This window comes from Sphingomonas sp. GM_Shp_2, from assembly GCF_026540875.1.
Taxonomy (GTDB): Bacteria; Pseudomonadota; Alphaproteobacteria; order Sphingomonadales; family Sphingomonadaceae; genus Sphingomonas; species Sphingomonas carotinifaciens.
The window spans coordinates 1-42,034 of the sequence record NZ_JALNUQ010000036.1; the positions used below are offsets into that span (position 1 = coordinate 1).

Genomic DNA, 42,034 nt, shown 5'->3' on the forward strand with positions numbered 1-42,034 from the left:
ATCGATCCGGCGGGGCGGGTGGTGGACCGGCAGACGCCGGACGCGCGTGGCGAGGCGGTGCTGTCGGGTACGGCGCGGACGGCCGGGGCGGTGCTGTTCACCGTCAAACTGGGCACCATCGACACGGTGACGGTGCCGCTGTGGACGCGTGCGCCGGCCGTGGTGCGGCTGTTGATCCTGAGCGGCGCACCGGGGCCTGAAATCAAGGCGTTGCGGCGCTGGGCGACGGATGCCGGGCTGGCGGTGGAGGTGCGGGCGGCGCTTGGCGGCGACGCTACGCTCGGCGGTGCGGTGCGGGTCGAGCCGGGCGCGTTGGCCCGGACCGATATCCTCGTGCTGGACGACCGCGCCTGGACCATGCTGGGCAGCGATGGACGCAGCGTGGTGCGCGCGGCGCTGCGTGGCGGCATGGGACTGGTGCTGCGCGCAACCGGGCCGTTGCCGCCGGCAGTGCGCCAGGATTGGCGGACGTTCGGGTTCGGATTCCAAGGCGACGGCGCGGACCATGTGGTTTCCCTGCCACCCGCCGCGCCCGACGATGCCGCGCTGGCGGCGCGGCGGGGGCCGGGAAGCGCCGACGTGCCGCTGGCCTTTGCCGGTGATCGCGCTGCAGTGCCCGAACTGACGCGCACGGGATACGGCGTGACGGGCGCGACGATCATGCGCGACAAGGGGGGCGCGATGCTGTCCGCATGGCGGCCGGCCGGACAGGGACGGGTCGCGCTGACCCTGGTGCAGGACAGTTTCGCGCTGACGACCAGCGGGCATGGCGATCGTTATGCCGAGTGGTGGAGTGCGCTGCTGTCGGCGGTGGCACGGCCGGGCGACGGGGCTCCGCCGAGCATATCGGACCGGCCACGCGCGGGGGTGCGGGCCGTGGCATGCGGGGTGAAGGCGGGCGACCGTTTAATTACGCCAAGGGCACGGGCCGTGGAATTGCAACCGGAACGGGGCTGTGCCGCCTTCTGGCCGCGGGTGGCGGGCTGGTACCGGCTGGGTGAACGGCCGGTGCATGTCGGTGCCGCCGATGCCGATCCGGCGATGCAGGCGCGCGAACGGCGGGACGCGACACTGCGGCTCGTTCGCGGCGAATCCGCACTTTTGCAAGCAACGCCGTCGCATATCTGGCAAAGTCGATGGTTCTGGCTGGCGGCGTGGATGATCGCAGCGGCCAGCACATGGTGGTTCGAACGCCGCCGCAAGCAACACTGAGCAGCGTCCAAATAACCACCACAACGTGTTGTTTCAAAACGGTTTTGATAGTCGAAATTCGTCCTCTTTTAACGCAGCGTTAACTATTGAGGCGGCGTTCTGGGTGCCTGACGCGGGTGAAAGTGCCCGCGTTTCGAAGGGGATGAGGATGACGCGATCCGCGACATGTCCGGCGTTTTCGCATCGGCGCCACCGCGCCGTGTGACCATGCCGGGCGCGTATCGCCCACCACCTTTCGGGGGGAGCCGAAGAGGAGGATTTCCATGAGCATCCAGGCCAAGATCACGCCCGCCAACACGCCCGTTTCCACCGGGGCGGAGCAGACCGTCACCGGATCCGTCACCGTTCAGCCGGGCGACAATGTCGCGCTGGCGGTGAATGCGCAGGATGTCGCCAGCCTGACGCGCGATGGCGCCGACCTGGTGCTGACGCTGAAGGACGGGCAGACGGTACGCGTCGTCAACTTCTACGCCGCAGCGGACAAGCCGAGCCACCTGTATCTGCTGGACGGAGAGCAGGAGCTGGTGCTGGCCGAACTGTCCCCCGCGGCGGCGGACGGCACGGTGGCGGCGGCCTATGTCCCGCAGGGCGTGGCGGCGGATTTTGCCAGCCTGGGTGCGGCGGGCGCAGCGGCGGCCGGTGGCGGCGGTGGCCTGGGGATCGCGGGCATATTGGGTGGATTGGCGCTGGCCGGCGGCGGCATCGCCGCGCTGAGCAGCGGCGGGGATGATGACGATCGTGGCGGCAGCACGCCGCCCCCGCCGGTCGCCGACACGACGCCGCCGACCGCCGCGACGGGGTTGAGCTTCAACGCGGCCGGTACGCAGTTGACCGGGCAGGCCGAGGCGGGCGCGACGGTGCTGATCGACGTCAATGCCGATGGCACGGCGGATTTCACCGTGACGGCAGGCGCCGATGGCCGCTTTACCGCGACCCTGTCGCCGGCGGTGGCCGACGGGCGGACGGTCAGCGTGACGGTGCGCGACACGGCGGGCAATGTCGGTCCGGCGGCAACGGTCGCCTCGCCCGATACGACGCCGCCTGCCTCTGCCCAGGGGGTGACGCTGTCGCCGGACGGCACGACGGTGACCGGGACCACGGAGCCGGGCGCGACGGTGCAGATCGACATCGATGGCGACGGCATTCCGGACATCACCGGCGTGGCGGGCACCGATGGCCGCTTCATCATCGACCTGCCGACGCCGCTGACCGATGGCGAGATGGTGATGGTCACGGTGCAGGATCCGGCCGGCAATGTCGCGCCACCGGTGATGGTCGCCGCACCCGACGTGACCGCGCCCGAGCCGGCGACCGGGCTGGTGATCGCGGACGGCGGAACGAGCGTGTCGGGCCAGGCGGAGCCGGATGCCATCGTGTCGGTCGACACCAATGGTGACGGCGTTGCGGACGCGACCGGCACGGCCGGGCCGGACGGCACGTTCGTGATCCCGCTGGTGCCGGCGCTGACCAATGGCGAGACGGTGACGGTGACGGTGACCGATGCGGCGGGCAATGTCGGCGCGCCGGCCACGGTGGTCGCGGCCGACACGACCGCGCCGGCGGCGGCGACCGGGCTGGTGATCGCCGAGGGTGGCACCAGCATCTCCGGCTCTGCCGAGGCGGGCGCCGCGGTGTCGGTCGACACCAATGGCGACGGGGCTGCGGATGCGACGGGCACGGTGGGTGCGGACGGGACGTTCGTGATCGCACTGGTGCCGGCGTTGACCAATGGTGAGACGGTGACCGTGACGGTGACCGATGCCGCGGGCAATCTCGGCGCGCCGGCCACGGTGGTCGCGGCCGATACGACCGCACCGGCGGCGGCGACCGGGCTGGTGATCGCCGAGGGTGGTGCCAGCATCTCCGGCTCTGCCGAGGCGGGCGCCGCGGTGTCGGTCGACACCAATGGCGACGGGGTTGCGGATGCGACGGGCACGGTCGGTGCGGACGGGACGTTCGTGATCGCACTGGTGCCGGCGCTGACCAATGGCGAGACGGTGACGGTGACGGTGACCGATACCGCGGGCAATCTCGGCGCGCCGGCCACGGTGGTCGCGGCCGACACGACTGCCCCGGCGGCAGCGACCGGACTGGTGATCGCGGCGGACGGGGCGAGCCTTTCGGGCGTGGCCGAGGCGGGTGCGACCGTCGGGATCGACATCGATGGCGACGGCGTGGCCGATCGTACCGCTGTTGCGGCGAATGACGGCAGCTTTACCGTGCCGCTGTCGCCGGCGCTGCTCGATGCGCAGGTGGTGAGCGTGGTGGTGACCGACGCGGCGGGCAACAGCAGCGTGCCGGCAACCGTCACCGCGCCCGATACCATCGCGATCCCGCCGGCACCGACGATCGACCCGACCAACGGCACGGTGGTGACGGGCACGTCGCAGCCGGGCTATGCGATCCTGATCCTGGTGGACGAGACGGGCGCGACGATCGGCACCGCGCCGGTGCGGGCTGATGGCACGTGGAGCCTGACGCCGGCGACACCGCTGGCGGATGGCACGGTGGTGCGCGCCTATGCCACCAACGGGCAGGGCGAGCGCGGGCCGGCGGCGGCGGTGGTCGTCGACGCGGTGGCGCCCGATGTGCCGACGGTGGCGGTGAGCGACGGCACGGCCTTTGCGGGCACGGCCGAGGCGGGGGCGACGATCACGCTGAGCGATGCCGCCGGTACGGTGATCGGCACGACGACGGCCGGCGCGGATGGCGCCTGGGCGCTGACCCCGGCGGCGCCGGTCGGCAACGGCGTGGCGGTCAGCGTGGTGGCGCGCGATGCCTCTGGCAATGTCAGCGCGCCGGCCGGCGTGACGGTGGATGCGGCGGCGCCGGCAGCGCCGGTGGTCGCGCCGAGCAACGGCACGGTGCTGACCGGCACGGCCGAGATCGGCAGCACGGTGGTGGCAACCGGGCCGGACGGCACGGTGATCGGCAGCGACGTGGTCGGGGCGGACGGGCAATGGTCGGTGGTGCCGGCGGCACCGCTGGCCGATGGGACGACGGTGCGGGTCGAGGCCCGCGACGCGGCGGGCAATGTCAGCGACGCCGGCACGGGGACGGTGGATGCGGTCGCGCCGGGTGCACCGGTGACGGTGCCGAGCAACGGCACCGTCGTGTCCGGTACCGCCGAGCCGGGAGCCACGGTGACGCTGACCACGCGTGACGGGGCGGTGATCGGAACGGGAACGGCGGGTGCGGATGGCGGCTTTGCCGTCACGCCGACCGTGCCGCTGGCCGATGGGACGATCGTGCTGGTCGCGGCCAGCGATGCGGCCGGCAATGCCGGGCCGGCAAGCGCGGTGCGCGTCGATGCGGCGGCCCCGGTCGCACCGGTGCTCGACCCGACGAATGGCACGGCGATCACCGGCACCGCGGAGGCGGGTGCCACGGTCAGCGTGACCGATGGCACGGGCGCTTCGCTGGGCCAGGTGGTGGCGGGCGCCGATGGCAGCTTCGCGATCACGCCGGCCGCGCCGATCGGCGACGGCGCGGTGCTGACGGTCGTGGCGACCGATGCGGCGGGCAATGCCGGGCCGGCCGCGGTGGTGACGGTGGATGCGGTGCCGCCGGCGGTGCCGGTGCTGGAGCCGAGCAATGGCGCCGTGCTGAGCGGCACCGCCGAGCCGGGCAGCAGCGTGACGCTGAGCGCCGGCGGTGTGGCGTTGGGCCAGGTCACGGCCGATGACGATGGCAATTTCCAGCTGGTGGTGACGCCCCCGGTCGCGGACGACGCGGTGGTGAGCGTGGTCGCCACCGATGCGGCGGGCAATGCCAGCGCGCCGGCCACGCTGGTGATCGACGCCAGCCTGCCCTCCACCCCGGTGATCGCGCCGACGAACGGCACGGTGGTCACCGGTACGGCGGATGCGGGCACCACGGTGACGGTGACCGATGCGGCGGGTGCGACGATCGGCAGCACGGTGGTGGATGCGAGCGGCACGTGGAGCGTGACGCCGGCGGCACCGCTGGGCGACGGCACGGGCCTCAGCGCGGTGGCGACGAACGGCGTGGGCAGCGTCAGCGGCATCGGCCGGGCGACGGTGGACGCGGTGGCGCCGGATGCGCCGGTGCTGGCGCCGAGCGACGGCACGGTGGTGGCCGGGCTGGCCGAGGCGGGTGCGGCGATCAGCGTGCGTGACGCGGCGGGTGTCGAGATCGGCACCGGCGTGGCGGATGGCACGGGAGCCTTCAGCGTGACGCTGGCGGCGCCGCTGGCGGATGGCGCGGCTGTGGTCGTGGTGGCGACGGATGCCGCGGGCAATGCCAGTGCGCCAGGCGGCGTGACGGTGGATGCCGTGGCGCCGGGCGTGCCGGTGATCGATGCCGGCAACGGTGTGGTCGTGACCGGCAGTGCCGAGGCGGGTGCGCTGGTGACGCTGACCGATGCGGCCGGCACGGTGCTGGGCAGCGCGGTGGTGCAGGCCGATGGCCGGTGGCAGATCGCGCCGGGGGTGCCGCTGGGTGACGGCGCGGTGGTGAATGCGGTGGCGACCGATGCGGCCGGCAATGCGAGCGCGCCGGCGACGGCGGTGATCGATGCGGTGGCACCGGGCGCGCCGGTGATCGCCCAGAGCAACGCGGCGGTGGTCGCGGGTACGGCCGAGGCGGGCGCCACGGTGGTGGTGAGCGCGGGTGGCGCGGTGATCGGGCAGACGGTGGCGGCGGCCGATGGGTCGTGGTCGGTGGCAGCGACGCTGGGCGATGGCACGGTGGTGCGCGCGGTGGCGATCGATGCGGCGGGCAACCGCAGCACGCCGGCGGCCGCGACGGTCGACGCGGTCGCGCCGGGCGTGACGATCGCGCCGAGTGCGGGCGTGACCTTTGCCGGGGTGACCGAGGCGGGGGCCAGCGTGACGGTGACCGCGGCAGGCGGCGCGGTGCTGGGCACGGTGGCCGCCGGGGCGGATGGTCGGTGGGTGTTGAGCGCGGGCGCGGCGGTGGCGGACGGTACGGCGGTGAGCGCGGTGGCGACCGATGCGGCGGGCAATGCGAGCGCACCGGCGTCGACGGTGGTGGACGCGGTGGCGCCGGGGGCACCGGTGATCGCGCCGAGCACGGGTGCGGTGCTGACCGGTACCGCCGAGGCGGGATCGCTGGTCACGGTGCTGGGTGCGGCGGGTGCGACGATCGGCACGGTGCAGGCCGGCGCCGATGGCCGCTGGCGGATCGTGCCGGGTACGCCGGTGGCGGACGGCACGGTGCTGAGTGCGACCGCAACCGATGCCGCGGGCAATGTCAGCGCGGCCGGGCAGGGCATCGTCGATGCGACCGTGCCGGTCACGCCGGTGATCGACCCGAGCGCGGGTGCGATCGTGACCGGCACCGCGGAGGCGGGCACCACGCTGGTGCTGACCGACGGCGCCACCGGTGCGGTGATCGGCAGCGTCGTGGTGGGCGCCGATGGCCGGTGGAGCATCACGCCGGGCACGACGCTGGCCAACGGTACGCCGCTGGCGGCGGTATCGACGGATGCTGCGGGCAATCCCAGCGTGGCGGGCGTGAACATCGTCGACTCGGTCGCGCCCGATGCGCCGGTGGTCGCGCCCAGCAACGGCAGCGTGCTGGCTGGCACGGCCGAGGCGGGTGCGACGATCACGATCAGCGACGTGAACGGCGTCATCGCGACCACGGTCACCGATGCGGGCGGCGCCTGGGCGGTGACGCCGGGGGTGGTCCCGGGCGACGGCACCGCGCTGTCGATCACGGCGCGCGACGCGGCGGGCAATGTCAGCACACCGACCACCATCGTGATCGACGCGGTTGCGCCGGCCGCGCCGGTGATCGATCCCTCCAACGGACAGACGATCGCCGGCAGCGCCGAGATCGGCGCGACCGTCGCGGTGACCGATGCCGCGGGTAATCCGATCGGCAGCGCGGTGGTGGGCGCCGATGGGCGCTGGGTGGTGACGCCGGGCGCGCCGCTGGCCGATGGCACGGGCATCGTGGCGACCGTCAGCGACGCGGCGGGCAACACCAGCGGCCCGGCAGGCGTGACGGTGGATGCCATCGCCCCTGCGGTGCCGGCGGTGAACCCGAGCAACGGCGCGATCCTGACGGGCACCGCCGAGCCGCTGTCGAGCGTCGTCCTGACCGATGGCGCGGGCGGCGCGATCGGTACCGCGACCGTCGATGCCGACGGCAACTGGCAGTTCGGCCCGATCCCGGCGCTGGCGGACGGCACCCAGGTGCGCGCGGTCGCGGTCGACGCGGCCGGCAATAGCAGCGGGGCGGCGACGGTGACGGTCGACGCGGTCGCACCGAACGTGCCCACGGTGGTGGCGGGCAACGGCACGCTGCTGACCGGTACGGGCGAACTGGGTGCGACGATCACGCTGAGCGAGCAGGGCGGGGCCCCGATCGGCACCACGGTCGTAGGGACGGACGGAAGCTGGTCGTTCCGGCCCACCACGCCGCTGGTCGATGGCACGGTGGTCAATGCCGTCGCCAGCGATGCGGCGGGCAATGCCAGCGGGCCGGCGAGTTCGGTGGTGGATGCGGTGGCGCCGCCGCTACCCGATATCGATCCGAGCCGCGGCGTGGCGATCACCGGCACGGCAGAGGCCGGCGCGACGGTGGAATTGCGCGACGCGAACGGTGCGCTGATCGACCGGGTGACGGTGGACGGCAACGGCAACTGGACGTCGACGCCGGCAACGCCGCTGCCCGACGGGCAGGTGGTGCGCGCGGTGGCGATCGATGCCGCGGGCAACATCAGCGACGTCGCCAGCGTGACGATCGACGCCGTGGCGCCGCCGGCACCGGTGATCGACCCGACGCGCGGCACGATCGTGACGGGACGTGGCGAGCCGGGTACGGTGGTCACCGTCGTGGACGGCGGCGGTACGCCGGTCGGCACCGCGACCGTGCAGGCGGACGGATCATGGGCCCTGGCGCCGGCCGCGACACTGGCCAATGGCACGACGCTGAGCGCGACGGCGCGGGATATCGCGGGCAATGTCAGTGATGCCGGCCTGGGCGTGGTCGATCAGATCGCACCCGACGCGCCGATCATTGCAGCGACCAACGGCGTCAGCGTGACCGGAACGGCAGAGGTGGGCGCGCTGGTGTCGCTGACCGATGCGCAAGGACAGCCGATCGGCACGCCGGTAACGGCGGACATCAATGGCCGCTGGACGGTGACGCCAGCCCAGCCGCTGGCCGATGGCACGGTGGTGGTGGCCCGTGCGACCGATGCGGCGGGCAATGTCAGCGGGCCGGCGGGCGTGCTGGTCGATGCCCTGCCGCCAGCGACGCCGACCATCGATCCGAGCAATGCGACCACCATCCGTGGCAGCGGCGAGATCGGATCGATCGTGACCGTCACCGCCGGTGGCGTGCCGGTCGGTACGGCGACGGTGGGCGCGGATGGCCGCTGGACGCTGACCGCGACCACGTCGCTGGCCGACCTGACCACGATCGAGGCAAGCGCGCGTGACGCGGTCGGCAATGTCAGCGGTATCGCGACCGGCGTGATCGACGCCGCCGCGCCGTCAGCGCCGAGCGTCAATCCGAGCAACGGCACCGTGGTGTCCGGCATCGCGGAAGCGGGGGCCACCGTCACCATCACGCTGGGCGGTGTGCCGGTGGCAACGGCGGTCGCCGATGCCAATGGCGCCTACAGCGCGCGGCCGACGACGCCGATCGGCAACGGCCTGGCGGTCGCGGTGACCGCGACCGATGCGGCGGGCAATGTCAGCGGCCCCGGCAGCGTGACGATCGACGCATCGTTGCCGGCGACACCGACGATCGCGCCGACCAATGGCGTGACCATCACCGGCACCGCCGATGTCGGCACACTGGTGACGGTAAGTGCGAACGGGACCGTGCTGGGCACGGTGCAGACCGATGCTACGGGCGCGTGGACGCTGTCCACCGGCGCGCCCCTGCCCGATGGCACTTCGCTCAGCGCGGTGGCGACCAATGCGGCCAACACGCCGAGCGGTACGGGCCTGGGCATCGTCGATGCACTGGCGCCGGCCGTGCCGGACATCGCCCCGAGCAATGGCACCGTCCTGTCCGGCACGACCGAGGCGGGGGCGCTGGTGACGCTGACCGTGGGCGGGGTGCCGCTGGGCACGACGACCGCCGGAGCCGATGGTCGCTGGCAGTTCACGCCGGGTACGGCGCCGGCGAACGGTGCGGTGGTGTCCGTCACCGCGACCGATGCGGCGGGCAATACCGGCGCGGCGGCGAGCGTGACGATCGATGCCCTGCCGCCCGGCGTGCCGACGATCCGGCCGAGCAACGGCACGGCCCTGATCGGGACCGCCGAGGCGGGATCGACGGTGACGTTGACGGCGGGCGGTGCGCCCCTTGCCACCGTCGTGGCCGACAGCGCCGGCAACTGGCGGTTCGTACCGGGCACCGCACTGGCCAATGGCGTCGCGGTCACCGCGCAGGCGCAGGATGCGGCGGGCAATATCGGCCCGGTCGCCACCGCGCTGGTCGACAGCGTGGCGCCGGCAGTCCCGACCGGTCTGGCGATTTCGGCGGGCGGTACCGTGCTGAGCGGCCTCGCCGAGCCGGGTGCGCAAGTGCAGGTGACCGTGCGCGGATCGACCACGCCGATCATCGCGCCAGTGGCGGCAGACGGCACGTTCAGCGTGACGCTGCCGGTGCCGCTGGTCGACGGGCAGTTGGTGAGCGTGGTGGCGATCGATGCCGCACAGAATGTCGGCAACCCGGCGACCGTCATCGCGCCCGATCTGGGCGTGCCGGTGGTGAGCGTGATCGAGGCGGCCGACGGCTTCGTCAACAATGTCGAAGCGCGCAGCGGCGGCGGCATCCAGGTGGCGGTGGGGCTGACCCCCGGCGCGACCGCGGGTGACACGGTGCTGGTCACCCTGACCTCGCAGAACGGCTATGTCGTGCAGACGACCGCGACGCTGACCGCCGCGGACGTGGCGGCGCGATCGGTGGGCGTGACGGTGCCGGTGATCGGCAACGCAGCGGACGGCCCGGCGCAGGTGACCGCGCAGATCGACGGCGGGCTGGTGTCGCCACCGGCGACGTTCGTGATCGACACGATCGCGCCGCAGACGCCGGTGCTGTCGCTGGTCGGCAACCTGCTGAGCGTATCGGGCGAGCCCAATTCGATCGTGACCGTCGACGTGTCCGCGCTGGGCACGACGGCGACCGCGACGGTGCAGCTCGACAATCGCGGCCTGGGGTCGCTGGACCTGATCGGCGGCCTGAACGTCGGCCTGTCGCTGGCGGACCTGCTGGACGCGTCGGTGAGTGCACGTGCCACCGACCGGGCGGGCAATGTCAGCAACATTGCCGCACTGGGGCTGGAAGACGCGCTGACCGGCGATCTGCTGACGGTCGGTGGCATCCGGCTGAACACGTCGCTGATCCCGCTGTCCATCGGCCTGGTCGCGCAGACCGAGCCGGGGACGACCGTCCGGCTGGAGGTGGTCACGCCGGCGGCGACGGTGCGGCTGGCGCCGCCGGTCGATGCGAACGGCAATTTCGGGTTGAACCTGCTCGACCTGAACCTGCTGGGGCAATTGGGGCTGAGCGTCTTCGGACTGCTGAACCTGGGTGCCGGCCTGTCGGTCAACATCATCGCCACCGATCAGTTCGGCAACGACAGTGCGCGCTACGGCGTGTCGCTGCTCGGCAACGGATCGCTGCTCAGCCTGGGTGAGATCTCGGTGAACGGGACGGACGGGTCCGACGTGCTGACCGGCGTGACGGGCACCAGCGAGGTCTTCTACGGCGGTGCCGGGGCGGACCTGATCCTGGGCGTGAACACCGGCGATACGGTGTTCGCCGGGGCCGGTGACGATTCGATCCAGCTCACCGCCACCAACTTCCGCTCGGTGGATGGCGGGGCCGGGTTCGACACGCTGTTGCTGAGCAATGGCATCGACCTGGACTATGGGCCCGGGACATCGGGCACGATCGCCAATATCGAGCGGATCGACCTGGGGCATGGCGACGGATCCAGCGTGCTGACGCTGACCGCGGCCGAGGTGAACGCGGTGACCAGCACCGGCAACACCCTGCAGATCACCGGCGATGCCGAGGATCGGCTGGTGATGCGCGGGGCGACGGATACGGGCACCGACGTGACGATCCAGGGGACGGTGTACGACGTCTACAGCTTCAACGGCACGACACTGCATGTCGAACAGAACACCGTCACCGTCGTTGTGTAAGCGCCGTGGATGGGCAGCCGCCATGCTGCCCATCCTGTTGTCGCCGCTCTGGATCATGCCCGCCGACGCCCGCACGCTGGCGGAGGCGGTGCGCATGGGACTGGCGATCAGCCCGGAGGTCAAGGCTGCGCGGGCCAGCGAGGCGGCGGCCGAAACCGATGTGCGGATCGCCAAAAGCGGCTATCTGCCCTCGGTATCGGTATCCGGCGGGCCGCAATCGTTCGACCTGGACGGGCTGGGCTATGAAGTGACGGCCGCGCAGGCGCTGCACGACTGGGGCCGGGTGCGCAGCAGCGTCGATCGGGCCAAGGCGCAGCAGGGCCGGCTGGGCGAGCAGGCGCTGGTGCGGCGCGACGAGATCGCGCTGGATATCGCCGAAGCCTATTGCGACATCCTGGTCACCGAGCGGCAGGTCGCCAATGTCGAGGCGTTCATCGCGGCCCTGAGCGGCATCGAGGCGATGACGGCGGCGCGGTTCGAGGGGCATTTCGCCGACCGGTCCGAGCCGGAACGAGTGCGGCTGGAACTGGCACGGGCGCGCGAGCAGCTGGCGATCGAGCAGGGAACGCTGGTCGATGCGCGCAACCGGTATCGCCTGCTGGTGGGCGAGGAGGCGGCCGATCTGGCCGAGCCGCGGCCGATGGCGTTTACCGAGCATATCGCGGCCAAGGACCTGGGCGAGCTGATCGCGGATTCGCCGCTTTATCGCAGCGCAGTGGCGGATACGCGTACCGCGGAGGCGGACCTGCGCGGGGCAAAGGCGCAGTTGCTGCCGCAGATCAACGCCGAGGCGACGACGCTGCGCCGGCCGATTGGCGGCATCGCGCGGTCCGACACGATCGTCGGCATCCGTTTCCGCATGTCGACGATGCAGGGCTTTTCCGCCTTCCTGCGGCCGCAAGGCGAGGCGCAGCGGGTGCAGGCGGCGATCCTGAACCAGGGGGCGGTGGACCGTCAGCAGCGTCGCGAGGTGCGCACCCTGATCGACAATGCCGCGATGATGGCGGCGCGCGAACAGGCGTTGCAGACGCAGGTCGGAACGGCGGACGCGGTGGGTCAGACCTATCTCGACCAGTTCACCGTCGGGCGCCGCGACCTGATCGACATCCTCAACACGCGGCGCGAGCAGTTCGAGGCGCAGCGGCAATTGACCAACATCCATATCGACCGGCTGCGCGTGCAGTTTCGCGCCGCGGCCCGGCTGGGCCTGATCGGGCCGTTGATCGAAGGGGGGCTATCCTGATGGCGACCGCACTTTCGCTGGTGCCGGACGTGCCGCCGGCGCCGCCGGCCGATCCGCTGCGCGAGGGGCTGGTGCTGCTGGCGCAATTGCTGGGCCGGCCGACGAGCGTGGCGGAGTTGGGCGACGGCCTGCCGCTGAAGGACGGGCGGTTGCCGATCGCGATGGCGCCGCGTGCGCTGCGCCGGGTCGATGTCGCGGGCAGGGTGGCGGACTTCCGGCTGGCCGATCTGGATGCGATGCTGCTGCCCGCGCTCCTGGTGCTGACGGGCGGCGAGACGGTGGTGGCGACCGGGCTCGGCGACGGCACGATCGACCTGGTGTCGCCCGCCACCGGCGGCGGCGCGCAGACGCTGGCGATCGCCGAGGTGCAGGCGCGGTATTCGGGCACCGCCGTGTTCGCCAAGCCGCGGTACCGGCCGGACGGCCGCGCGCTGCGGCATCACGTGGCCGCCGGGGAACACTGGTTCTTCGGGACGCTGAAACGGCTGCGGCGCGATTATGCCGAGGTGGCACTGGCGGCGATGACCGCGAACCTGCTGGCGATCGGGTCGGCGCTGTTCGCGATGCAGGTCTATGACCGGGTGGTGCCCAATGCGGCGTTCGATACGCTGTGGATTTTGGCGAGCGGCGTCGGCCTTGCGATTGTGCTGGAAAGCCTGCTCCGGGTGATGCGCGCGCACCTGCTCGACACGATGGGCAAGCGGCTGGACCTGAAGCTGTCGTCGCAGCTTTTCGCGCGGGTGCTGGACACGCGGCTGGCCGCCAAGCCGCCGTCGCTGGGGGCGTTCAGCACGCAGATCCGCGAGTTCGAGAGCGTGCGCGAGTTCTTCACCTCGACCAGTGCGGCGATCATCAGCGACCTGCCGTTCGTGCTGATCTTCCTGGGGCTGATTGCGCTGATTGGCGGGCCGATCGTGTGGGTGCCGGTGGCGGCGGTGGTGTTGATCCTGTTGCCGGGGCTGGCGACGCAGAAGCGGCTGGGGGACCTGTCGCGGCGGAACTTGCGGGAAGGGGCGGTCAAGAACGCCATCCTGCTGGAATCGATCGAGCATCTGGAGACGGTGAAGGCGGGGCGCGGCGAGGGGCGGGCGCTCCATCAGTGGGAAACGCTGACCGCGGAGCTGGCGGGGAGTTCGGCGCGGACGAGCCTGTTGGCGACCGGACTGGCCTATAGCGCATCGATGGTGCAGCAGCTCGGCTATGTCGGGGTGGTGGTGTTCGGGGTATACCGGATCAGTACCGGCGAGATGTCGATGGGCGCGCTGGTCGCCTGTTCGATCCTGGCGTCGCGCGGCATCGCGCCGATGTCGCAAGCCGCCGGCATGCTGGGACGGTGGCAGCATATCCGAGTGGCGATGGAGGGGCTGGACCAGTTGATGGCGGCCCCCGCCGAACGCCCCGCGGCCAAGGTCTTCGTCGCGCACGAGCGTACCGAAGGCGCGTACCGGCTGGAGGAGGTGCGCCTGCAGCATGGCGACGGGCCGCTGGTGGTCGATGTCGCCGCGCTGAGCATCGGGGCGGGCGAGCGCGTCGCGCTGCTGGGTGGCAACGGCGCGGGCAAGTCATCGCTGCTGCGGCTGTTGTCGGGGTTCGGCGATGCCAGCGGCGGCCGCATCCTGCTGGACGAGGTGGCGATCGGCGCGATCGATCCGGGCGACCGGCGGCGGGCGATCGGATATCTGCCACAGGACGTGGCACTGCTGCACGGAACGCTTCGCGACAACCTCAACCTTGGTGGGTTGGCGGTGAGCGATGCGGAGATGTTCGAGGCGCTGGACGCGGTAGGGCTGGGGCCGTTCGTGCGTGCGCACCCGCGCGGACTGGACATGGCGATCCAGAGCAGCGCGAGCTTTTCTGGGGGGCAGCGGCAGGCGGTGGGGCTGGCGCGGGTGCTGTTGCAGGATCCACGGGTGGTGCTGCTCGACGAGCCGACCGCGTTCTTCGACCAGGCGAATGAAATGCAGATAATTCAGTATCTTCAGCATTGGCTGGGCAACCGGACACTGGTGGTCACGACGCACAAGCGCAGCGTGCTGGATCTGGTGGCCCGCGCCGTGGTGCTGCGCCAGGGCAAGGTGGTGATGGACGGTCCGGTGGCCGGGCTGGTGTCGAAGGAGGGGACGGTTCGTGCTTAGCCTGACGCCCGCCGAGCGGATGCGGCGCGAACTGGCCGACCCGCTGTTGACCGATGTGCACCCGCGGTCGCGCATGATGCTGTGGACGGTGATCGCCTGCGTGGCGATCTTCGTCGGCTGGGCGACCTGGGCGCAGCTCGACGTGGTGACGCGCGGCGACGGGCGCGTGGTGCCCTATAGCCGCATCCAGAAGATCCAGAGCCTCGAGGGCGGCATCCTGGGCGAATTGCTGGTCAAGGAGGGCGACCTGGTCCGCGCCGGCCAGCCGCTCGTCCGGCTGGACCCGACACGGTTCGAAACATCGTTCGCCGAGTCCTCGAACCAGGCGGCGGGTTTGCGTGCATCGATCGCGCGGCTGGAGGCGGAGGTGCTGGGGCGCGGCACGGTGGCGTTTCCGACTGGAATCGAACCATCCATACAGCGGTCCGAGATGGCGCTGTTCCAGTCGCGGCGCGAGAAGCTGCGCGAAAGCGTCGCCTCGATCGGCAAGCAGATCGGCATTGCGCAGAACCAGTTGGCGCTGATCCGGCCGCTCGTCGCCAGGCAGGTGGTGAGCGAGATGGAGGCGCTGAAGCTGGGGCAGGAGATTGCGACGCTCAACGGTAAGCTGATCGAGGTGAAAAGCAGCTATGCGCAGGAAGCCTACACCGAATTGTCGCAAAGAAAGGCCGAACTGAGCCCGCTGGAGCCGATCGTGGCGCAGCGGCAGGACCAGTTGCGCCGGACGCAGATCCTGTCGCCGGTGACGGGCCGGGTGAACAAGATCCTGATCACCACGCGCGGCGGCGTGATCCAGCCGGCCGAGCCGATCATGGAGGTGGTGCCGATCGAGGATCGGTTGCTGGTGGAGGCCAAGGTGAAGCCGCGCGACGTGGCGTTCCTGGTGCCGGGCATGTCGGCCAAGGTGAAGCTGACCGCATATGACTATACCATCTACGGCGATCTGGCCGGCAGGGTGGAACAGATCAGCGCCGATACGATCGAGGAAGACACGCCGCACGGCAAGGAGCCCTATTACAAGGTGCTGATCCGCACCGACGGCAGTCAGTTGCGGCGGGGCAGCGAGGTGTTGCCGATCATTCCGGGCATGGTGGCGGAGGTGGATATCCTGAGCGGCAAGCGCAGCGTGCTGAACTACCTGCTGCGCCCCTTGTTGAAGGCGCGGCTGGTGTAGCTATGCTGGGGGTATGACCCAACGCCCCCTCGTGCTGCTGCTCGCCGATCCGGAGTCCACCGTGGGCCGGATGGTATCCAACCGTTTCGACGTGGTGCGGGAGCCCCAAGCCGAGGTGCGGGCGGTGGTGGGGACGGGCATGAGCCGCATCCCCGCTGCGTTGATCGAGGCCCTGCCGAAGCTTGGGCTGATCGCGATCAACGGCGTGGGCTATGACGGGGTCGATCTGGCCGCGGTGCGGACGCGCGGCGTGGCGGTGACGACGACGCCCGATGTGCTGACCGACGATGTCGCGGATCAGGCGATCGCGCTGATGCTGGCGGCGCAGCGACGGATCGCCGCCAACGACCGGGCGGTGCGGGAGGGGCGGTGGTCGGTGCCGCTGGCCCGGCGGGCAAGCGGGCGAACCGTGGGCATCTTCGGGCTGGGGCGGATCGGACGGGCCATTGCGGCGCGGGCGGCGCCATTTGCCGGCGAGGTGATCTATGCCAGCCGGCGGGTGCATGACGATGTGCCGTGGCGGCATGTGGTGGATATCGCGGCGCTGGCGACGGCGAGCGACGTGCTGATCCTGGCGGCGGCGGCGACAGGCGAGACCGAACGGGTGGTGGATGCCGGGGTGCTGCGTGCGCTGGGCAGTGACGGCGTGCTGGTGAATGTCGCGCGCGGGTCGCTGGTGGATGAGGCGGCGCTGGTCGATGCGCTGCGTGACGGCACGATTGCGGGGGCGGGGCTGGACGTGTTCGCCGACGAACCACATGTGCCCGAGGCATTGCTCGGGATGGATCAGGTGGTGTTGGCACCGCATCAGGCAAGCGCGACGGTGGAAACGCGGGCCGCGATGGCGGGGCTGGTGGTGGATAATCTGGAGGCGTTCTTTGCGGGGCGGCCGCTGGTGACGCCGTTGGGGTGAGTTCCGCTCAAATCACCCTCACCCTTCCCACCCGGCTGCGCCGGGCGGGCCCCTTCCCTCTCCCGGCGGGAGAGGGAGGGAGCGGTAGAGCCGCGGAAGAGTGAGGGCGACTATTTCCTACTCCTCGAATGCCTCCACCGTGACCCGGCGGCCGCGCAGGAAGGCGTCGGCGACGTGGCGCAAGGGGGCGACATCGACGTCGGAGGTGCCGGCCTGCACGATTTCCGCAAAGCGGGCGTAGAGGCCGGGATATTCGCCGTGCAGCCCTTCGTGACTCATCGGCGTGCTGCCGTCCGGGAAGGTGAGTTCGGCCCCGCCCTTGGCGAGACGCAGCGTGCCCTGGTCCGTTTCGACCACGATGTCCCAGCTTTGCGGGCCTTCCTGCCGCCAGTCCAGGTCCATGGCGACGGGGGCGCCGGCGGTATCGCGGAAGTCGACGCGCGCGGCGATAGGGGCGTCGCGGTTGGCGGGGAAATCCAGCACCGCCCGTTCGATCAGGAAGGGGCGGGGCAGGATATGCGTCGCGATCGACAGCGCGTTGATGCCGGGATCGAAGACGCCGAAGCCGCCGGCCTCCCAGATCCATGCCTGGCCCGGATGCCAGACGCGAACATCCTCGCGCCAGGTGATCGTCACGCGGCCGATGGTCCGCGCCGCCAGCCAGTCGCGGGCCGGCGCGACGCCGGGGGCGTAGCGGGAATGCCAGCTTGCGAACAGGCTGATGCCCGCGGCGTCCGCCGCATCGGCAAGCGCCGCGACCTCGGCAAGGGTGGCGCCGGGGGGCTTTTCGAGGAAGACGTGCCAGCCGTTCGCGATGGCCTCGGCGGCGGCGGGGTAGCGGACCTGGGGCGGGGTGCACAGCGCGACCGCGTCCACGTCGATCCCGCTGGCGGCGAGCGCGGCGAGATCGAGGACGCTGGGCAGGTCGTCCACCGTTTCGCCGCTGCGGCTGACGCAGGCGACCAGGGTGATGTCGGGGTTGGCGGCGATCGCGGGGACGTGCTGGTCGCGCGCGATCTTGCCGATGCCGACAAGCGCCAGACGGATGGGCGCGGTCACAGCACGGCCTTCACGGCGGTGACGAAGCGTTGCGCGTCGGCCGCGATCTCGGCGGCAGGCTTGCCCACGCGGTAGAGGTTGGAGCCGAGACCGAAGCCGTTGGCGCCGGCCGCGACCCACTGCGCCATGGTATCGGGCGTGATGCCGCCGACTGCCAGGACCGGCAGGTCACGCGGCAGCACGGCACGCTGCGCCTTCAGCATGGCAGGCGTCGTGCCGTCGGCGGGGAACAGCTTCAGGCCATGTGCGCCCGCAGCGACCGCGGCAAAGCCCTCGCTGGGGGTGAAATAGCCGGGAAGCGAGATCAGGCCGGCGGCCACGCTCGCCTCGATCACGGCGGTGTCGGTATTGGGCGACACGATCAGGGTGCCGCCGGCATTGGCGACATCGGTGACCTGGGTGGTGCGCAGAACGGTGCCCGCGCCGATGATCGCGCGGTCTCCGTAAGCCTTGGCGATCTTTTCGATGCTGGTGAACGGATCGGGCGAGTTCAGCGGCACCTCGATGAGGGTGAAGCCGGCATCGACCAGCGCACCGGCGACGGGCAGCGCCTCGTCCGGGGTCAGGCCGCGGAGTATCGCGACGAGCGGGCAGGCAGCGAAGCGTTGCGCGAACTGCGCGGCGGGGTCGGTCATGCAAGATGCTCCTGGATCTGATGGATACCGGCAAGAAAGGCGGCGTGGCTGTCGACGGGAACGGCGGTGCCGCCGCGCTGCGCGATCGCGATCGCGTACAGGTCGCCCAGCGCACCGCCGGCGAGAAGATGGACGGTGCCGCCGGGAATGCCGGCGACCGCGCCGACATCGGCGCCGATCAGCAGGCCGCTGGCAAAGGCGGCGGCGTCCTCCGGAGCGCGGCGGCCGAGAAGGACCCCGGCGCGGATCTCAAAGAGGGCGGCGGGCAGGTCGCAGGCGCCGCTGCCCCGCGCGAGCCCTTCGCGAAAGGCGGGGCCGTCCTCGACAGGGCCGTCGAGCATGCCGGCGAGGATGCCGTGGCCGCGAAGCAGCGCGAACAGCTCTCCGGTCATTGCGGTCGCGAAGTCGGTGATGCGCGCCTCCTTAGTGAACACCCATTTGTTGTGGGTGCCCGGCTGGCAGAACAGCGCATCGGCCGGCGCGAGGCCGGCGGCGATGGCGCCCAGCACCTGCACCTCCTCACCCCGCATCACGTCCGCGCGCGGGCCGGTGGCGAGCGAAACGCCGGGGACGATGGCAACATCCTCGTCCGCAATGCGGGTCGCTTGGGCCGCCAGCGTGGGCAGGTCGGCGGGGGCAGGGACATAGGGTGCCTCGCGCCAGCCACGCGTCGAGCCGACCATGCCGGCGGCAATCACCGGTAGGGGGCCGAAGCGGGTACGGATGGCGGCGATGGCAGCGGGATAGTCGCTCGCGCCCATCGCCAGCACGCCGCGGTCGTCCCGCTCGGTGGCGAGCATGCGGCCGTCAGCGGCGATCAGATAGGCGCGGCGATTGGTCGTGCCCCAGTCGATCGCGATATAGGCGCCGTCGGCGGGAACGACGTGTGGGGGAGCAGGCGACAAATCGGAGACCCTTTTTGGAGTGGGGTGATTTGTAAGACAATAGCGCGCCGCCTGCAAGTCAGGCCGAGTGGGAAAGCAGCCTTTCGGTATCCTCGTGCGCCTGATCGATCAGCTTGATCGTGGCATCGCGCGCGGCGGCGGTGTCGCGGTTGGCGATCGCCTCGAACAGCAGGCGGTGCTGCGGCATGGAATCGCGGGGGCGGTGGCTGCCCCGATGCTTGAACAGGGTGGTCCAGCGCACTGCGGCGCCGATGCTGCCGGCAAGGCTGACCAGCAGTTCGTTATGCGTCGCCTCCAGGATGATGTTGTGGAAATCCTGGTCGGCGGCCTGGCCGGTGGCGTTGCCCAGCCCGTGCTGCGCCATGGTTTCCAGCGCATGGCCCATGCGGCCCAACTGGCGCGCATCGCGGCCAATCGCGGCGAGCTCGGCGGCGGCGGGCTCGACGATCATGCGCAACTGGAACAGGCTGCGCACGAAGCCGGCGGGGGGCTCGCCCTCGAACATCCAGGCGAGCAGATCGGGATCGAGCAGGTTCCAGGTCTGGCGTTCGCGCACGCGGGTGCCGGTCTTGGGCTTGCTCAGGACGAGGCCCTTGGCGGCGAGCATGCGGATCGCCTCGCGCACCACGCTGCGCGAGACGCCGCGACGCTCGGCGATCTCCACTTCACCGGGCAGGGTGCTGCCGGGCGGGTGCTGGCCGGTGACGATCGCGATCCCGATTTCCCGCGCGATCAGCGAATGTGCGGGGCCGCGTCGTTCTTCTCTCAGCATTCGCTCTCCCATCGGGTCCGCCCCATCGACTGCGGACGTGCGCGTCGGGGCCGGATAAGTCAAACCGGTGCCGTCCTTTAGCGGCTCAATCGCCCAGCTTGTCCTAGGTGCGGGTGTCGAAATCGGTGGCGTCATGGCGTTCGTGCAACTGCTCGGCAGGGTCGCCGAACAGGCGGTTGACCATGCGGCCGCGGATGACGGCGGGGCGCGCGGCGATCTCGTCCGCCCAGCGACGGACATGGGCGTAGTCGCCGACCGACAGGAACTCGGCGGCGTCGTACAGCTGGCCGAGGACGAGGCCGCCATACCAGGGCCAGGCGGCCATATCGGCAATGGTATAATCGTTACCGGCGAGGAAGCGGGTTTCGGCGAGACGGCGGTCGAGCACGTCAAGCTGGCGCTTGGCCTCCATCGCAAAGCGGTCGATCGCATAGGCGATCTTGGTCGGGGCATAGGCGTAGAAATGGCCGAAGCCGCCGCCGACGAAGGGGCCGCTGCCGACCTGCCAGAACAGCCAGGACAGGCATTCGGCGCGCGCGGCACCGGAGGCGGGCAGGAAGGCGCCGAACTTTTCGGCAAGATAGGTGAGGATCGCGCCGGATTCGAACAGGCGGACGGGCTCTGCACCGCTGCGGTCCATCAGCGCGGGGATCTTGGAATTGGGGTTCACCGCGACGAAGCCGCTGCCGAACTGGTCGCCATCGTTGATGCGGATCGGCCAGGCGTCATACTCGGCCCCGGCATGGCCGAGCGCGAGCAATTCCTCCAGCATGATCGTCACCTTCACGCCGTTGGGCGTGGCGAGCGAATAGAGTTGCAGCGGATGTTGCCCGACCGGCAGCGCCTGCTCATGGGTGGCGCCGGCGACGGGGCGGTTGATGCTGGCGAAGCGGCCGCCATTGTCCTTGTTCCATTCCCACACGCGGGGCGGCACGTAATCGGTCATCACCAAGGTCTCCGCAAAGCAAAACGCTGTCCGGAGGTAGCTGTGACGGCGGTATTTACAAGCCGCGGGAAAAGCGAGCGGGGGCGAGGCGGGTCAGGTCGACGGGCGGCGCCTCCCCCAGCGCCAGCGCCGCGATCGCCTCGGCGGTGATGGGGGCGAGGGTGAGGCCGAGATGGTTGTGACCAAAGGCACACAGGATGCCCGCTGCCTCGCCGATGGCAGGAAGATAGTCGGGCAGGGTGGGGCGGGCACCCATCCAGCCCTCCGCATCCGCCATGGGCAGGCCGAGCGCGGCGGCGTGCCGGTGCAGGCGAGCCCATTTGCGCGGATCGGGCGGCGCGGCATGGCCGGCGAACTCGACGAAGCTGGCGGCGCGCAGCCCGCTTTCGAAGCGGGTGACGATCATCGACCGGTCTTCGAACACGATCGGGGGAAGGTCGGCGGGCCAGTCCGGTTCGGGGGGCGACTGGAGGTGGTAGCCGCGTTCGGCGATGATCGGCACCTTCAGTCCGTGCGGGCGGAGCAGCGCCGCCGAACCGGTACCGGCGGCAAGGACGACGCGGTCTGCGCTCAGGCGGGTGCCGTCGGCGAGCGTGGCGGAACCGGCGTCGATCGCGGTGACGGTAGCGATCCGCTCGGTACCGCCCGCCGCCAGAAAGGCCGCGCGCGTCGCGCGTGCGAGCCGGCCGGGGTCGGCGATCTGGCCGGTGCCGGTGAAGCGGATGCCCCCGGCGAGCGGGGTGGCGATGCGGTGGCGCAGCGCATCCAGTTCATGCCGTTCGAGCGGCACGAACCGGGCGGTGCCGATATCGGCGGCGCGCCATGCGGCAAGACCGGCGGCGGCGGTTTCAGGCGTTTCCCAGACGACGACATGGCCGTTTTCGCGCAGCAGATCCGGCGCGGCGATGGCATCGACATAGCGGCGCCATGCCGGCATCGCCTGAGCCAGCAAGCCGGAAAGGGCGGCCCGGCCCCGTTCGAAGCGCGTCGGCGTCGCGGCGCGGGTAAGGCGAAGCGCGAAAGGCAGCCAATGGGCGATCTGGCGTGGCGGAAGGGCCAGCGCACCGCCACGCAGGAACAGGCGCCGGGCAGCGCTGCGCACCATGCGCGGCGAAGCGATGGGTTCGGCCTGTTCGGTGGCGATGTGCCCGGCATTGCCCCAGGACGCCGCCCGCACGTCGGTAGACGCCTCGACCAGCGTCACCTCCAGCCCAAGCCGTTGCAATGCCAGGGCGCAGCTGAGGCCGATCACGCCGCCGCCGATGACCAGAATCGTTCGGGGTGCTTCAACAGAATGGTTGCGCATGCCGCCGGTTATACCGTATACAGATGGCATTCAAGGAGTAAGACGTGAACGCATCACCTAAGCTTTGGCACGGCGTTTATCCGGCGGCCACCACCCAGTTTACCGAAGCGCTGGACATCGATCACGACGCCACGCAGGGCGTGCAGAGCGCGCTGGTGGACGACGGGGTGACCGGCCTGATCATCCTGGGCACCTGTGGCGAGAACAACTCGCTGGAACCGGACGAAAAGCGCGCGGTGCTGAAGGGCGCCAAGGAAGCGGTGAACGGCCGCGTGCCGCTGGTCGCGGGCGTGTCGGAGTTGACCACGGCGCGCGCGGTGGCGTTCGCCCGCGATGCGGAGGCGATCGGCGTCGACGCGCTGATGCTGCTGCCGGCGATGGTCTATGTGCCCAAGCCCGCCGAGCTGGTCGCGCATTGCCGCGCGGTGGCGGAGGCGACGGGCCTGCCGATCATGCTCTACAACAACCCGCCGGCCTATCGCGTGTCGTTCGACTGGGAGACGCTGGACGCGCTGGTCGACGTGCCGGGCGTAGTCGCGGTAAAGGAAAGCGCGCCCGATCCGCGCCGTTTCACCGACGTGTTCAACCGCTATGGCGACCGTTACACGCTGATGGCGGGACTGGACGATGTGGCGCTGGAAGGATTGCTGCTGGGCGCGACCGGCTGGGTCTCGGGACTGACGAGCGCGTTTCCGCAGGAATCCGTCGCGCTGGTCGCGGCGGTGGACCGCGGCGACTGGACCGCGGCACGCGAAATCTATCGCTGGTTCATGCCGCTGCTCCACCTGGATGCCGAGCATGATCTGGTGCAGTCGATCAAGCTGGCCGAGCAGATCATGGGCCGCGGTGCGGAGCGGGTGCGCATGCCGCGCCTGCCGCTGGAAGGCGATCGCCGAGCCGAAGTGATCGCGATGGTGGAAAAGGCGGCGGCGACGCGGCCGACGCTGGCCGGCGCCTGACGGCCACGATGCGCCACACCTTCTTCTGCATCGACGGGCATACCGCGGGTAACCCGGTACGCTTGGTAGCGGGAGGGGCGCCGCTGCTGCGCGGCGCCTCCATGGCGGAGCGGCGGCTGGATTTCCTGGAGCGGTTCGACTGGATCCGCACCGGGCTGTGCTTCGAGCCGCGGGGGCATGACATGATGTCGGGCGGGTTCCTCTACCCGCCCTGCCTGCCCGACAGCGATGCCGCGATCCTGTTCATCGAGACGAGCGGATGCCTGCCGATGTGCGGGCACGGCACGATCGGGATGATCACCTTCGGGTTGGAACATGGCCTGATCACCCCGCGCGAGCCGGGACGGTTGCAGGTGGAGGTGCCGGCGGGGGTGATCGACATCGACTATGCGGTGGCCGGACCCAAGGTCACCTCGGTGCGTATCCGCAACGTCCCCGCCTATCTGGCGGCGGAGGGGATCGCCATCGACGTGCCGGGCTTCGGGCCACTCAGCGTCGATGTCGCCTATGGCGGCAATTATTATGCGATCGTGGAGCCGCAGGGAGCGTACACGTCGCTGGACGATCTGGGTGCGTCGCGGCTGGTGGAGTTGAGCCGCACGATCCGCGAGCTGGTGCGTGCCAGGTTCGAGCCGGTGCATCCGCTGGAGCCTTCGATCCGCGGGGTCAGCCATGTGCTGTGGGCGGATGTGCCCTCCAGCGACGGGGCGGATGGCCGCAACGCGGTATTCTATGGTGAGCGTGCGATCGACCGTTCCCCTTGCGGCACGGGAACGTCGGCACGGCTTGCCCATCTGGCGGCAAAGGGGCGGCTGCAGGTTGGCGACCGCTTCGTTCATGAAAGCTATATCCGCAGCCGGTTTACCGGGCGGGTAGAGGCGGCGACCTCCCTGGGGGACCGCGAGGCGATCATTCCGTCCATCGAGGGATCGGCGATTTCCACCGGGTTCAATACGATCTGGATTGATCGCGAGGATCCGTTCTGGGCTGGGTTCAGCGTGGTCTGATTTTCACGCTAAGGCGCGAAGACGCGAAGAAGAAGGTTTGTTCGCGCGGAGACGCGGAGACGCGGAGGTGTCGCGTCGGCCGCGCCCGCGTTCGCCCCTTCCGACCGGGAGACAAGCCGCCACCCGTTGGTGAGGAATGAGCCTTCGGCTCGGGGCTACTCTCCGCGTCTCCGCGCGAACAAAAATCTTCGCGCCTTCGCGTGAAAATATCAGCCGAGATCATCGATCGCGGGCTGGGGCGCGGTGAACCAGGCGGCGCCGGTTTCGGTGACGTGGAAATGATCTTCCAGACGAACGCCGAAGCGGTCGGGGACGACGATCATCGGCTCGTTCGAAAAGCACATGCCGGGCGCGAGCGGGGTGGTGTCGCCGCGGACCAGATAAGCGGGTTCGTGGATGCTGAGGCCGATGCCGTGGCCGGTACGGTGCGGCAGGCCGGGCAGGCGATAGTCGGGGCCGAGGCCGGCCCGTTCCAGCACGCGCCGCGCGGCGGCATCCACCGCTTCGCAGGGCTCACCGGGGCGGACCGCGTCGAAGGCGGCGGCCTGTGCCTCGTGTTCGATGGTCCAGATGGCGCGGATGTCGTCGCCGACGTCGCCGAACGCGTAGGTGCGGGTGATGTCCGAATGATAGCCATCGGCAAGGCAGCCGGTGTCGACCAGCACGAGGTCGCCGTCGCGCAGGATGTCGTCCTGGGGCAGGCCGTGGGGGAAGGCGGTGGAGCGGCCGAACTGGACGGCGCAAAAGGTGCTTCCGGTCGAGCCGAGCGCGCGGTGGGCGGCGTCGATGAAGCGGATGACCTCCGACGCGCGAATGCCTTCGTTGAGGATGCGTGCGGTGCGGCGGTGCACCTCCAGCGTCATCGCCTTGGCCTGGGACAGGAGGGCCAGTTCGGCGGGGGATTTGATCATGCGGCAGCCGTCGATGACGGGGCTGGCGTCGATCAGGGTGACGTGGGGGGCGTCGCGACGGATGCGGTCGACGAAGAGGAAGGCGAGGGCGGGGTCGATGGCGAGGGTGGTGGCGTTCGCGGCGCGCAGGGCGTCGGCGACCAGGGCGGAGGGACGTTCATCCTCTTCCCATAAACGGACATCGCCATCGATGCCGATGCCCGCTTCGAACGAGCCCAGTTCGAAGGCGGGGCAGATGAAGATCGGGTCGCCCGCGATCGGTAGCAGCATCGCGACGAGCCGCTCGGTCGCGCCCCAGGCGAGGCCGGCGAAATAGCGCAGGCTGGCGCCCGCACCGACGATCAGCATGTCGGCCCCGGCCCCGGCCATCAGCGTGCGGGCGCGGTCGATACGGGCGCGGCGTTCGTCGCGGGTGATGGCGGGGGCAGGGGTCGCCCAGGGGTGCAAGGCGCCCAGTTCCGCTGCCGCCGTCGAACCGCCGATACCTGTCATCGTCCCACACTCCGTTGTTGCGCGATCGTCTTGGCAGAGACGGCCGGGGACTTCCACTGCGACGGCGCGTTGAGGCGACAGCGATGATGGAGGTGCGGATGCTGTTTGCGGTGACGACGGTGCTGGCGGCCGCTTCGGTCGCCCCGGCCGAGAAGACGCCGGCGGCGGCAAGGGTGGTGGTCGAGCGGTATTATGCGGCGATCGCCCACAGGGATTTCGGCCGCGCCTACCGGTTGTGGAGCGACAATGGCCGCGCAAGCGGCAAGACGTTGGACGGCTTTACCCGTGGGTTCACCCAGACGGCGGATACGCGGGTATTCACCGCCCCGCCGGTGAACGGCGATGCCGCTGCCGGATCGGTGTTCGTCACGGTGCCGGTGCGGGTCGAGGCACGATTGAAAAGCGGCTTGCGCCAACGCTTTGCCGGACGCTACGTGCTGCGCCGCGTGAACGATGTCCCCGGTGCGACCGCCGAACAGTTGCGCTGGCACATCATGTCGGCGCGGCTGACGCCCATTCGATGATACCCCGTCCAAGGAATTTCCAACCATGCTGCAACATGGCGTGCTGCTGGCCTTTCTGTCGTACAGCGCCTTTGCGCTGAGCGATGCGTCGATCAAGCTGCTGGAAGGGACGATCAATCCGTTCCAGCTTGCATTTACCGGCGCGGTGCTGGGCTTTGCCGCGGTGCCGTTCGCACGGCGCAAGGGGGAGCGGTGGAGCGATCTGGTGCGATCCAGCCGGCCGGGGCCGTGGTTCGTGCGGGCGGTGGCGTCGGGCATCTGCGCGGTGTCGAGCGTGGTGGCCTTTACGCGCCTGCCGATGCCCGAGGCGTTCTCGCTGATCTTCCTGATGCCGATCTTCGTCACGATCCTGTCGGTCGTGCTGCTGAAGGAGGAGGTAGGCGTCTGGCGGTGGGGCGCGGTGGTGCTGGGGTTCGTGGGCGTGCTGGTGGTGCTGCGGCCCGGCTTTCGCGCGCTCCATCTGGGCCATCTGGCGGCGCTGTCGGCCGGCGTCACCGCGGCGATCGCGATCGTGATGTTCCGGGTCGCGGGACCGGGCGAGAAGCGGATCGCGCTCTACGGGGCCGGGTTGATCGGGCCGCTGGTGCTGAACGGGTTGCTGATGATTCCCGGCCTCGCCATGCCCACGCCAAGGCAGATGGCGTTCATGGCGAGCTATGGCCTGCTCGCGGCGCTGGGCAATGTGCTGCTGATGTTCGCGGCGCAAGCCTCGCCCGCCAGCCGGATCGCGCCGCCGCAATACAGCCAGATGATCTGGGCCGTGGGCCTGAGCTACTGGCTGTTCGGGCAATCGGTGGACGAGGCGACTTTCGTCGGCATCGCGATCATCGTCGCGGCCGGGCTGCTGACCTGGGCGCGCGAGCGGATCAAGGTGCCGGTGTGGCTGCGGCGGATGCCGATGCGGCCGCGCTGACCGCGGCCGCGCCTGCATCGCCCCCGCTCTATCCGTTGTCGCTGAAGCCGGGATAGAGCGTCATGCCGCCATCGACATAGAGGGTGGTGCCGGTGATATAGTCCGCTTCGTCCGAGACGAGCCAGGCGACGGCGCGGGCGACATCCTCCGGCTCGCCGATGCGGCCATAGGGGATGAGGCGGAGCAGCTTTTCCAGTGCCTCCTTTTCCTCCCATGCCTCGCGGTTGATCGGGGTGCGGATGGCGCCGGGCGAGATGGCGTTGACGCGAATATTCTCGGGTGCGACCTCCTGCGCCAGCGACTTCATCAGCATGGCGACTCCGCCCTTGGTCGCGGCATAATTGACGTGGCCGGCCCAGGGGATGATGTCGTGCACCGAACTCATCGACACGATGGCGCCGGCCGCGCGGGTAGGGGCGGCGGCGCGGTCCTGCGATCGGAAGCGGCGGATCGCCTCGCGACTGCACAGGAACTGGCCGGTCAGGTTGAGCGAGATCACCGCGTTCCAGTCGGCCAGCGTCATCTCGCCGATCGTCGCATCCTTCTGGATGCCGGCATTGGCGACAAGGATATCGACGCGGCCGAAGCGTTCGACGGTGCGGTCGAACATGGCCGTCACCTCCTCCTCCACCGCGACGTCGGCCCGGTCCGCGAAAGCCTCGCCACCGGCCTGCTCGATCTCCGCCACCAGAGCCTCGGCGGACTCCGCGTCGCCGTGATAGTTGACCGCAACCTTCGCCCCGCAGGCGGCGAGGTGGCGCGCCACGGCAAAGCCGATGCCCGAACTGGCACCGGTGACGATCGCGCTTGCCCCGTCGAGTTTGGTCATGCTGTGCTATCCCGGTTGCCTTTACCAGCGGCTACAACACGGCGACGGGGATCCGCGATCCCTTATGGAAACAGATGGGTGACGGTGGCATCGGGCATCACCGCCTCCACCAGCAGCGAGCGGTGGCAGCCATGGGGTTGCCGCTCGAAGCAGAGCAGCGCGGTGGGCCGCTCCTGCGCCAGATCGCGAAGCTGCGCACCCTGAAAGATCGCCTCCGGCAGTTCGAGCTGGCCGGCATAGATGGTGGCAAGGCGGGCATGGTCGAGCTTGCGTGCCGCCTCGCGCCCCTCGGGCGGGGTGCCGAGCGCCTTCAGCCCGATATAGTCGATGCCGGCCTCGCGCAGGCCGTTCGCCAGGATGTTCTTGGAAAAGCCGGGGCGGCGTGACAGCGGCACCGCCCGGACATCGGCCAGAAGCGTGACGCCGGCGGATTGGAGGGCGGCGATCAGGTCCGCCTGCGTGGCGCCCTCATAGCCGATGGTGAAGATCTGCATGGACGGGAGATGGGGTTCGGGGCGGGGGGTGTCACCCCTTCCAGGCGGCGGGGTCCGCATCGATCGCCTTGGCAACCGCATCGGCGATGGCGGCATCGTCCGCGGTATCGGGATGGGCGTGGCAGCCGGTGAAGCCCAGCTTGTGCACGGGAACGTAGGACAGGCGGGTGTCGCCGGCCGCGCGCAGGCGGGCATGGACCTGCGCGATCTGCGCCGCAATCTCGCCATCGGCGAGGTCGGTGGACCAGAGGATGATCCGTGCCGCGGGATGGCGGGCGCGCAGCGTTTGCACGAAGCGGACATAGGTCTGCTGATAATCCGCGTGCAGGGCATCCCGCGTCTTCCATCGTTCCGCCGGGCGCAGCGGGGTGGAGAAATCGTTGGTGCCGAGCGCGATGACGATCACCTGCGGCGACCAGCCGCGATCGTCGGCGGGATGCGCGTGGTCGAGCGTCGCATAAGGATAGGCCTGGGGCAGGGTGTCGGCGGCGAACCCGTCGTAATTGCGCACGATGCCGCGGCCGGAGATCGCGTTGACCCGGTAATCGGCATCGTAGCGCGCACCGAGCAGGCCCGGCAGGCCCCGGGCAGTGTCGGTGGTCGACCAGACCTGATCCTGCGTACAGGTGTTCGAAGTGGCGGTGTTGCCATAGCCGACGGTATGCGAGTCGCCGATGAATTCGATGCGGCGGGCCCGCGCGCGCAACGGCCGCGCCGCGGTGCCGGCGGGCGCGAAGATGCCGCCAAAGGCGGTCGCCTCCGCCTGGCTTTCGCTGACCACGTCGATGCGCAGGCGGTGGTTGCCCGGTGTCAGGCCGGCGATGCGGTAGAGGCCGGGCTTGGGTTCGACCAGCGACGCCGGAGTGCCGTTGTCCACGCGCGCGGTGAGGTGGACGCGACCCTTGCCGACCGCAAAGGCGATGGCGGAGCCATGAAAGGCGCTTTCGAAATAGGTGCCCGGCCATTGGCGGAGCAGTTGCGTACCATCCTGCACGGTGCGGCCGCCGACCTGCATCGGCAGCGCGCGCAAGGTGGCGGGTGTGTCCGCGATCCGGGTGATGGCGAGTGGCGGCGCCTGCGTAAAGGCGGACGCCGCAACCACGCCAAGTCCCACCGCCAACATCATGAACCGCATCACGACCCCCAAATAAGACAATTTTCTTTAATGCTCTGTTCGGGCAAGCATAGCGTTCTGGCAGAGGATGACCATGACAATGCAACAGCGGGATGGAATGAGCCGGCGCGCGACACTGGCGGGGGCGGCGGCGATCGTCGCAGCGTCGGGACTGGCGACCGGACGGGCATGGGCGCAGGCTGCGGCGCGGTCGCTGAGCAATCCGGCGGCGTCGGCAGAGGCGCGGGCACTCTATGCATGGCTATGCTCGATCTATGGCACCAAAACGCTGACCGGACAGCAGGAACAGAATTTCAAATCGGCCGGGGCGGGGCTGGAGCTGAACCATATTCGGCGGGTAACCGGCAAGGCGCCGGCGCTGCTGGGGTTCGATTATATGGACCCCGAGGATCAGGCGGCGACCAATGCGCGGGCACTGGCCTGGCACAAGGCGGGCGGGATCGTGTCGATCTGCTGGCATTGGGGGGCGCCAGATATCGGCACGGGCTATGAAAACTCCAAAAAGGCGTTCGACGTCGAACAGGCGGTGGTCGCGGGCACGCCGCAGAACCGGGCGATGATGGCCCAGATGACCGGCATCGCCGATCTGCTGACGCAATTGCGCGATGCGCGTGTGCCGGTGCTGTGGCGGCCCTTTCACGAGTTCAGCGGCACCTGGTTCTGGTGGGGGCAGCATGGGCCGGATGGGTTCAAGGCGCTGTGGCGGCTGATGTACCGGTATTTCACGACCGAGCGGAAGCTGGACAATCTGATCTGGGTGCTGGGCTGGGCCGGGCAGAATGTCGACGCCGCCTATTATCCGGGGCGCGACTGCGTCGACGTGGCGGGCGCCGACCTTTATGTCGACGATCACGGCAACCTGGCGCCGATGTTCGGGCAGGTGAAGGCGATCGTGGGGACCAGCGTGCCGATCTGTCTGCACGAGAACGGGCCGATCCCGGACCCGGCGACGCTCGGGCCCCAGGCGGACTGGCTGTGGTTCATGACCTGGCATACGCGCTGGCTGACCGATCCGGCGCAGAACCCGCCGGCGTTGTTGCGCGACTATTACCGGTCGGCGCGCTACCTGACCAGGGACGAACTGCCCAGGGTCAGGCCGTGGGGGTGACCATCAGGGTCAGCGCGGGGCCTTCATGGCCGGCGACCTGGAGCAGGTAGCGGCCGGCGCGCAGGTCGAAATCCACCATCTTGCGGATGCCCGAGCAGGCGGGGCCATGGCCGTGCGCGACGGCGGTCGCGGTGCGGCCCGCGGCGACGACATCGACCCAGGCGGGGGTGCCGAGCGCGACGCGGTAGCGGCCGGGGCGGGTGACGGCAAAGGCGAACAGCCCGCCCTGGGTGGCGGGGGGAGACGCCTTTTGCGGCGGTGGCACGGTGAAGGCGAGATCGGCGAGCGGATGCAGCGTGGCGCGCACCGAGGTGCCGATCGGCAACATGGCATGCGACACGCCGCGCGTGCTTTCCGCCGCCGCGATCGGCGCACTCTGTCGCCAGCCGGACAACATGGCGGGCAGGGGTGCCGGCGGCGTGGGACAGGGCGCAGATGCCGCCGCCTGCGCGGCAGCGAGCGCTGCGGCATGGGCCAGCATTGCGAGCATCTGTTCCTCCAATAATCGGGCGGTATCGCGGCGGCTATATTACGGCCGGGGCGGATCGAACAGGCCGGGCAGCCAAGTCGTTCAATTCATTGGAATAGCGCCCGAGATCGCGAGCGTCATCGCCAGTGCCATCACCACCATCATCACATTTTCAGTGAGCGACACGAAGCCGAGCGGCACATTGCCGCTGCCGCCGACACAGGCGCATTTCAGCGTGCGGCGCTCAATATAGACCGCCCGGAACACAGAGACGGCGCCGATGCCGCCAATGACGAAGGCGACGGGGATCGAGACGAGCGGCAGCACCCCTGCGAGCATCAGCGCGCCCGCGCCCAGTTCGAGAAACGGATAGGCATGGGCATAGGGCAGGTAGCGGCGGGCGAGCAGGTCATAGCCGATGAACATGGTCGCGAACCGCTCGATATCCTGGAGCTTCAGCATGGCGAGCAGCATCATCGACACCGCAATGAAGCGACCGGCCCCGACGAGGCCGATCAACGGGGTGGCGGTGAGCATGTTGATTGCCAGCGCGATGAGCGCGGCGACGGCGAACACCGCGATGACCGGGGTGTAGCTCGTCGCCTGGGGATCGCGGACCTTCAGCGCGAAATGGCGGCGCAGATCGTCATAGCCGCCGATCCGCCGGCCATCGATAAAGATTTGCGGCGTGGTCTTCACGTCGTACTCGGCCTTGAACGCGTCCTGCTCGGCGCGGGTGGTCAGCCAGCGATCCTCAACGGTGAAGCCGCGGCGGCGGAGCAGGTCGAGCGCCTTGATGCCGAACGGGCAGATATGTTTGGGCATGACCATGCGGTACAGGGTGGCCGTCTTGGTCCGCGGGTCGCCGGTCATCATTCACTCCTTCTCGGCCAAGCCATATAGGAGCAGGCCCGGCGCCGCGCAGGGGCGGCGCCGGGCAGGTGGATCAGCGCGTCGGGCTGTCAGCGTTGACCGTTTCGGGGGGCGAGACGGGGGACAGGCGCTGTTCCTGTGCGTCCGGATCGATGCGGCGGCTGCGGGCGAGGGGCTCGACCGCGACCGGGCCGCCCGATTTCAGCGCCTTCACGACCGCCTCGATCACCAGAATGTCGGCAAGCCCCTCCTCGCCGTCCGGCTCGGGCGTGCGGTCCTCCAGGATGCAGTCGGAGAAATACTTCATCTCGCCGCCGAACTGGTCGGTCGCCTTGAACACCTGATGCTCGGTATCCTGACCGATGGTGCGGATCTGTTCGAGCGACTTGCCGAAGGTATAGGCCGGGTTGAGCGTGATCGACCCCTTGGTGCCGGCGATGGTCAGCGTCTCGACGCCGTTCAGATAATAGCTGACGACGAACTGGGCGAAGCGGTCGCCGGGCAGGCGCAAGGTGACGGTGATCGTGTCATCCAGATCGCCGAAGCCGGCCTCCGGATGACGGGTGCCGACCGCCGAGACGACCTCGACCGGCTCCGCCCCGAACAGGTAGCGGATGGCGTTGATCGGATAGGCGCCCATGTCGAACAGCGGGCCCGCCTCGATACCGTGATGGGCGCGGTGGTTGGCGGGGTCGAGCATCTGGCCGAAGCAGGAGGTGAAGGCGAGGACGTCGCCCAGTTCGCCTGCGCGGATGCGGCGGATGGCGTCCAGCGTCGCGGGTTCGAAATGGAGACGATAGGCGGTCATCAACTTCGCCTTGCCCGCCTTTTCCGCCGCCAGGATCGCGCGGGCCTGTTCGGCGGAAACCTCCAGCGGCTTTTCGCAAAGAACGTGGATGCCGGCGTTCAGCGCCGGAACCGCGAACTCGGCATGGCGCCAGTTGGGGGTGCCGATATAGATCGCGTCGATCGTGCCCGACGCGATCAGCGCATCGAACTGGTCGTAGCGATACCGTCCCTCCACGCCGTATGCGTCGCCGACCTTGGCGAGCTTTTCCGCGTCGCCGGAGACGAGCGCGGTCACCTCCGAATTGCCGGTGTGCTTGACGCCGGGCAGCATTGCCGACTGGGTGATGTCGCCCAGGCCGACCATGGCGTAGCGGACCTTCTTGCCACCCAGTCCGAGTGCCGATGCGAGGCTCATGCCGATCTCCGTTTTCGTTTGCAGTCGCGGCAGGAACGAATGGAGTGCGCCGCGTTCCCCCGGCCGCCGCAAAAAAGCCGATGGGTGGACTTGGCGCCGGGCAGACTTATATACCGCTCGTTATGGAAACTGTGACCGACGTTCCCGACTGCACCGTGACCAAGGGCCGGCCGCGCGAATTCTGCGTCGATGCCGCCCTGGCCAAGGCGCTGCGCGTGTTCTGGAGCAAGGGATATGACGGCGCGTCGCTGGCCGATCTGACCGGCGCGATGGGGATCACCAAGCCCAGCCTGTATGCCGCGTTCGGCAACAAGGAAGCGTTGTTCCACAAGGCGCTGGACCTGTATGAGGCCGAGAAGATGGCCTATGTCCGCGCCGCGCTCGACCAGCCGACGGCACGCGGCGTCGCGGAAGCGCTGCTGCGCGGAGCGGTGGATGCGCAGACGCGGTGCGACGAGCCCCATGGCTGTCTGGGCGTGATCAGCAGCGTCGCCTGTGGCCCCGAGGCGGAGTCGATCCGCGAGGCGGTGGTGGCGCGGCGGGCCTCGTCCCACCGCATGTTGCTGGAGCGGTTCGAACGGGCACGCAGCGACGGCGACCTGCCGCCGCATATCGACCCGGAAGGACTGACCAGCCATCTATATGCGATCCTGCAGGGCATGGCGGTCCAGGCCGGATCGGGCGCGCCGCGCGAGGCGCTGGACCGTCTGGTCGAAACGAGTCTGGCACTCTGGCCGAGCCGCTGATCCGCCTCTAGAAAAGCCTGCGACGCACGGGCGGGACGCGCGTGGAAGCGGGAGACTAAGTGCATGCAGGTGGCACCAACGACCGGCGGTTCGGCCGACGAACCATCGCTGCTGAACCCCGGACTGATCGCCTGTATCGCCACCGCGGCGCTCGCGGGCCTGTTGTTCGGGTTCGACACCGCGGTCATCTCCGGCACCACCGAGGCGATGGTGCGGACCTTCCGGCTCGATCCCTTCTGGCTGGGCATCACCGTGTCAGCGGCCTTGTGGGGCACGCTGGTCGGCGCGCTGACCGCCGGGATTCCGGGCGACCGGTTCGGCAGCCGCAATACGCTGCGCGTGCTGGCGGTCTTCTATGTCGTCGGGGGGCTCGGCTGCGGGCTCGCCTGGGACTGGGGATCGCTGGTGCTGTTCCGGGTAATCGCGGGACTGGCGGTCGGTGGATCGTCCGTGCTGGCGCCCGTCTATATCTCCGAGATCGCGCCGCCCAGCAAACGCGGCGGGCTGGTCGCGGCGTTCCAGTTCAACATCATCCTGGGCATCCTGCTCGCCTATGTGTCGAACGCGATCATCGCATCGATGGATTTGGGCCTTAGCGACTGGCGGTGGAAGTTCGGGGTGAGTGCGGTGCCCGCGGTCGTCTTCCTGCTGTTGTTGCTGCGCATCCCCAACAGCCCGCGCTGGCTGGTCGGACGCGGCGCGACAGCGGAGGCGCGCGATGCGCTGGGGCGGATCGGCATGAACGCGGCGCAGGTGGACCGCGAGATCGACGCCATCGAACGGGCGGGGGAACAGGCGGCGACCGCACAGCCGGGGGGCGAGCGCCTGTCGTGGCGGCGGCATTCCAAGCCGATCATGCTGGCGATCCTGGTCGCCGGGTTCAACCAGTTGTCGGGCATCAACGCACTGCTTTATTATCTGAACGACATCTTTGCGGCGGCGGGGGGATCGCTGTCCGCGGATATGCAGGCGGTGATCATCGGGCTGGTCAATGCGCTGTTTACCGTGGTCGGTATGCTGCTGATCGACCGGCTGGGGCGGCGGACGCTGCTGTTGATCGGATCGGCGGGGATGGCGGTGTGCCTGAGCGTCGCCGGACTGGCGATGGGCGGGATGCTGCCGGCGCATCTGGTGCTGTGGGCGCTGATCGGCTTCATCGCCTTCTTTGCGCCGAGCACGGGGGCGGTGATCTGGGTATATATCAGCGAGGTGTTCCCGACCGGCGTGCGCGGGCGCGGCAGCGCGGTCGGGGCCTCCACCCATTGGGGGCTGGACGCGGTGATCGCGGCGGGCTTCCCGGTGGTGGCGGCGATGTCGGCAAGCCTGCCCTTCCTGTTCTTTGCCGTGATGATGGCGCTGCAGTTCGTGGTGGTGCTGGTCTATTTCCCGGAGACCAAGGGCGTGCCGCTGGAGGAGATGGAGCGGAAGCTGGGCATCGGCGCAGCCTGACGCAGGGGGCCTTTCCAACAAAAATACCGTTCGGTACAGAAAGCCGTTGACGGGTCCGCCAGCCGCTTTTATACCGGCTGGTATAGAAGATGGTCGCAGCCGATCGCGGCGGACCATCTTGGGATTTTGGTCAACGGTCGGCGTGACGGACGCCGCCGGGCTGCGGCTCGGCGGGTGCGGCCGGCCATGTGCAGGGAGTGATGGGCATGGCATATCTCGGCTTTTCGGAACTGGGCGGCCCGGCAATGGCGCGTGCGGCGGTGACGCGGCCGGTAAAGGCGCCTGCGCCGGCCCCGCGTGCAGCGAGCCTGTCGGCGCTGGAATGGCAGGTGGTGGCGCTGGCGCAGAAGGACCGGATCGCGACGCTGCGGTCGCCCGGCCGGCTGGCGATGGCGATGGGTGCGCTGTTCGGCGAGCGGCACAATCCGCGGCTGGCCGACCCGCAGCTCGAGGCGCTGCGCCGGATGGCGGTGCTGAGCTGGCATCATGGTTATACCGTGGCCCCGCATGAGGTGCGCCGGTTCCTGGCGGCGGGCTATTCGGCCGATCAGTATGAATTGATGGTCGACAGCATCAATGCCGGGCGCACCGCGCGTGGTGCCAATACCGGTCTGGTGATCGCAGAGGTGCCCGCCGCCGCCTGACGCGGCGCCGAATGCCCTGCCGGTGCGTTGAACCGGCCATGTTGGTGTTTCTGGATTTCGAGGCATCCTCGCTGAACAAGCATGGCTATCCGATCGAGGTCGGATGGGTGTTCGAGGATGGCGGCAGCGAGGCGCATCTGATCCGGCCTGCGCCCGGCTGGGACGACTGGGACGACGAGGCCGAGGCGATCCATCATATCTCACGCGCGATGCTCGCCGCCGAGGGTACGGCGCACGATGTCGTGGCGCAGCGGATGGTGGCGGTGCTGGCCGGCCATGACCTGCTGGCAAGTGCACCGTCCTGGGATGGCAAATGGTTGAGCGCGCTGTTGCGGGCCGCCGGCCTGCCGCGGCACACGTTGCGGCTGCGCGATACCGAGGAGGCGCAAGGCGAGACGGCGCGGGCGATCCTGGCGCCGGTACTGGCGCAGCCCGCGCTCGATCAGGCGGTGTACGATGTGATGACGCTGGTCGAGGTGCGCCGGGAAGGGCCGCCGCGACACCGGGCGCTGGCCGATGCCGAAGACGAACGGGCGCGCTGGTGCATGGTGCGCGACGCGGCGCAGGCCAGGGCCGACGACTTGCGCACCGCGCGGCCGGCGGCGCAGTAGCTCCGGCCCCCCCCCAAGGAGTTTGCCCATGACCCATGATCGATCGCTGACCGCCACCCATTCCGCGCTGCGCGACGATATCGGCGACCTCGTCACCCGGCGGCCGGTGCCGGGACCCGGACTGGCGCAGGTCGATCCCTTCCTGTTCCTCAATCATCACGGACCACAGGTCTATGCACCGAACAATGGCGGATTGCCGTTCGGACCGCATCCGCATCGCGGGTTCGAGACGGTGACCTTCATCCTGTCGGGTAGTCTGGCGCATCACGATACGGGCGGGCACCAGAGCGTGATCGAGGCGGGCGGGGTGCAGTGGATGACGGCGGGGTCCGGGCTGATCCATGCGGAGGTGTCGCCGCCGGCGTTCAAGCGCGAGGGCGGGGCGCTGGAGATATTGCAGCTTTGGGTGAACCTGCCGTCGCGGCTGAAGATGACGGCGCCGCGCTATACCGGGTTGCAGGGCGATGCGATCCCGGTGCTGACGGTGGAGGGCGGCAGTGTGGCGCTGGTGTCGGGGGCGTATGGGGCGGCCGAGGGGCCGATCCGCTCGCTGACGGGGGTGATGCTGGCGGTGGTGAGGCTGGCGGCGGGGGCGGCGATCACGTTGCCGGCGCCGCGGGGGCGCAGCGTGCTGTTCTACACGGTGGCGGGATCGGTCGAGGTCGGCGGCGACACGGTGGCGCCGTGGCAATTGGCGACTTTTGCCGATGATGGCGAGGTGATCACGGTGCGCAGCGCGTCGGGTGCGGTGCTGTTGTTCGGGCATGCCGATCCGATCGACGAGCCGGTGGTGGCGCATGGACCGTTCGTGATGACGACCCGCGAGGAGATTTCGGACGCGATCCGCGATTACCAGGCGGGGCGGTTCAACGGGACGGGACCGTTGCTGGACGTTGGGGTCTGAGAGTCCGTTTGGAAATTGGCGGAAGAGCCAATTTCAGGCGGTGCCAGCCCGCCCCCCCACCCGACCTCCCATCAAGGATACTCTGTGGGAGGTCGGGTGGGGGAGCGGGCTGGCACCGCGAAATCCGCTCACAGCGCATTCCAAACGGACTCTGAGCGAAGCGGGGCAGGCGTCGATCGCCTGCCCCGTCGCCCCGCGATCAGGCGGCCAGGCCGTGGTGGCGGAGCAGCGCATCCGGCTCCGGCGCGCGGCCGCGGAAAGCGCGGAAATTGTCGCTGGCGCTGCGGCTTGCACCCCGTGCGAGCACCTCGCGACGGAAGCGTTCGCCGGCCGGCTGACCCTCTTCGGCAAAGGCGGCGAAGGCGTCCGCCGAGAGCAGTTCGGCCCAGAGATAGCTGTAATAGCCGGCGGCATAGCCCCCGGCGAAGATGTGCGAGAAGCCGTGGGGGAAGCGGTTCCAGGCGGGGGGCACGATCACCGCCACCTCAGATCGCACGGCGTCCAGCACCTCCATGACCCGCGCGCCAGTGGCCGGATCGTAATCGCGGTGGAGGCGCAGGTCGAAGATGGCAAATTCGATCTGCCGCAGCAGGAACAGCCCGGCCTGGAAACGACGTGCGGCGAGCATCTGTGCGAACATGGCGTCGGGCAGCGGCTCGCCGGTGGCGACATGGCCGGAAAGCTCCGCCAGGGTGGCGCGGTCCCAGGCGAAATTCTCCATGAACTGGCTGGGCAGTTCAACCGCGTCCCATTCCACGCCCGAAATGCCGCCGATCGAGGGCAGATCGACCTCGGTCAGCAGATGATGGAGAACGTGGCCGAATTCATGGAGCAGCGTCACCACGTCGCCGTGCGCGAGCAGGGCGGGGCCATCGGCGGTGGCGGGCGGGAAGTTGCAGGTGAGATAGGCGACGGGTCGGTGGAAGCGATCCGCATCGCGGAAGCGCGGGCGGCACACGTCCATCCAGGCGCCGCCACGCTTGCCGGCGCGGGCGTGGAGATCGAGATAGACGCCGGCGACGACCGCACCGGCGGCATCCACCACATCGTAGAAGCGGACATCGGCGTGCCAGGTCGATACGTCGTCCCGCTCGACCAGTTCGACATCGAACAGGCGACGGATCAAGGCGCGGGTACCCTGCATCACGCGGGGCAGCGGGAAATAGGCGCGGATCGCCTCCCGGTCGACGCCGTAGCGCTCGCGGCGCAGTGCCTCGGCAACGAAGGCCGTATCCCATGGCATCAGCTCGGCGATGCCGAACCGCTCGGCGGCGAACCCGCGAGCTTCGGCCAGTTCGGCCTCGGCCAGCGGGCGGGCGCGGCGGGCGAGATCAGCGAGAAAGGCCAGCGCCTCGTCCGCCGACTGCGTCATCTTGGTTTCCACCGAACGCGCCGCGGCATCGGAGAAGCCGAGCAGTTGCGCCGCCTCATGACGCAGCGCCATGATACGCTCAATCCGGGGGCCGTTGTCGAAGCTGGTATCAGCCGCCTGGTCGGACGCGCGGGTGGCATAGGCGCGGTACAGGCGGGCGCGCAGGTCGCGGTCGCGGGCATGGGTCAAAACCGCCTGCACGCTGGGTTCGCGCAAGGTGACGAGCCAGCCGTCCAGACCCTTTTCCGCGGCATAGGAGGCAAGGATCGCCTTGGCAGTGTCCGGCAGGCCGTCCAGCAGTGCCTCGTCGGTGACGTGCTCGCTCCACGCTTCCGTGGCGTCCAGCACGGCGTTGCTGAACTCGGTGGCAAGCTGGTTCAGCTCGACGCCGATCTGGCGGTACCGCGCCTTGGCCTCGTCCTCCAGCGCGACGCCGGCGAGGCGGAAATCGCGCAACGCCAGTTCGACCGCACGTTCGGCGGCGGGGGACTGGCCCGTCGCATCGACCAGCGCATAGGCCGCATAGAGGCGGGCGTCCTGCGCGGCTTCCATGCCATATTCGGCAAGGATGGTCTGCGCCTGCGCATAGGCGGCGCGGTATTCGGGCGTGTCGGCGACGGCATGGAGATGCCCGGCGGGTGACCAGCCGCGCGCCAGGGCAAAGCCCGCCCGCTCGCTGGCGAGAACGACGCTGTCGAAGTCACGGATGTTGGAGCCGGCAATCGCATCGGCGGCGGCGCGGCCCTGTTCGATCAGACCGGTGACGGCGGGAACGAGATGTTCGGGGCGGATCGCGGCGAAATCGGGCAGGTCGTGGTCGGCAAGCAGGGGATTGGGGGACATGAACGCTCCTCAAGGCCGCCGCAACAGGGCGGTACGCAGCTTCATTTCGGCAGTATCGACCGCGGTGGCAAGGCCCTGCCGCGCCAGCCAGTCGCGGTTCTGATGGCATTCGGCGTAGCGATCGCCCGCATCGCACAGGATGGTGGCGATCGATCCCGACTGCCGGGCGGCGTGCATCTGGGTGGCGAGCAGCGCGGTGGCGACGAAGTTGAGCCCGGTCGAGGGACCGACGCGGCGGCCGAGCAGATCGCCCGCGATACGCATGCCCGCGATCGAGACGGCATCGGGCAGCTTCATCATCCGGTCGACGGTGCCGGGCAGGAAGGAGGGTTCGACGCGAGGGCGTCCGACCCCTTCGATCCGCGACGGGCGATCGGCGGTGGCATCGGGATCGGCGTCGCGATACCCCTCGAAAAAGGCGCTGTGTTCGACATCGGCGACGCATAGCCGGGTGGAAAGGCCACGGTAGCGCAGGTGGCGGCCGATGGTGGCGGCGGTGCCGCCGGTGCCGGCGCCCGCCACGATCCAGGCGGGGAGCGCATGGGGTTCGCCCGCCATCTGCTGAAGGATGGCGGAGCCGATATTGTCGCAGCGCCAGTCGGTCGCGCGTGCGGCATTGGTGAACTGATCGAGATAGACGCCGCCCTGCGCCCGGGCCAGCGATGCGGCCTCGGCATAAAGCGCGTGCGGCGCGACGAGGTGACACAGGCCCCCCTGCGCCTCGATCGCGCGGACCTTTGCCACCGAGGTGCCGACCGGCATGACCGCATGGAAGGGGAGGCCGAGAAGACGGGCGAAATAGGCCTCCGACACCGCGGTCGAGCCCGATGACGCCTCGACCAACGGCGTGTCGCAGCGGATGACCCCGGCAACAAGGCCGGCGGTGAACAGCGACCGGGCCAGGCGGTGCTTGAGGCTGCCTGTCGGGTGGGCGGATTCGTCCTTCAGATACAGGTCGATGCCCGGCGTCGCGGGCAGGTGCAGCGTGAGCAGTGGCGTTTCCGGGCAGCGCCGCCGGTCGCGGTCGATGATGGCGAGTGCGGCATCGACGAAGCCGCGATCGTCCGGGCGTTCGGTGGCGATGACGCCCAGCGTTTCGGCAAGCGGGCAGGAGGGGGGCAGCGCGGCGAGGGGCATCAGCATGCGCCGAAGTGTATCTCGATTGCACCGTAAAAACCTCCCAAACTTTGCTCGATTTGGGCCGAGCATTGGGATATTCTTACCGTCATGACCGCCAATCTTGATAAGATCGACTTCGCCATTCTCGATGAGGTGCAGCGGGACGCGACGCTGTCAGTGGCGGAGGTCGCCAACCGGGTGCACCTGTCGCACAATGCCTGCTGGCGGAGGATCAAGCGGCTGGAGGACGAAGGCTATATACGGGCACGCGTCGCACTGCTCGATCCGGCGAAGCTGGATGCAGGCATGACCGTGTTCGTCAGCGTGCGTACCGCGGAGCATTCGGCGGCGTGGCTGGCGGAGTTTTCGGCCGCGGTCCGCGACCTGCCCGAGGTGGTGGAATTCTACCGGATGGCGGGCGAGACCGATTATCTGATCAAGATACGGGTGGCCGACATCCAGGCCTATGACCGGGCGTACAAGCGGCTGATCGAGCGGGTCCGCCTGACCGATGTGAGCGCGGCGTTCGCGATGGAGGAGATCAAGTGCAGCACCGCCATCCCGTTGCCGGGGCGGGACGGGTAAGCCCCTACCAGCCGGGCGGCAGCAACCGGGCGAAGATGCCGAACTGGCGGGCGCGTGCCTCGCGCCGCCGCCATTCCGCCGTTGCGCGTGCGGCACGGGCGTGCAGCGCCGCCAGTCGCGCATCGCCGTGCAGATCGGAGAGGCGGACGGGCAAAGGCCGGTGGCTCACGGGCATGGCGATCCTCCCTGCATGATGTTGGTCCCTTGAAGATAATCGGCAGAGGCGCGCTTGCGACCGGCAATTCCGGCGGGCCGCCATCTCGGAAGGAGTGTTCGGGGGCAGAGGTATGACCACCGTGCTGGCGATTGGGCTGGCCTGCCAAAAGCGTAGGATGGGGACGGCGGGGCGATCGGCTGCCCCGTGCCGCAGGGCCCGACAG

At 69.6% G+C, this 42,034-nt stretch carries 33 protein-coding genes; 17 read left to right on the forward strand and 16 right to left on the reverse strand.

Features of this window, described 5'->3' with window-relative positions:
* The 6 genes from OXR08_RS12605 to OXR08_RS12630 form a co-directional block, all read left to right on the forward strand.
* Positions 1-1,212: carboxypeptidase regulatory-like domain-containing protein (locus OXR08_RS12605; protein ID WP_267350307.1), on the forward strand; the 1,212-nt coding region annotated here is incomplete at its 5' end.
* Between the two features lie 263 nt (positions 1,213-1,475).
* A complete protein-coding gene (locus tag OXR08_RS12610) occupies positions 1,476-11,375 on the forward strand; it encodes an Ig-like domain-containing protein (RefSeq protein WP_267350308.1) in 9,900 nt (3,299 codons plus the stop codon).
* A gap of 22 nt (positions 11,376-11,397) precedes the next feature.
* The gene (locus OXR08_RS12615) at positions 11,398-12,618 is read left to right on the forward strand and encodes a TolC family protein (RefSeq protein WP_267350309.1); all 1,221 of its coding nucleotides are present in this window, start codon (positions 11,398-11,400) and stop codon (positions 12,616-12,618) included.
* The gene (locus OXR08_RS12620) at positions 12,618-14,753 is read left to right on the forward strand and encodes a type I secretion system permease/ATPase (RefSeq protein WP_267350310.1); all 2,136 of its coding nucleotides are present in this window, start codon (positions 12,618-12,620) and stop codon (positions 14,751-14,753) included. Before OXR08_RS12615 ends, OXR08_RS12620 begins: the two co-directional genes overlap by 1 nt.
* Positions 14,746-15,927, forward strand: coding sequence for an HlyD family efflux transporter periplasmic adaptor subunit (locus OXR08_RS12625; protein WP_267350312.1), 1,182 nt, complete (start codon positions 14,746-14,748; stop codon positions 15,925-15,927). Before OXR08_RS12620 ends, OXR08_RS12625 begins: the two co-directional genes overlap by 8 nt.
* A gap of 13 nt (positions 15,928-15,940) precedes the next feature.
* A complete protein-coding gene (locus tag OXR08_RS12630; protein WP_267350313.1) occupies positions 15,941-16,840 on the forward strand; it encodes a 2-hydroxyacid dehydrogenase in 900 nt (299 codons plus the stop codon).
* A gap of 117 nt (positions 16,841-16,957) precedes the next feature.
* On the opposite strand, the gene OXR08_RS12635 is transcribed toward OXR08_RS12630, so the two are convergent.
* The 6 genes from OXR08_RS12635 to OXR08_RS12660 form a co-directional block, all read right to left on the reverse strand.
* Positions 16,958-17,899, reverse strand: a complete 942-nt coding sequence (locus tag OXR08_RS12635; RefSeq protein ID WP_267350316.1) for a Gfo/Idh/MocA family oxidoreductase — start codon at positions 17,897-17,899, stop codon at positions 16,958-16,960.
* On the reverse strand, positions 17,896-18,534 hold the full coding sequence (locus OXR08_RS12640) for a 2-dehydro-3-deoxy-6-phosphogalactonate aldolase (protein ID WP_267350318.1): 639 nt from the start codon (positions 18,532-18,534) through the stop codon (positions 17,896-17,898). The genes OXR08_RS12635 and OXR08_RS12640 overlap by 4 nt, the downstream gene beginning before the upstream one ends.
* Positions 18,531-19,439 carry a 2-dehydro-3-deoxygalactonokinase gene (locus OXR08_RS12645; protein ID WP_267350319.1) on the reverse strand — a complete coding sequence of 303 codons (909 nt, stop codon included), beginning with the start codon at positions 19,437-19,439 and terminating at the stop codon, positions 18,531-18,533. Before OXR08_RS12645 ends, OXR08_RS12640 begins: the two co-directional genes overlap by 4 nt.
* A 58-nt stretch (positions 19,440-19,497) precedes the next feature.
* Positions 19,498-20,211, reverse strand: a complete 714-nt coding sequence (locus OXR08_RS12650; RefSeq protein WP_112382867.1) for a FadR/GntR family transcriptional regulator — start codon at positions 20,209-20,211, stop codon at positions 19,498-19,500.
* Between the two features lie 103 nt (positions 20,212-20,314).
* The gene (yghU, locus tag OXR08_RS12655) at positions 20,315-21,157 is read right to left on the reverse strand and encodes a glutathione-dependent disulfide-bond oxidoreductase (RefSeq protein WP_267350321.1); all 843 of its coding nucleotides are present in this window, start codon (positions 21,155-21,157) and stop codon (positions 20,315-20,317) included.
* Positions 21,158-21,212: 55 nt separating this feature from the next.
* Positions 21,213-22,463 (reverse strand): FAD-dependent oxidoreductase, encoded by a 1,251-nt coding sequence (locus tag OXR08_RS12660; RefSeq protein WP_267350323.1) that lies wholly within the window; start codon positions 22,461-22,463, stop codon positions 21,213-21,215.
* Positions 22,464-22,507: 44 nt separating this feature from the next.
* Here OXR08_RS12660 and OXR08_RS12665 point away from each other — a divergent pair, with 44 nt between their 5' ends.
* Together OXR08_RS12665 and OXR08_RS12670 are read left to right on the forward strand one after the other, a co-directional pair.
* Entirely contained in the window at positions 22,508-23,422 is a 915-nt protein-coding gene (locus OXR08_RS12665) for a dihydrodipicolinate synthase family protein (RefSeq protein ID WP_267350325.1), read from the forward strand.
* A gap of 8 nt (positions 23,423-23,430) precedes the next feature.
* Entirely contained in the window at positions 23,431-24,429 is a 999-nt protein-coding gene (locus OXR08_RS12670) for a 4-hydroxyproline epimerase (RefSeq protein WP_267350326.1), read from the forward strand.
* Positions 24,430-24,638: 209 nt separating this feature from the next.
* On the opposite strand, the gene OXR08_RS12675 is transcribed toward OXR08_RS12670, so the two are convergent.
* A complete protein-coding gene (locus OXR08_RS12675) occupies positions 24,639-25,832 on the reverse strand; it encodes a Xaa-Pro peptidase family protein (RefSeq protein WP_267350327.1) in 1,194 nt (397 codons plus the stop codon).
* Positions 25,833-25,915: 83 nt separating this feature from the next.
* Between OXR08_RS12675 and OXR08_RS12680 the strand changes: the two genes are divergently transcribed.
* Both OXR08_RS12680 and OXR08_RS12685 read left to right on the forward strand, forming a co-directional pair.
* Positions 25,916-26,356, forward strand: coding sequence for a hypothetical protein (locus tag OXR08_RS12680; RefSeq protein ID WP_267350329.1), 441 nt, complete (start codon positions 25,916-25,918; stop codon positions 26,354-26,356).
* 25 nt (positions 26,357-26,381) lie between these two features.
* Positions 26,382-27,269, forward strand: coding sequence for a DMT family transporter (locus tag OXR08_RS12685; RefSeq protein ID WP_267350331.1), 888 nt, complete (start codon positions 26,382-26,384; stop codon positions 27,267-27,269).
* Positions 27,270-27,297: 28 nt separating this feature from the next.
* Here the strand turns inward: OXR08_RS12685 and OXR08_RS12690 are convergent, their stop codons facing one another.
* The 3 genes from OXR08_RS12690 to OXR08_RS12700 form a co-directional block, all read right to left on the reverse strand.
* A complete protein-coding gene (locus tag OXR08_RS12690; RefSeq protein WP_267350332.1) occupies positions 27,298-28,098 on the reverse strand; it encodes an SDR family oxidoreductase in 801 nt (266 codons plus the stop codon).
* A gap of 62 nt (positions 28,099-28,160) precedes the next feature.
* Positions 28,161-28,592 (reverse strand): DUF488 domain-containing protein, encoded by a 432-nt coding sequence (locus tag OXR08_RS12695; RefSeq protein ID WP_112382875.1) that lies wholly within the window; start codon positions 28,590-28,592, stop codon positions 28,161-28,163.
* A 31-nt stretch (positions 28,593-28,623) separates the two neighbouring features.
* Positions 28,624-29,727, reverse strand: a complete 1,104-nt coding sequence (locus OXR08_RS12700; RefSeq protein ID WP_267350335.1) for an SGNH/GDSL hydrolase family protein — start codon at positions 29,725-29,727, stop codon at positions 28,624-28,626.
* 67 nt (positions 29,728-29,794) lie between these two features.
* On the opposite strand from OXR08_RS12700, the gene OXR08_RS12705 reads away from it, so the two are divergent.
* On the forward strand, positions 29,795-30,835 hold the full coding sequence (locus OXR08_RS12705) for a glycosyl hydrolase (RefSeq protein ID WP_267350337.1): 1,041 nt from the start codon (positions 29,795-29,797) through the stop codon (positions 30,833-30,835).
* On the opposite strand, the gene OXR08_RS12710 is transcribed toward OXR08_RS12705, so the two are convergent.
* The 3 genes from OXR08_RS12710 to OXR08_RS12720 all read right to left on the reverse strand — a co-directional run bounded on the left by OXR08_RS12710 (position 30,819) and on the right by OXR08_RS12720 (position 33,381).
* Positions 30,819-31,325, reverse strand: a complete 507-nt coding sequence (locus tag OXR08_RS12710) for a homogentisate 1,2-dioxygenase (protein ID WP_267350339.1) — start codon at positions 31,323-31,325, stop codon at positions 30,819-30,821. The two genes, OXR08_RS12705 and OXR08_RS12710, sit on opposite strands and share 17 nt — an antisense overlap.
* A gap of 81 nt (positions 31,326-31,406) precedes the next feature.
* Entirely contained in the window at positions 31,407-32,180 is a 774-nt protein-coding gene (locus tag OXR08_RS12715) for a glutaredoxin (protein ID WP_267350341.1), read from the reverse strand.
* Between the two features lie 70 nt (positions 32,181-32,250).
* Positions 32,251-33,381: a Gfo/Idh/MocA family oxidoreductase gene (locus OXR08_RS12720; protein ID WP_267350343.1), complete on the reverse strand. Its 1,131-nt coding sequence runs from the start codon at positions 33,379-33,381 to the stop codon at positions 32,251-32,253.
* Between the two features lie 122 nt (positions 33,382-33,503).
* Here OXR08_RS12720 and OXR08_RS12725 point away from each other — a divergent pair, with 122 nt between their 5' ends.
* The 5 genes from OXR08_RS12725 to OXR08_RS12745 all read left to right on the forward strand — a co-directional run bounded on the left by OXR08_RS12725 (position 33,504) and on the right by OXR08_RS12745 (position 37,735).
* Positions 33,504-34,127: a TetR/AcrR family transcriptional regulator gene (locus OXR08_RS12725; RefSeq protein ID WP_112382879.1), complete on the forward strand. Its 624-nt coding sequence runs from the start codon at positions 33,504-33,506 to the stop codon at positions 34,125-34,127.
* Between the two features lie 63 nt (positions 34,128-34,190).
* Entirely contained in the window at positions 34,191-35,576 is a 1,386-nt protein-coding gene (locus OXR08_RS12730) for a sugar porter family MFS transporter (protein WP_267350344.1), read from the forward strand.
* Positions 35,577-35,782: 206 nt separating this feature from the next.
* A complete protein-coding gene (locus OXR08_RS12735; RefSeq protein WP_149683219.1) occupies positions 35,783-36,220 on the forward strand; it encodes a hypothetical protein in 438 nt (145 codons plus the stop codon).
* Between the two features lie 38 nt (positions 36,221-36,258).
* Positions 36,259-36,831 (forward strand): transcriptional regulator, encoded by a 573-nt coding sequence (locus tag OXR08_RS12740; protein ID WP_267350346.1) that lies wholly within the window; start codon positions 36,259-36,261, stop codon positions 36,829-36,831.
* 28 nt (positions 36,832-36,859) lie between these two features.
* Entirely contained in the window at positions 36,860-37,735 is an 876-nt protein-coding gene (locus tag OXR08_RS12745) for a pirin family protein (protein ID WP_267350348.1), read from the forward strand.
* A 199-nt stretch (positions 37,736-37,934) separates the two neighbouring features.
* Here OXR08_RS12745 and OXR08_RS12750 read toward each other — a convergent pair whose 3' ends face one another.
* Both OXR08_RS12750 and OXR08_RS12755 read right to left on the reverse strand, forming a co-directional pair.
* A complete protein-coding gene (locus tag OXR08_RS12750; protein ID WP_267350349.1) occupies positions 37,935-39,950 on the reverse strand; it encodes a M3 family metallopeptidase in 2,016 nt (671 codons plus the stop codon).
* A gap of 9 nt (positions 39,951-39,959) precedes the next feature.
* The gene (locus OXR08_RS12755; protein ID WP_267350351.1) at positions 39,960-41,093 is read right to left on the reverse strand and encodes a pyridoxal-phosphate dependent enzyme; all 1,134 of its coding nucleotides are present in this window, start codon (positions 41,091-41,093) and stop codon (positions 39,960-39,962) included.
* Positions 41,094-41,177: 84 nt separating this feature from the next.
* On the opposite strand from OXR08_RS12755, the gene OXR08_RS12760 reads away from it, so the two are divergent.
* Positions 41,178-41,654 (forward strand): Lrp/AsnC family transcriptional regulator, encoded by a 477-nt coding sequence (locus OXR08_RS12760; RefSeq protein WP_267350353.1) that lies wholly within the window; start codon positions 41,178-41,180, stop codon positions 41,652-41,654.
* A gap of 4 nt (positions 41,655-41,658) precedes the next feature.
* Here OXR08_RS12760 and OXR08_RS12765 read toward each other — a convergent pair whose 3' ends face one another.
* Positions 41,659-41,829 (reverse strand): hypothetical protein, encoded by a 171-nt coding sequence (locus OXR08_RS12765; protein WP_161555520.1) that lies wholly within the window; start codon positions 41,827-41,829, stop codon positions 41,659-41,661.
* Positions 41,830-42,034 lie beyond the last annotated feature (205 nt).

What these genes read in the sequence shown, in the direction of transcription:
- OXR08_RS12610 (WP_267350308.1), top strand. Translation starts at nt 1,476, where the DNA reads ATGAGCATCCAGGCCAAGATCACGCCCGCCAACACGCCCGTTTCCACC.
- OXR08_RS12615 (WP_267350309.1), top strand. Translation starts at nt 11,398, where the DNA reads ATGCTGCCCATCCTGTTGTCGCCGCTCTGGATCATGCCCGCCGACGCC.
- OXR08_RS12620 (WP_267350310.1), top strand. Translation starts at nt 12,618, where the DNA reads ATGGCGACCGCACTTTCGCTGGTGCCGGACGTGCCGCCGGCGCCGCCG.
- OXR08_RS12630 (WP_267350313.1), top strand. Translation starts at nt 15,941, where the DNA reads ATGACCCAACGCCCCCTCGTGCTGCTGCTCGCCGATCCGGAGTCCACC.
- OXR08_RS12640 (WP_267350318.1), bottom strand. Translation starts at nt 18,534, where the DNA reads ATGACCGACCCCGCCGCGCAGTTCGCGCAACGCTTCGCTGCCTGCCCG.
- OXR08_RS12650 (WP_112382867.1), bottom strand. Translation starts at nt 20,211, where the DNA reads ATGCTGAGAGAAGAACGACGCGGCCCCGCACATTCGCTGATCGCGCGG.
- yghU (WP_267350321.1), bottom strand. Translation starts at nt 21,157, where the DNA reads ATGACCGATTACGTGCCGCCCCGCGTGTGGGAATGGAACAAGGACAAT.
- OXR08_RS12660 (WP_267350323.1), bottom strand. Translation starts at nt 22,463, where the DNA reads ATGCGCAACCATTCTGTTGAAGCACCCCGAACGATTCTGGTCATCGGC.
- OXR08_RS12670 (WP_267350326.1), top strand. Translation starts at nt 23,431, where the DNA reads ATGCGCCACACCTTCTTCTGCATCGACGGGCATACCGCGGGTAACCCG.
- OXR08_RS12675 (WP_267350327.1), bottom strand. Translation starts at nt 25,832, where the DNA reads ATGACAGGTATCGGCGGTTCGACGGCGGCAGCGGAACTGGGCGCCTTG.
- OXR08_RS12680 (WP_267350329.1), top strand. Translation starts at nt 25,916, where the DNA reads ATGATGGAGGTGCGGATGCTGTTTGCGGTGACGACGGTGCTGGCGGCC.
- OXR08_RS12685 (WP_267350331.1), top strand. Translation starts at nt 26,382, where the DNA reads ATGCTGCAACATGGCGTGCTGCTGGCCTTTCTGTCGTACAGCGCCTTT.
- OXR08_RS12690 (WP_267350332.1), bottom strand. Translation starts at nt 28,098, where the DNA reads ATGACCAAACTCGACGGGGCAAGCGCGATCGTCACCGGTGCCAGTTCG.
- OXR08_RS12695 (WP_112382875.1), bottom strand. Translation starts at nt 28,592, where the DNA reads ATGCAGATCTTCACCATCGGCTATGAGGGCGCCACGCAGGCGGACCTG.
- OXR08_RS12700 (WP_267350335.1), bottom strand. Translation starts at nt 29,727, where the DNA reads ATGCGGTTCATGATGTTGGCGGTGGGACTTGGCGTGGTTGCGGCGTCC.
- OXR08_RS12705 (WP_267350337.1), top strand. Translation starts at nt 29,795, where the DNA reads ATGACCATGACAATGCAACAGCGGGATGGAATGAGCCGGCGCGCGACA.
- OXR08_RS12710 (WP_267350339.1), bottom strand. Translation starts at nt 31,325, where the DNA reads ATGCTCGCAATGCTGGCCCATGCCGCAGCGCTCGCTGCCGCGCAGGCG.
- OXR08_RS12715 (WP_267350341.1), bottom strand. Translation starts at nt 32,180, where the DNA reads ATGATGACCGGCGACCCGCGGACCAAGACGGCCACCCTGTACCGCATG.
- OXR08_RS12720 (WP_267350343.1), bottom strand. Translation starts at nt 33,381, where the DNA reads ATGAGCCTCGCATCGGCACTCGGACTGGGTGGCAAGAAGGTCCGCTAC.
- OXR08_RS12725 (WP_112382879.1), top strand. Translation starts at nt 33,504, where the DNA reads ATGGAAACTGTGACCGACGTTCCCGACTGCACCGTGACCAAGGGCCGG.
- OXR08_RS12730 (WP_267350344.1), top strand. Translation starts at nt 34,191, where the DNA reads ATGCAGGTGGCACCAACGACCGGCGGTTCGGCCGACGAACCATCGCTG.
- OXR08_RS12735 (WP_149683219.1), top strand. Translation starts at nt 35,783, where the DNA reads ATGGCATATCTCGGCTTTTCGGAACTGGGCGGCCCGGCAATGGCGCGT.
- OXR08_RS12740 (WP_267350346.1), top strand. Translation starts at nt 36,259, where the DNA reads ATGTTGGTGTTTCTGGATTTCGAGGCATCCTCGCTGAACAAGCATGGC.
- OXR08_RS12745 (WP_267350348.1), top strand. Translation starts at nt 36,860, where the DNA reads ATGACCCATGATCGATCGCTGACCGCCACCCATTCCGCGCTGCGCGAC.
- OXR08_RS12750 (WP_267350349.1), bottom strand. Translation starts at nt 39,950, where the DNA reads ATGTCCCCCAATCCCCTGCTTGCCGACCACGACCTGCCCGATTTCGCC.
- OXR08_RS12755 (WP_267350351.1), bottom strand. Translation starts at nt 41,093, where the DNA reads ATGCTGATGCCCCTCGCCGCGCTGCCCCCCTCCTGCCCGCTTGCCGAA.
- OXR08_RS12760 (WP_267350353.1), top strand. Translation starts at nt 41,178, where the DNA reads ATGACCGCCAATCTTGATAAGATCGACTTCGCCATTCTCGATGAGGTG.
- OXR08_RS12765 (WP_161555520.1), bottom strand. Translation starts at nt 41,829, where the DNA reads ATGCCCGTGAGCCACCGGCCTTTGCCCGTCCGCCTCTCCGATCTGCAC.